This is a genomic window from Hymenobacter sp. M1-2 (assembly GCF_057808495.1).
In genome coordinates, this window is the sequence record NZ_JBTYZO010000028.1 from 1 (window position 1) to 56,687 (window position 56,687).

The 56,687-nt window shown below is 56.0% G+C and carries 56 protein-coding genes and 2 pseudogenes (1 of these 58 running past the window's edge); 32 read left to right on the top strand and 26 right to left on the bottom strand.

What is annotated here, in order from left to right; genetic code table 11:
* The first annotated feature begins 248 nt into the window (after positions 1-248).
* The 4 genes from ACYSMN_RS21790 (at position 249) to ACYSMN_RS21805 (ending at position 5,733) form a co-directional block, all read left to right on the top strand.
* Positions 249-3,545 (top strand): DUF6531 domain-containing protein, encoded by a 3,297-nt coding sequence (locus tag ACYSMN_RS21790; RefSeq protein ID WP_488926036.1) that lies wholly within the window; start codon positions 249-251, stop codon positions 3,543-3,545.
* Positions 3,440-4,462: an RHS repeat-associated core domain-containing protein gene (locus ACYSMN_RS21795; RefSeq protein WP_488926037.1), complete on the top strand. Its 1,023-nt coding sequence runs from the start codon at positions 3,440-3,442 to the stop codon at positions 4,460-4,462. Before ACYSMN_RS21790 ends, ACYSMN_RS21795 begins: the two co-directional genes overlap by 106 nt.
* 12 nt (positions 4,463-4,474) lie before the next feature.
* Positions 4,475-5,062 carry an SMI1/KNR4 family protein gene (locus tag ACYSMN_RS21800; protein ID WP_488926038.1) on the top strand — a complete coding sequence of 196 codons (588 nt, stop codon included), beginning with the start codon at positions 4,475-4,477 and terminating at the stop codon, positions 5,060-5,062.
* A gap of 62 nt (positions 5,063-5,124) precedes the next feature.
* On the top strand, positions 5,125-5,733 hold the full coding sequence (locus ACYSMN_RS21805) for a hypothetical protein (RefSeq protein WP_488926039.1): 609 nt from the start codon (positions 5,125-5,127) through the stop codon (positions 5,731-5,733).
* Between the two features lie 404 nt (positions 5,734-6,137).
* Here ACYSMN_RS21805 and ACYSMN_RS21810 read toward each other — a convergent pair whose 3' ends face one another.
* The 5 genes from ACYSMN_RS21810 to ACYSMN_RS21830 form a co-directional block, all read right to left on the bottom strand.
* Positions 6,138-6,548, bottom strand: a complete 411-nt coding sequence (locus ACYSMN_RS21810) for a hypothetical protein (protein WP_488926040.1) — start codon at positions 6,546-6,548, stop codon at positions 6,138-6,140.
* Between the two features lie 184 nt (positions 6,549-6,732).
* Positions 6,733-7,368 (bottom strand): DUF6266 family protein, encoded by a 636-nt coding sequence (locus tag ACYSMN_RS21815; protein ID WP_488926041.1) that lies wholly within the window; start codon positions 7,366-7,368, stop codon positions 6,733-6,735.
* Positions 7,369-7,423: 55 nt separating this feature from the next.
* Positions 7,424-8,020, bottom strand: coding sequence for a thermonuclease family protein (locus ACYSMN_RS21820; RefSeq protein WP_488926042.1), 597 nt, complete (start codon positions 8,018-8,020; stop codon positions 7,424-7,426).
* Positions 8,021-8,356: 336 nt separating this feature from the next.
* Positions 8,357-9,721, bottom strand: a complete 1,365-nt coding sequence (locus tag ACYSMN_RS21825) for a site-specific integrase (protein ID WP_488926043.1) — start codon at positions 9,719-9,721, stop codon at positions 8,357-8,359.
* A gap of 296 nt (positions 9,722-10,017) precedes the next feature.
* Positions 10,018-10,914, bottom strand: a complete 897-nt coding sequence (locus ACYSMN_RS21830; protein ID WP_488926044.1) for a S24 family peptidase — start codon at positions 10,912-10,914, stop codon at positions 10,018-10,020.
* Between the two features lie 98 nt (positions 10,915-11,012).
* Between ACYSMN_RS21830 and ACYSMN_RS21835 the strand changes: the two genes are divergently transcribed.
* From ACYSMN_RS21835 to dnaB (ACYSMN_RS21855), 5 genes are all read left to right on the top strand, one after another.
* On the top strand, positions 11,013-11,285 hold the full coding sequence (locus tag ACYSMN_RS21835) for a hypothetical protein (protein WP_488926045.1): 273 nt from the start codon (positions 11,013-11,015) through the stop codon (positions 11,283-11,285).
* Between the two features lie 2 nt (positions 11,286-11,287).
* Positions 11,288-11,602: a helix-turn-helix domain-containing protein gene (locus tag ACYSMN_RS21840; RefSeq protein WP_488926046.1), complete on the top strand. Its 315-nt coding sequence runs from the start codon at positions 11,288-11,290 to the stop codon at positions 11,600-11,602.
* Positions 11,603-11,617: 15 nt separating this feature from the next.
* Positions 11,618-12,187, top strand: a complete 570-nt coding sequence (locus ACYSMN_RS21845; RefSeq protein ID WP_488926047.1) for a hypothetical protein — start codon at positions 11,618-11,620, stop codon at positions 12,185-12,187.
* Between the two features lies 1 nt (position 12,188).
* Complete coding sequence (locus ACYSMN_RS21850; protein ID WP_488926048.1) at positions 12,189-13,052, top strand: DUF1376 domain-containing protein; 864 nt, start codon at positions 12,189-12,191, stop codon at positions 13,050-13,052.
* 91 nt (positions 13,053-13,143) lie between these two features.
* Positions 13,144-14,490 carry a replicative DNA helicase gene (dnaB, locus tag ACYSMN_RS21855; RefSeq protein ID WP_488926049.1) on the top strand — a complete coding sequence of 449 codons (1,347 nt, stop codon included), beginning with the start codon at positions 13,144-13,146 and terminating at the stop codon, positions 14,488-14,490.
* Positions 14,491-14,531: 41 nt separating this feature from the next.
* On the opposite strand, the gene ACYSMN_RS21860 is transcribed toward dnaB (ACYSMN_RS21855), so the two are convergent.
* The 5 genes and pseudogenes from ACYSMN_RS21860 to ACYSMN_RS21880 all read right to left on the bottom strand — a co-directional run.
* A complete protein-coding gene (locus ACYSMN_RS21860; protein ID WP_488926050.1) occupies positions 14,532-16,490 on the bottom strand; it encodes a hypothetical protein in 1,959 nt (652 codons plus the stop codon).
* Between the two features lie 100 nt (positions 16,491-16,590).
* On the bottom strand, positions 16,591-18,249 hold the full coding sequence (locus ACYSMN_RS21865; protein ID WP_488926051.1) for a UvrD-helicase domain-containing protein: 1,659 nt from the start codon (positions 18,247-18,249) through the stop codon (positions 16,591-16,593).
* 72 nt (positions 18,250-18,321) lie between these two features.
* Complete coding sequence (locus ACYSMN_RS21870; RefSeq protein WP_488926052.1) at positions 18,322-19,683, bottom strand: McrC family protein; 1,362 nt, start codon at positions 19,681-19,683, stop codon at positions 18,322-18,324.
* A complete protein-coding gene (locus ACYSMN_RS21875; RefSeq protein ID WP_488926102.1) occupies positions 19,680-21,017 on the bottom strand; it encodes an McrB family protein in 1,338 nt (445 codons plus the stop codon). The genes ACYSMN_RS21870 and ACYSMN_RS21875 overlap by 4 nt, the downstream gene beginning before the upstream one ends.
* Positions 21,018-21,113: 96 nt before the next feature.
* Positions 21,114-21,731, bottom strand: a pseudogene (locus ACYSMN_RS21880) (hypothetical protein); the annotation flags it as partial.
* A 213-nt stretch (positions 21,732-21,944) separates the two neighbouring features.
* On the opposite strand from ACYSMN_RS21880, the gene ACYSMN_RS21885 reads away from it, so the two are divergent.
* The 8 genes and pseudogenes from ACYSMN_RS21885 to ACYSMN_RS21920 all read left to right on the top strand — a co-directional run bounded on the left by ACYSMN_RS21885 (position 21,945) and on the right by ACYSMN_RS21920 (position 32,472).
* On the top strand, positions 21,945-24,080 hold the full coding sequence (locus ACYSMN_RS21885; protein ID WP_488926053.1) for a type I restriction-modification system subunit M: 2,136 nt from the start codon (positions 21,945-21,947) through the stop codon (positions 24,078-24,080).
* On the top strand, positions 24,077-25,357 hold the full coding sequence (locus tag ACYSMN_RS21890) for a restriction endonuclease subunit S (protein ID WP_488926054.1): 1,281 nt from the start codon (positions 24,077-24,079) through the stop codon (positions 25,355-25,357). Before ACYSMN_RS21885 ends, ACYSMN_RS21890 begins: the two co-directional genes overlap by 4 nt.
* Positions 25,344-26,714 (top strand): AAA family ATPase, encoded by a 1,371-nt coding sequence (locus ACYSMN_RS21895; RefSeq protein WP_488926055.1) that lies wholly within the window; start codon positions 25,344-25,346, stop codon positions 26,712-26,714. The genes ACYSMN_RS21890 and ACYSMN_RS21895 overlap by 14 nt, the downstream gene beginning before the upstream one ends.
* Positions 26,692-27,363, top strand: a complete 672-nt coding sequence (locus ACYSMN_RS21900; protein WP_488926056.1) for a retron system putative HNH endonuclease — start codon at positions 26,692-26,694, stop codon at positions 27,361-27,363. Before ACYSMN_RS21895 ends, ACYSMN_RS21900 begins: the two co-directional genes overlap by 23 nt.
* Before the next feature lie 206 nt (positions 27,364-27,569).
* Positions 27,570-28,997 (top strand): annotated as a pseudogene (locus ACYSMN_RS21905) (type I restriction endonuclease); the annotation flags it as partial.
* 369 nt (positions 28,998-29,366) lie between these two features.
* Positions 29,367-30,503: a type I restriction enzyme subunit R domain-containing protein gene (locus ACYSMN_RS21910; RefSeq protein ID WP_488926103.1), complete on the top strand. Its 1,137-nt coding sequence runs from the start codon at positions 29,367-29,369 to the stop codon at positions 30,501-30,503.
* A gap of 63 nt (positions 30,504-30,566) precedes the next feature.
* Positions 30,567-31,601: a type IV toxin-antitoxin system AbiEi family antitoxin gene (locus ACYSMN_RS21915; protein WP_488926057.1), complete on the top strand. Its 1,035-nt coding sequence runs from the start codon at positions 30,567-30,569 to the stop codon at positions 31,599-31,601.
* Positions 31,573-32,472 (top strand): nucleotidyl transferase AbiEii/AbiGii toxin family protein, encoded by a 900-nt coding sequence (locus ACYSMN_RS21920; protein ID WP_488926058.1) that lies wholly within the window; start codon positions 31,573-31,575, stop codon positions 32,470-32,472. Before ACYSMN_RS21915 ends, ACYSMN_RS21920 begins: the two co-directional genes overlap by 29 nt.
* A gap of 513 nt (positions 32,473-32,985) precedes the next feature.
* On the opposite strand, the gene ACYSMN_RS21925 is transcribed toward ACYSMN_RS21920, so the two are convergent.
* The 5 genes from ACYSMN_RS21925 to ACYSMN_RS21945 form a co-directional block, all read right to left on the bottom strand.
* On the bottom strand, positions 32,986-33,315 hold the full coding sequence (locus tag ACYSMN_RS21925; RefSeq protein WP_488926059.1) for a hypothetical protein: 330 nt from the start codon (positions 33,313-33,315) through the stop codon (positions 32,986-32,988).
* Positions 33,316-33,370: 55 nt separating this feature from the next.
* Entirely contained in the window at positions 33,371-33,670 is a 300-nt protein-coding gene (locus ACYSMN_RS21930) for a hypothetical protein (protein WP_488926060.1), read from the bottom strand.
* A 192-nt stretch (positions 33,671-33,862) separates the two neighbouring features.
* Positions 33,863-34,183: a M15 family metallopeptidase gene (locus ACYSMN_RS21935; RefSeq protein ID WP_488926061.1), complete on the bottom strand. Its 321-nt coding sequence runs from the start codon at positions 34,181-34,183 to the stop codon at positions 33,863-33,865.
* Positions 34,184-34,268: 85 nt separating this feature from the next.
* Complete coding sequence (locus ACYSMN_RS21940) at positions 34,269-34,520, bottom strand: hypothetical protein (RefSeq protein ID WP_488926062.1); 252 nt, start codon at positions 34,518-34,520, stop codon at positions 34,269-34,271.
* Between the two features lie 871 nt (positions 34,521-35,391).
* Positions 35,392-35,751 (bottom strand): SLOG family protein, encoded by a 360-nt coding sequence (locus tag ACYSMN_RS21945; protein WP_488926063.1) that lies wholly within the window; start codon positions 35,749-35,751, stop codon positions 35,392-35,394.
* Between the two features lie 166 nt (positions 35,752-35,917).
* Between ACYSMN_RS21945 and ACYSMN_RS21950 the strand changes: the two genes are divergently transcribed.
* The 9 genes from ACYSMN_RS21950 (at position 35,918) to ACYSMN_RS21990 (ending at position 39,562) form a co-directional block, all read left to right on the top strand.
* Positions 35,918-36,292, top strand: a complete 375-nt coding sequence (locus ACYSMN_RS21950) for a hypothetical protein (RefSeq protein ID WP_488926064.1) — start codon at positions 35,918-35,920, stop codon at positions 36,290-36,292.
* Positions 36,285-36,584 carry a hypothetical protein gene (locus tag ACYSMN_RS21955; RefSeq protein WP_488926065.1) on the top strand — a complete coding sequence of 100 codons (300 nt, stop codon included), beginning with the start codon at positions 36,285-36,287 and terminating at the stop codon, positions 36,582-36,584. Before ACYSMN_RS21950 ends, ACYSMN_RS21955 begins: the two co-directional genes overlap by 8 nt.
* Complete coding sequence (locus ACYSMN_RS21960; RefSeq protein ID WP_488926066.1) at positions 36,571-36,864, top strand: hypothetical protein; 294 nt, start codon at positions 36,571-36,573, stop codon at positions 36,862-36,864. Before ACYSMN_RS21955 ends, ACYSMN_RS21960 begins: the two co-directional genes overlap by 14 nt.
* Before the next feature lie 52 nt (positions 36,865-36,916).
* Positions 36,917-37,099, top strand: a complete 183-nt coding sequence (locus ACYSMN_RS21965) for a SymE family type I addiction module toxin (protein WP_488926067.1) — start codon at positions 36,917-36,919, stop codon at positions 37,097-37,099.
* 53 nt (positions 37,100-37,152) lie between these two features.
* Positions 37,153-37,464, top strand: coding sequence for a DUF3846 domain-containing protein (locus tag ACYSMN_RS21970; protein WP_488926068.1), 312 nt, complete (start codon positions 37,153-37,155; stop codon positions 37,462-37,464).
* 3 nt (positions 37,465-37,467) lie between these two features.
* On the top strand, positions 37,468-37,683 hold the full coding sequence (locus ACYSMN_RS21975) for a hypothetical protein (RefSeq protein WP_488926069.1): 216 nt from the start codon (positions 37,468-37,470) through the stop codon (positions 37,681-37,683).
* 89 nt (positions 37,684-37,772) lie between these two features.
* Complete coding sequence (locus ACYSMN_RS21980) at positions 37,773-38,468, top strand: hypothetical protein (protein ID WP_488926070.1); 696 nt, start codon at positions 37,773-37,775, stop codon at positions 38,466-38,468.
* A 59-nt stretch (positions 38,469-38,527) separates the two neighbouring features.
* Entirely contained in the window at positions 38,528-39,205 is a 678-nt protein-coding gene (locus ACYSMN_RS21985; RefSeq protein ID WP_488926071.1) for a PD-(D/E)XK nuclease-like domain-containing protein, read from the top strand.
* A gap of 36 nt (positions 39,206-39,241) precedes the next feature.
* Positions 39,242-39,562 (top strand): YegP family protein, encoded by a 321-nt coding sequence (locus ACYSMN_RS21990; protein WP_488926072.1) that lies wholly within the window; start codon positions 39,242-39,244, stop codon positions 39,560-39,562.
* Positions 39,563-39,727: 165 nt separating this feature from the next.
* Here ACYSMN_RS21990 and ACYSMN_RS21995 read toward each other — a convergent pair whose 3' ends face one another.
* From ACYSMN_RS21995 to ACYSMN_RS22020, 6 genes are all read right to left on the bottom strand, one after another.
* A complete protein-coding gene (locus ACYSMN_RS21995; RefSeq protein WP_488926073.1) occupies positions 39,728-40,195 on the bottom strand; it encodes an ankyrin repeat domain-containing protein in 468 nt (155 codons plus the stop codon).
* A gap of 84 nt (positions 40,196-40,279) precedes the next feature.
* Positions 40,280-40,663, bottom strand: coding sequence for a toxin-antitoxin system YwqK family antitoxin (locus ACYSMN_RS22000; RefSeq protein ID WP_488926074.1), 384 nt, complete (start codon positions 40,661-40,663; stop codon positions 40,280-40,282).
* Positions 40,664-40,695: 32 nt separating this feature from the next.
* A complete protein-coding gene (locus ACYSMN_RS22005) occupies positions 40,696-41,274 on the bottom strand; it encodes a pentapeptide repeat-containing protein (protein WP_488926075.1) in 579 nt (192 codons plus the stop codon).
* A gap of 4 nt (positions 41,275-41,278) precedes the next feature.
* Positions 41,279-42,544, bottom strand: coding sequence for a DUF4280 domain-containing protein (locus ACYSMN_RS22010; RefSeq protein ID WP_488926076.1), 1,266 nt, complete (start codon positions 42,542-42,544; stop codon positions 41,279-41,281).
* A complete protein-coding gene (locus ACYSMN_RS22015) occupies positions 42,544-43,449 on the bottom strand; it encodes a hypothetical protein (RefSeq protein WP_488926077.1) in 906 nt (301 codons plus the stop codon). Before ACYSMN_RS22015 ends, ACYSMN_RS22010 begins: the two co-directional genes overlap by 1 nt.
* 3 nt (positions 43,450-43,452) lie before the next feature.
* Positions 43,453-45,300: a type VI secretion system Vgr family protein gene (locus ACYSMN_RS22020; protein ID WP_488926078.1), complete on the bottom strand. Its 1,848-nt coding sequence runs from the start codon at positions 45,298-45,300 to the stop codon at positions 43,453-43,455.
* Between the two features lie 216 nt (positions 45,301-45,516).
* Between ACYSMN_RS22020 and ACYSMN_RS22025 the strand changes: the two genes are divergently transcribed.
* On the top strand, positions 45,517-46,347 hold the full coding sequence (locus tag ACYSMN_RS22025; RefSeq protein ID WP_488926079.1) for a hypothetical protein: 831 nt from the start codon (positions 45,517-45,519) through the stop codon (positions 46,345-46,347).
* 678 nt (positions 46,348-47,025) lie between these two features.
* On the opposite strand, the gene ACYSMN_RS22030 is transcribed toward ACYSMN_RS22025, so the two are convergent.
* Positions 47,026-47,460 (bottom strand): hypothetical protein, encoded by a 435-nt coding sequence (locus tag ACYSMN_RS22030; RefSeq protein ID WP_488926080.1) that lies wholly within the window; start codon positions 47,458-47,460, stop codon positions 47,026-47,028.
* A 94-nt stretch (positions 47,461-47,554) separates the two neighbouring features.
* Complete coding sequence (locus ACYSMN_RS22035; RefSeq protein WP_488926081.1) at positions 47,555-48,301, bottom strand: hypothetical protein; 747 nt, start codon at positions 48,299-48,301, stop codon at positions 47,555-47,557.
* Between the two features lie 175 nt (positions 48,302-48,476).
* Here ACYSMN_RS22035 and ACYSMN_RS22040 point away from each other — a divergent pair, with 175 nt between their 5' ends.
* Complete coding sequence (locus tag ACYSMN_RS22040) at positions 48,477-48,677, top strand: hypothetical protein (RefSeq protein WP_488926082.1); 201 nt, start codon at positions 48,477-48,479, stop codon at positions 48,675-48,677.
* A 95-nt stretch (positions 48,678-48,772) separates the two neighbouring features.
* Here the strand turns inward: ACYSMN_RS22040 and ACYSMN_RS22045 are convergent, their stop codons facing one another.
* The 3 genes from ACYSMN_RS22045 to ACYSMN_RS22055 form a co-directional block, all read right to left on the bottom strand.
* A complete protein-coding gene (locus ACYSMN_RS22045; protein WP_488926083.1) occupies positions 48,773-51,757 on the bottom strand; it encodes a DUF6493 family protein in 2,985 nt (994 codons plus the stop codon).
* Between the two features lie 520 nt (positions 51,758-52,277).
* A complete protein-coding gene (locus tag ACYSMN_RS22050; RefSeq protein WP_488926084.1) occupies positions 52,278-53,597 on the bottom strand; it encodes a site-specific integrase in 1,320 nt (439 codons plus the stop codon).
* A gap of 263 nt (positions 53,598-53,860) precedes the next feature.
* On the bottom strand, positions 53,861-54,721 hold the full coding sequence (locus ACYSMN_RS22055; RefSeq protein ID WP_488926085.1) for a S24 family peptidase: 861 nt from the start codon (positions 54,719-54,721) through the stop codon (positions 53,861-53,863).
* Positions 54,722-54,869: 148 nt separating this feature from the next.
* On the opposite strand from ACYSMN_RS22055, the gene ACYSMN_RS22060 reads away from it, so the two are divergent.
* The 4 genes from ACYSMN_RS22060 to dnaB (ACYSMN_RS22075) form a co-directional block, all read left to right on the top strand.
* Positions 54,870-55,124, top strand: coding sequence for a hypothetical protein (locus ACYSMN_RS22060; RefSeq protein WP_488926086.1), 255 nt, complete (start codon positions 54,870-54,872; stop codon positions 55,122-55,124).
* Between the two features lie 4 nt (positions 55,125-55,128).
* Entirely contained in the window at positions 55,129-55,410 is a 282-nt protein-coding gene (locus ACYSMN_RS22065; RefSeq protein WP_488926087.1) for a DNA-binding protein, read from the top strand.
* 127 nt (positions 55,411-55,537) lie between these two features.
* Positions 55,538-56,434, top strand: a complete 897-nt coding sequence (locus ACYSMN_RS22070; RefSeq protein ID WP_488926088.1) for a DUF1376 domain-containing protein — start codon at positions 55,538-55,540, stop codon at positions 56,432-56,434.
* A 6-nt stretch (positions 56,435-56,440) separates the two neighbouring features.
* Positions 56,441-56,687, top strand: the 5' end (the start) of a protein-coding gene (gene dnaB, locus ACYSMN_RS22075; protein ID WP_488926089.1) for a replicative DNA helicase. Its footprint extends 1,163 nt past the window's final position; only the first 247 of its 1,410 coding nucleotides appear in the window; the start codon lies at positions 56,441-56,443; its stop codon lies beyond the right edge, outside the window.

The window sequence follows — 56,687 nt, forward strand, 5'->3', positions numbered from 1 at the left end:
TTTCCGGGCTGTGTTGGATAGCGCGCCGTACTGCCGCCGCTCAAGCGGGCGCTGCTGTGGAGTACTTGGCCCATAACTGAGTGCGAAAGTCCGGCCCGGAAAATACACCATCTCTCCTTGGGACTATACACCTAGTAGGTAGTTGGCCACTCCTCCTAAGTCGCCTGTCTGAACGACCTAGGAGGAGTGGCCGCTTTTTAGTTTCTTGCAGAGCTTTCCTTTCTATTCTTATTCTTCAAGGCATTACGATGGCGACGGGTGATAAATACATCATGAGCGGCGTGTGGCTCACGTGCGATAAAGGCATGATGCCGACCATGTTTACCGTACTGCCCAAGCCGGCGCAGCTCTACGAAGAGCCCTACGCCACCGAGTTCGACAAGGTCCCGCTCGTCAACATCAAGCCCTTTGGCGTGTGCCAGGTCACGCGCACCCCCTGCGTGCCAGCGCCTATTGAGTGGACTCGGGTCATGGACTCGGGCCTGACCGTACTCGGTGGCCGGCCCCTGCTGCACACGAGCAAGTGCCAGTGTGGGGCGGGCGGGCAGATCTCCATCAACTTCACCCGCGCCGATGCCGATGCCGCCGTGGCCCTCGATCAGAAGCTCGACCAGGTGGACGAAGCCGCTGACATGGCGAACGAAGCCTCTACCTGGGCGTTTTATGGCGCTATTGCATTGGGTATTGGCGGGGCCATCCTCTGCGCTACCGGCGTGGGCGCGCCGCTAGGAGCCGCCATGATGACGGGCGCGGGCTACCTCATGACCACCAGCACGGTGCTGGCTACCAGCGCGGCCGTGGTCAAGGGCGTTACGCGCGTCGCCCGCGACCCGAGCCTGCAAACCGGCCTCTCCATTGCCGGGGAGGTGCTGCTCGAAGCGGCCGAAGAGTACATCATGAAGAAGCTCGGCGGCAAAATAATCAAGAAGCTCGGCCAGGCCGCCCAGCGGGCCATGAACAAGCTCAACCTCTCGGAGCGAGCGAAAGCCCTGGCCAACAAGCGGCTGTGCTCGTTCACGGGGCACCCCGTCGATGTCATCAGCGGCTACCTCTACACCGAAACCGTCGATTTCGAACTGCCCGGGCCCATTCCGCTCCGGTGGGAGCGGCTCTGGAACTCTACTTCTATTCACCAGGGCCCGCTCGGCCACGGCTGGCACCACGCTTACGACATGGCTTTGTGCGTGGATGCCGAACAGGGCGCGGTGGCCTTCCGCACCGCCGATGGCCGGGGCGTGGCCTTCGAGTGGGTGCCACTCGGCCAGCGCACCTACGACCGGCTCGAAAAGCTCACGCTACTGCACGACTCGCGCGGCTACGCCGTGCTCGACCACGGCGCCGACCTCACCTACCGCTTCGGCGTGAACCGCGGCGATGGCGTCTCGCCCCTCAGTGCCGTGGAGAACGCCAACGGCTTTGCCCTCACCTTCCACTACAACGAGCAGGGGTACCTGAACGGCATCACTGACAGCGCCCGGCGTTCGCTGCAGGTCAGCTACGACGAGCAGGGACGGGTACGCGCCATCACGGCCCCACACCCCACTGAGCCCAAGCAAACCGTAGTACTGGTAGCCTACGCCTACGACCGGCAAGGCCAGCTTGTGCGGTGCCAGGATGCGCTAGGCCAGGCCGCCACCTATCAGTACGCACAAGGGCTGCTGGTGCAGGAGACATTTAAGAATGGTCTCAACTTCTACTTCGAGTACGAGGGCACCGGCCCCGAGGCGCGCTGCGTCCACACCTGGGGCGACGAGGGCATCTACGACCACAGGCTGGTGTATGATGTGGCGGTCAAGCGCACAGTCGTCACCAACTCGCTGGGCCACGCTACCACCTACCAAGGCAACGAAAACGGGCTGGTCGTGGAAACCATTGACGCCCGTGGCGGTGTCACACTCACCGACTACAACGAATACAACGAGCGCCTAAGCGAAACCGACCCGCTCGGCCACGAAACCCGCTACAGCTACGACGAGCGCGGCAACCGCATCCTCACGGAACTGCCCGATGGCGCTACGCTAGCATTTGTGTACGACGAGCACGACCGTTGCATGCAGGCCACCGACGCCGTGGGCGGGCAGTGGCAGTGGGCCTACAACGAGGCAGGCAACCTGGTGGCCCGTACCAACCCACTCGGCAACACAGATACCTATGTGTATGCCAACGGCCTACTCCAGCGCCTGACCGATGCGGCCCATCGCAGTACCGAACTTGTCTACGACGACGCCTACAACCTGCGCGAGCTGCGCCTGCCCGCCGGCACGAGCAGTCGCTGGCTGCCTGACGGCTGGGGCCGTCCCCGCAAGCTCACCGATGAGCGGGGCAACGTGCAGTGGCGCGAGTACGACTTGCTTGGCCGCGTGACGACGGTGCACGAGCCCGATGGCAACGTGCGCCGCTTCACCTATGATGCCTTCGATAACATCGTACGCGCCCAGGACCGCCACCACGACGTGCAGTACGCCTACCGAGGCATGGGCCAATTAATACGCCGCGTAGAAGCAGGCACGACGGTAGAGTTTCTGCACGACACGGAAGAACAGCTGCGGGCCATCGTTAATGAACATGGCCTAGCTTACCGTTTTGAGCTTGATGGGGTAGGCAACGTGATTACGGAAGTGGGTTTCGACGGACTCACGCGCCGCTATGGGCGCAACATCGGCGGGCAGGTGCAGGAACTGACGCTGCCCACCGGCCAGCGCACGCGCTATGGCTACGATAGCCGGGGCCGCGTGGCGGAAGTCTTGTATCATGACGGAGCGACGGAAACGTACCGCTACCGTGCAGATGGGGCGCTGCTCGAAGCAACCAACGACACGAGCACCGTGGCGTTCAAGCGCAACGTGCTAAGCCAGGTGGAGCAGGAAACGCAGAGCACCCACACCATCACGAGTGAATATGACCCGTTGGGCTACCGACTAGGCATGACCTCCTCACTAGGCGCTGCGGTTCACTATAAGCGCGACGCAGCCGGGCGAGTGGAACAGATCAAAGCCGGGCAGTGGCAGGCGCTCTTCACTCGTGACGCGCAGGGCCTGGAAATTCAGCGCACATACAGCGGCGGGGCACAGATGCGTTGGAAGCGTGACACCCTGGGCCGGGCCACGGAGCAGCGCGTTCGCACCCGCAATACCCGCGTGGCCGAGCGGGTGCGCACCTACGGGTGGCAGGAAAACGACCGGCTCAGTTCTATTCACGACAGCCAGCACGGGCTCACCCGTTTTGAGCACGACGCCGTGGGCAACCTGGCTGCTGTGACCTACCCTGACGGCACCCGCGAGTTGCGCCAGCCCGATGCGGTGGGTAACCTGTTCCGTGCACCAGACCGCACCGACCGCCGTTATGGCCCGGCTGGGCAATTGCTGGAGGCCCATGGTACGCGCTACGACTATGATACGGCGGGCAATCTATGTAAGAAGACGTTACGCACGGGCGAAGAGTGGCACTATGCCTGGAACAGCGCGGGCTACTTACAAGAGGTAGTACGGCCCGATGGGGGCGTGGTACGGTTCGGTTCACGTATGATGCGTTGGGACGCCGAGTGAGCAAGGCCTACAAAGGCCGAGTGACGCGCTGGGTGTGGGACGGCGATAAGCCCTTGCACGAGTGGACAGAACTGACGGTTAGGGCGGGCGCGGCTGCCATTGAAGACTTAGTAACGTGGTTGTTTGAGCCCAATATGTTCGCCCCCGTGGCAAAACTGCAAGGGCAGGAGCGACACAGCATTTTGACCGACCACTTGGGTACGCCCGTGCAGATGCATGACGGGCAGGGACAGCAGGTGTGGGCCGCCGAGTTAAACAGCTACGGCAAGGTGCGGTGGCAAGAAGGGGAAGCGGTAGCCTGCCCGTTTCGCTATCAAGGCCAGTATGAAGACACAGAAACGGGCCTCTATTACAACCGTTTCCGGTATTATGACCCTGAAGCCGGGCAGTATGTGAGTCAAGACCCTATTGGCGTGTTAGGGGGGCTAAAAGCTTATTCCTACGTTCACGACCCCAATACCTGGGTGGATGTGTTGGGCTTGATGCCTTGGGAGCCAGGAACACCCAAACCCAAAGGATGGAGACTGCCGAAAAATGAGACTTGGAGTGGTGCTCCAGGTCACTCAGATTTTATACCTAATAATCCTGCTGACCTTGGAATTAGCGATGGTTCCAGAATACCTTTTGTGAAAGGTTCCCCAGATTTTTCGGAATTTTCAGTCAAGAATTTAGAAGTGCAAGGCATGACAGGTGTTCATGAAACCGATATGCCACTGATGCACAAAGCCGTTGCAGATGAATATAAGCTTGCAAATAAAACGGCAGGTAGAACATGGCTATCACAAGAAGGATTAACGCCACACCATGCTGGAGGCATTTCGGTTCAACTTGTGCCTACGATACTACATGATGGAGTAAGGCATACTGGAGGAGCAAACGATTTAAGAGTAGCCAACGGGGGCGGTTGTCCAACATAAAAAGCAATTCACATGGCAATTCAAAATGAAATTGAGTGTCTAGGCGGAATTGAGCCGCTAGAAGGCCAATTTAATCCTTTAGATGAAGCCGAGATTGGCAGCATTGAGCAGGAAGTAAACGGGCAGTTGCCTGATGATTACAGATGGCTTCTAACAACATACGGAGCGTTCATCTTCACGAATTCTGTGAAATTTGAACCCATTAAACAAGAACCCGAATATGTTCACGCAGAAGAGCTTGGAATGCCGAGCGGTAATTTTTACGGCTCAGGCGTGGCGACTATGTATGGAAAGGGAGGAAAAAATGCCTCGGCCGACCTGCTGAAAAAAATACGGACGTTTAGGGAAAGAATGCCTGATGCTTTTCTCCCTTTTGCGGATGACGGATTAGGTAATCAGCTATGCTTAGCACTCGATAAGACACATTACCAGAACGTATGTTGGTGGGACCACGAGCTGGAATTTGATGCCGAAGACTATGAAGAAGAAACAGGAGAGGTAATGCCAGAAGCGGCTAAATACCAAAATGTATACCTAGTGGCAAGCAACCTAACCGAGTTTTTTGAAAAACTAAAAGTGGCAGCTTCTGCCAATGATTAACCTGCTATTAGTTTCCACCGCAGTACCGTGGCAACTTGAACGGAAAAGCAAGCAAACCCAGTTTGCTTGCTTTTTTAATGCATTTGAATTTAGAGAACATGATCTCAAAATTTGAGATAATACTTGAAACTGCTGGCATTGTTGTCTTCGATCCATTTGTCTTAGATGACTTTGTGCACGCAAAACAAATTCAAGAAGGAGATTTATTTGACTTCTTTCTGAAAAATCCTCAAATAGGTGATGAAGCTATTCAGCAAGGGATTGTCTTGCCCATTTATTCAATCCCGCCGCTTAATTACCAGATCATCATTAACGATCAATCCGAAAGTGTTTTCAAGGAGGAATGGAAAAAATTGCAGACAAACCCGTTTCCTCTAACCATCAGCTCAGGAAAGATAATTGTGGCAGATATCTACGCCATCATGGATTGGGAGCCAGAGTTTTACAAAGAGCTAGCCATCGGTGAGCAAGGCGGCGCACAAGCTGCTGTTACGGCCGACGCCGGTTTGTATGGAGTTGTAATCAATGGCTTTTGTGAATCAGATTACACAGGTTCTACTCCTGAAAACAAAGGGTATGAGTTGCTTTTAAAAAAGGTTGTGACCTTGCCTAAAATCGACGCAGCCATAGATATCGACGATTTTGACTTTGTGGTTTTCGGTGAAATTTAACCCTTAGAGAAATCGCACTGAGCATAAGTCCGTCAACTTCTTCCTCTTGTCATTCTCCTAGTGGTGAAAACCATTGACGCGCGCGGTGGCGTCACGCTCACTGAATACAACGAGTATAATGAGGTGCTAAGCGAAACCGACCCGCTGAGAAGGGGCTGACCCGCCGGTCAGCCCTTTTTGTAAGCTGTCAGTAGCTCGTGGCCGATGACGGCTCGCCCGGCTGGCAACCTCTCTGGCTCGGCCATCACACCTTGCGTCTGCTCGTGGAAGGTGCGCAGCTGGTCATTTACCTATGTGGCGAATAACACGATAATGAAAGAGCGCCAGCCTACCGGCCGGCGCTCTTTCATTGTTTTAAGTAAGGACAAGCCACTCTGGCCGGGGTTCTTTCGGAGTGAAGTTGGCTACCTGTCCATCATCTGTAACGTCCTAGGAGGCACAACCTTAATCGGCGGCGTTTCGGCTATCTCACCGAACACGGCTTCCAATGCTAGTATAGCCCCGCCGTTACCATCCGGTGTGGGGTTGAACAGCTGCACCTCCTCGCCGGGGGAGCTTTCCCCCAGCAGCGTGGCTAATTGCTCTGTCAGTTCGCTTGTCCGCACGCTGTGTGCCAACAGCGTTTCCGTGCTGATGTCCACGCCGTACAGTTGGTTGATTCTATTCACGCGGTTACGGGCATCCCGTGCCCCGGCCGCTGCGATTATCAGCTGTTGCGCCGCCTTGCGGATGCGCCCGTCAAACTGGGCCCGCAGCCGCAGCGCATCTTTTGTGCGCTTGTCGGCTTGTTTCTGATACTCCGTCTTCTTAGACATGTGTCAAAAGGTTGTCGTTGAAAAATTCAATTCAATTGAGCCGAAAAGCGGGCAAGGGCTTCTCCCAACTTCCTCCCAGCTTCCTCCTGAGATTCTCCCAGCAGCACCGGTGCTCCATCATCCTGCCCAAATACAAAAAAGCCGCCCCAGCCTCAGCGGGCCGGGGCAACTTTTTACGCCCGTACTAGGCTACCTGAGCAGCCGAGGTTGACGAGGCGTCGGAGCCGTCAGCGCGGTAGGCGAAAGCCAGCGTCATCAGGTCGGCGGCCTGCACGCCCGTCAGCGCGTCGTCGTCTAGCTCCAGCGCGCCATCAGCGCGAGTCACACCCTCGTCTGACTGCGACACCACTCGGCCCGTCTGCTTGTTCACCACTAAAGCCTTCACCCGGTCAGTTCCCAGGGCCGTATTGTTGTTCGTGTTGTCGGCGAAGCTCACCGTCACCTTGCCACTCACAGCGTCCAGGGCCACCGATACGCTCGCCAACGGCTCTACTGAGCCGCCAGACAGCACCAGCTTCGAGTAGTTTATGATGGCCACGTTCTGCGCGTCGGCCGAGGTGTTGATGAAGTTCTGCGCCACGAAGCGGTTGTAGGATGACTGGCCGTTCTGCCGCTTTAGGCCCGTTTGTGCCGCCCCCGCGAATTTCTTGAATAGGTCGGCCAGCAGCTTGAAGCGCGAGCGGGTGTTCTGCTGGGCGGGCGTGTTGCTGGCGTTGCTGGCAATTTTAGTGCGCAGCTGATTATTGCCCGCCCCACCCGAGAAGGTAAGGTTGCCAATGCTGCCTTTGATGTTGCCCAATGGGCTGTAAATCCGTGCCATGTTGAAAAAGAGATTAAGTGAGAGAAAGATGTTGCTGCCTGCTTGCGCGCCCGGCCTACCAGGAGCAGCTACCCCAATAGGTCAGTTTTTCTTGTCTGTTGAAGCTCCGCCACACTCCCGGCCGAACCGGCGCGGTACTGCCGCATTTCCACAGCCCCCGGTGCCGGGCCTGGGCCAGCTGCTGAAGCAGCGCCCAGCGTGGCGTTGCTCGGCTCGGCTCAACCGCCCAGGCCCAACCTCGCACTACCAGCAGCGAGTCCACCCGCAGCCAGCGTCGGCCTGTTCCGACTACCAATCCCACCCGCAGCCCCGCCAGGGTACGCCCGTACAGGTCAGGCGTACTCCGGTCCACTTCCAGCAGCCGACCCCGCAGCAGCCGCGCCACCGAGTCCGCCACCTGCCGCCCGAAGGGCTGGCTCAGCTCTGGCGCGTCTACCCCACGCAGCCGCACCAGCCCGGCCGGAAGCAGTACCTCGTAGGTATCGCCGTCTAGCACCCGCCGTACCGAACCATATTCCGGCCCCACACCGCGCCGTGCCGCCGCTACCGGCTTTGGTGCAGACAGTAGCTTCGGCAGTGCCGAGGCTCGCACCTGACTATGCGCCAAATGCGTTGTGAATATCAGTAGCACAAATAGAGTAGGCTTCTTCATGCTCATAAATATGTACGTTTTTTACAGATAAATATATATTATTACAGTTAAATGTATGATATGCTTCGGCAGCTTGACCGTCGTATCTTGCTTAAAATGCTTCGCTGTCTGCTTCCATTACTTCTGGTCCTCTGCTCGACGGCACCACCAACCCCAGCGATAACAGCCGTTGAGGCCACCAAACGATCCGGTCAGTACGTCCATGTTCGCGCCGTAGTAGCCCGTGTATTCACCACCAAGGCTGGCTACACTTTTCTGAACCTCGATCACCCTTGGCCTTACTGCTCACTGGATGTAGTCATTCGCTCCGACTTGTTGCCCATCCTCATCCGCCACCTACAAAAACGGCCCGCCAAACTGGCGAGCCGCGTAATAGAGGTCGAAGGATATGCTCACTGCCGAAGGCTCCACGGCGCAAATCTGGCTATCTAGAGCCTCCGCGCTGACTGAATTGACTCCCTGACCACCTTCCCAGATGCGCTGCATGGTGTGATGCTGGAAATCCTCCACGACTTTGGCGTAGATGAGCGTGGTTTTGATGTTAGCGTGGCCCAGCACCTTTTGCAGCACTTCCACCGGCATTCCGCGCATCAGGCTTTGGGTGGCGAAGGTGTGCCGTGCCGTATGCATCGTCACTAGCTCGTAGGCCGGTACAGCCTGTTTCACTACTTGTCCGCGCACCATTTCCACGGTCTCCACCGGTGTATTAAGGCCCGCCAACTGCCCGAGGCGCTTCAGGCCCCGGTTCATTACCTGATTTGCGTAAACCGGCAGCAGCCGCAGACGCTCTCCATCGGCGTATTTATCGAGGATAGCCTCCGCCGCGGTAGTAAGGTAGATGCTTACGGGGCGCCGGGTCTTGGTTTGCACCAGCTTTAGCACCCGGTGCCCATTCCAGCCATACAGGTTGGCGCCTTGCAACTGCTGCACGTCAGAGTAGCGGAGGCCAGTATAGCAGCAGAATAAAAACACATCTCGCACGGGCACCAGGGTAGAAGGCAGGGGAGTGGTGGCCAATGCCGTCAGGTCGGCGGCCGAGAGGAAATGTTTCGGAGCTTCTGTCCAGCGCACCTGCATACGGCTTAGGTCTAGCGCCAGCTCCATGCCACGTTCCTGCTGCAGGTGCCGCAGAAACTTCTTCACGTCTTTGAGGATAGAGAAGATACCGTTGGGGCCAAGGCCGTGCGTGAGGCGGAGAAAGTGAATGAAGGCATCGTGCTGAGCCAGCGTATAGTCGGCTACATGAAAGGACTTCTTGCCGCGCTGAGCCTCAAATTTCTGAAGCCAGTTGCGCGCCGTGGTGTAGTGGCGCAGGGTATTGTAAGCAAAGCCCCGGCCGCGCAGCACCTCCCGAAACTCGTCCATCAACTCAAGTAGAGTAGGTTCAGCGGGTGCGGCTACTTCCACCACCGGATGTACAGCTTCCTTCATCAAGGCTACGGTAGGGGCCGTGCCCGCGCTACGTAGTTCGCGGTAGCGGCTATGAAGCCGTAGCGTCAGGTTTTCCAAGTAGTCGTTGGCATCCTGATAGCCGGGAAAAGAGCGGCGGAATTGCTGCTTGTCCTTGTTCCAATCGGTGGGCCGGCATTTTTCTTTGGTGGTGGTTTGCAGGCGCAGCCCGTCAAAGCTAGCGTACACGAAGACGGGAGCCAAGCCAGCGCGGTCCGTTTTGTCCTCGCGAAGGGTGAAAGTGACCTTCATTTTTGGTAGTGGTATTGGTAGCGCAAATCCGGCCGCATATAGGAATTAATCCTGAAAGGACTAGAATGCAAAAAGCCTGAAAAACCGCTTCTGTTACCAGATTTGCAGCTTTTCAGGCTTCTTGGAATTGTATTCTAGTACCCAGAGCCGGGGTAGCATCTAGCCTCAAACATGAGACGCTAACCGGTTGATTATCTATGGGTACTATTCAATTAAATTTGATGTGTTGTCAAACAGGTGGCGTAGCAGGGCGCGTAGGGTCTCAACATGCCTTTGCGTTGCCAAAGAGGGGGCATTTACATCAGTCGCAACTGCTCTCCTGAGCGGCTGCTGATGCGTTCCATCATTTCGGTCAGCCGGCCGCGCACGTCCGACGAATCGCGGGCCATAACTTCCAGCAGACCCGCCACTCGCTCAAAAGCTTCCTCCCGGTTGGCGGGTACCCGCGTTGTCAGGATACCCCGCACTTCCCAGATTTCCCAGATGGTTTCCCGGGGGATAGCGTGCGGCGTGAAGTATGAATTGTCCGACAGCAACTCCACCTCCTGGTCCTCGTCTCGGATAGGGCGGGGGATGCGCTTCACCATGAGGGAATCCTCGGTTACCACTACGTACACATGGCGGGGCTTCACCATACGCCAGTCATCCACGCATCGGGCAATAACAATGTCACTAGTCCACAAGGTCGGTTCCATACTGGAGCCCTCTACCTCAAATGCCCGGTGCGACTTGCCTGAGAACTGCGGCAGCGCTAGCAACTCCAGATCCATCTCTTTCAGCACAGCAGGCTTATCCCGGGAAAGCTGATAACCCGCTTGCGCCGGCGTGGGCACCAGCATAATTCCCTCTTCCCCAGCCAAGTCCAGGGTCACAACTGCTGGCGCATGCAAGGAACGCTTACGGGCACTTGCTGTCGGCTCTGCCGCCTGTTTCGTGGTCGTCTGGGCCGGCTCCGGCTGCGGTGCCTTCAACATTTCTCCCTCGCCGAGTAGCAGCCAGCCTGGATTAATCTCTGGATAAGTCTGCATTACCTCGATCAAGGTATCAAAGCCAGGCTTAAACTTATGTCCAATAAAGTTGTATAGCTTCGTTGGTCGGTCATGTCCAAGTTTCTTTGCAGCACCATAAATGGAGTCCCCATAATGCTCAATAATGGCCGATAGACGGTCACCAATTTGCTTTTGTTCTTCCATTTTGCTTCAGGTAACTGTTAAAACTTATTTGGTAGATCAAACTTGTTGTGGTAAACTTGTTTGTCTAATGAACCAAAGTTAATTAAACGGCAAACAAAATGGAACATGTAGCAAAGAAAATTTCAGAACAGCGCCACCTTTTTGGTAAGCGCAGTAACTACACTGCCCGCATCACGGCCAATTTAGAGGCTAAGGGCAAGGCCTTTACGCGGCAGCAGGTGTACAACGTCGTGTCTGGCCGCTACTTCAATATGGATGTGGCCGAAGCCTTCTTCGAGGAATTGGAAGCCGAATTGAAGCGCCGCGCCGACCTCGAAGCCCGGGCCAACCGCCAGTCAAGCCTACCTGCTAACGCTCAAAATCCTGCCTAGCCATGCAAGTAGCCCTGCTAGTCCCCGAACAGGAGTGGCGGCAGCTGCTCTCCGATGTGCAGCGTCTCAAAGAGACCGAAGCAGCCGCTCCAAAAGTGGCACCGGCTCCGCCACCCGTGCCCGACCGCATCCTAACTGTGCGCGAAGCCGCTCACTACATGCGCCTCAAGCCCGAAGGTGTCCGCAACGCTCGTCGGGCGGGGCGCCTGACGGGCCTGCGTCTCAATGAAAAGGAGTGGGGCTTCCGCCTGTCGGAGCTCGACCGCTACCTGTCCCGCTACAACCGCCGGCCGCTCGACGTGCTGCCGGCCCGTTAATCTCATCCCTTCACTATGTCTCAGTTACTTCCCATCGTCGGGCCCGACGCCCCGGCAACGCATTCTATCATCCGCGTCCAGAAGGCCAAGGTCAAGAATCAGCAGCTAACCTGTGAGTTCACGGAGCAGCGCACCGACGACGCGCCTCCACGCGCCTTTATGCTCACTTGCCAGGAGTTGGTACACCCTGATCTGCTGCACCGACTGGCCCAGCTCGTGCCTCACCTCTGTCTACTCACTGAGCAACTCACGGAAACTTCCGACTACTGGCCTGAGGACGTAGCCGAACTGCTTCCTCTGCACTTCGAGCCCTTCACGGTCACGGGCTTCAGCGTTGGCAACGGTGGGGGTGGCGTTACGCTCATCGGTCAGCGCGGCCTAATCGGCGGTAAGGTGCTCAACCTCACCAGCCCCTATGTAGCCTTTAACGACGAGCAGCCACCCTATGCCTACGCCGGCCTATTGGAAAGTGCCCTGGAAGAAGCATTAGTGGAAGTAGAAGCCGCGCTGCGCGGCAAATGCACCGAGTACCGTCAGCTCGATCTATTTGAGCAGCCTGCCACTCAACTTCCTTCCGCGCAGTAGCATGAAGGCCCCCGCGTTTCTCTTCTACACGGGCGACTTTCTCAGTTCTCCCGATGTGCAGCTCATGGAGGCCCATGAGGTGGGGGCCTATTGTCTGCTGCTGTTCAATTCCTGGCAGTCCGACCGCCCCGGCTACCTGCCCAACGATGAGAACCGCCTCCGCCGCATTGCCCGCCTCACCACCGCCCAGTGGGCTGATAGCCGCGAGCTGCTGCTCAGCAAGTTTCCCCTCTCTTCCACTGACAATTCCTTGCGCTACAACCCGCGCTTGGTGCAGGAGGCCATCAAGCAAAGCCTTAAGCGCGAGCGGCTGGCTGCCAACGGCCGCAAGGGTGGCCGGCCCGCCAACCAATTGCTTGCTGCGCAAAACCAATTGGTTTCCGAAAACCAGCCAGCCGCTCCATTCCCGCCACCCACTAACCAGTTGCTTTCTACCAGCAAGCAAAAGCTTTCCACCAAAAAGCAAATGCCCCCTCCAGAGCAAGCAATTGAAAAGGCTTTCAATTTCAGTTTCACTACTTCTACCGAAGTAGAGAGGGGGGCTACCACCTCCCCGCCCGCGCCCCGGTCAGCTAAGTCTGTGAAAAAGGTACTTCCTAAACCGGCCCTGCCCGAAGTACAGGCCTACGCCGCCGAGCTACACGCCGGCAGCGCCGAGGCCCAGGCAGAGGCCAGTGCCTTCTTCGACCACTTCGAGAGCAATGGCTGGCGCGTCGGCGGCAAAACCCCAATGGCTGACTGGCGCGCCGCCTTTCGCAATTGGATGCGGCGCCCACAATTTCCGGCTACTACTACGGTCCCGGGAACTACCCCCACCCGGGCCCGCACCGCACCCAAACCCACCGACCCCAGCCGCTGGAGCTGACGGGCAATGAACAATTATCAATGAAGAATGAACAATCACTCAACCCGCTGACCCTAAACATCATTGCTCATTACTAATTACTAATTATCCATTGAAAAATCTTCCTCCGCAGGCGCTCGATCTGGAAGCGGCCGTGCTCGGTGCGGCTCTGCTCGAAGCCGATGCGCAGCGTAATTTGCTGGCCACGTTGCCCGACGAGCAAGTCTTCTACTTGCCGGCCCATCAGCAAGTGTACCTGGCCATCCGCGACCTGGTGCAAGCCGGTATGCACGCCGACTTGCTCACCGTCGTAGCCCAGCTGCGCCATCGCGGCACCCTGCAGCGCGTCGGTGGCCCTAGTTTCGTAGCCGGACTAACCGCTAAAATCAACTCCACCGCCCATCTCGAAACTCATTGCCGCTTTCTGCAGGAGCAACACGTTCGCCGCGTTGTCATCCGCGCCGGCACGGAGATGGCTGCCTACGGCTACGACGATACCCGTGACCCACTGCAACTACTGGCCGACACCCAACAGCACCTCACCAGCCTACACCGCACCCTCGAAACCCGCCTGGGTCAGACTGCCGCTGCAGCCTTTGCCGTCACCTTCGACCGCCTGGCGCAGGCCGTGCAGCAGCACGGCCTCACCGGTATTCCCACCGGCCTCAGCCAACTCGATGGCCTGACCGGCGGCTGGCAACCCGGCGACTTGGTCATTCTAGCTGCTCGGCCCGCTATGGGCAAAACCGCTGCCTTGCTCCACTTCGCCCGCACCGCCGCCCTCGACCACGGCCAGCACACGGCCATCTTCAGCCTCGAAATGCCTACGCTACAGCTCATGCAGCGGCTGGTAGCTAGTGAAGTATCCGGCTACTCCAACTCCGACCTGCGCCGTGGCAACCTGCCCGGTGGCCTCGACCAAGTGCAGCACATCCGCCAACAAGCCCAGCGCCTGCATACCCACGGCCACCTACTGCACCTCGACGACACGCCCGGCCTGAGCATCCAGCAGCTGCGCGCTAAGTGTGCCCGCCTCCATAGCCAGCACCCGCTAAGCCTGGTGCTGGTCGATTACATCCAACTCATGCGCGGCGACCAGAAAGGCAACCGAGAGCAGGAAGTCGGCAGCATCAGCCGCGGCCTAAAGGAACTGGCTAAGGAACTCAACGCCCCTGTCATTGCGCTGTCTCAATTAAGCCGTGACGTGGAGAAAAGGGGAGGGGATAAGCGCCCAATGCTCTCCGACCTACGCGAGTCCGGCAGTATAGAGCAAGATGCCGACTGCATCGTCTTTCTCTGGCGCGGCGAGTACTACAACATCGCAGAGTACGACGACGGCACGCCTACTGCGGATACGGTGCTATTCGACGTGGCAAAGCACCGCAATGGCGCAACGGATGAGGTAATCGTCAGATGCTCACTGCGCCGAGGCGTATTCAACGACCTTGAGACGCGTTAGCTATTTGATCACTACATATTAGCTTTATTTTATTAACATTGTTATTGATACTTAAATTGCTCAAATATTAAATCAGGTTTTACCCAGACCTCTTCCCAAATGAATCTTTTTTTGAGAGATTCAACTGGTAAAGGGTTGGTCAAATGTTCAAGAAGATTCTCGCAAAACTCCCTCTCATTTGAGTAGAACTTAGTGCGCATTGTATTAACGGCGCCTTGTGCGCCATTAGTGGTTGGTTGAGTAGCACTTTGATCAAGCTCGCCATATTTTATATAATGATGTATGTGGGCTATATCAGTTAATGGCACTCCGCTAATTGACGAACCCGATACTAAGGGGTAGTTCGTTATTACTGCCTTGATGATGGGTTTTGTTCTTAAGCCAGAAAGCACACCAATAAATTTATGCCTATTTTCTTCAATATACTTAGTGGTTTCATTTACTTGTTCCACACCTTTGTATAAAGGTTTGTAAAAGTTAAATACATCCCGCGACTCAAGTGGATAGTTAATGCATTTAACCTCGCAAACTAGAATATATTCACTTAGCTCAAAAATAAAATCCGCGTTCTTTCTTTTATTTATACTTGTTGCATCAGGCGCTATGGATTCATAGCTATGAGTTTCACAAAAATAACCTTTGTCCTTGATTGATTCTCTTATGATATTTCTGACATTATTTTGAAATATTGTGCCTCTATCTGTGAGCGGATATTCTCCAAATTTCAACCACTCATCTATCAAATACAGAAAATGTGAATTACAGATAGTCCACATGCAAAACAGCAAGTCGTCACCTTGTTCCAACATCTGTTTGTTCCAAAAGCTTACTCTTTCCGTGTCGTTTGTTATTAATTTAATAAATTCAATGATTTCATTCTCATTATAATATGTTTTGTCTTGTAAAAATTTGATTAATACAAATTTATTAATTCTAAATGGGGCTTGGTATAGGTAATCAGATGATGAACTTACTTGCCAATCTGCTGACAAGTTGAAAGCCATGTATACTAACTCCCAAAGCTCTGCGTAAATAAGTGTGATATCTTTTACTCTGAGAGTTTTGGTTATTGGTAATAACATGTCTTCAGAAAATTGATAATAAGTAGATAGCTGAAAATGTATGCGCAAATCAAAATTTAAATGAATTTCAGAAAAGCCTTTTGCTATATTTGGTATCAGATAACCCCTTTCAGTGGTTACACTGACTATATGCATCTCTTTTCTTTTAAGTCTAAATTTCTTTGCATATTCTGAAACTTCAATAATATTTAAATCTTTGGAGAAATGTCTATCAATAGTTGACTTAATTATTTCTTTGCCTACCTCAATATATTCTATTGGTTCTTTTTCGATGGGGTTTATAGAATAAATACCATTTTTTATTATAACATGTTTGTCTTCCCACACTAACTTGTCATAACACGTTTTCTCTGATGATGTGGATAGCAAAGATTCATATAAGCCTAACAAAGAGTTTAAAACAATTTCCTTTTTAAAAGAAGTTTTATTTACAGTATTACTCCTGCTTAAAAATCTATAATGTGAAATTATCATACCAATAGCATCAACAGAGTTATCTATTGTATCCACTGCATAGAAATCCCCTCTTGGTAAACTGCTCTTAAGCTTTGTGTTTCTGTATTCTGTATGAACACCAGAATTATTTTCCACTTTATCTAATTTTTGAGCTTTTCTATCTATTCCTCGTTGGAGAAAAAAAGCGTGGTTATTGCATTGAGATACAAAGAAACATTCAAGCTCATCATTTGATAAGTTATACGTATCTGCTACTTCTTTAGCATCTGCATAAAACTTAAAGAATATTTTGTTGAAACGAGGGATTATAATGGTAACGCTTATATCCTTCTCGCTAGTACCATTCAAGCGAGCCTGGTGTATCTCGGCTTCCAGGAATTTGAGGTCAAATGCACGATTAGTCGCAGTAAGGCGCTTATCGTTCCTGAGTTTTTTGCGCAAGTCATACTTTTTGTGGGACATTGGTTAAGAATTATTATGTGGATGAAAGCAACACGCTGCTTGAGTTTTCAGATGTAGAACAGTAAGTCGCAGAGTGGCACAGTGTGTATCGCGGCTGTACCTATTTACCGCTGGCATCTAGCCGTTTTTGCAGCGACAACAACGATGGGGGAGCCTGATGTGGGTTCCCCCATTCGTCTATAGTCGGTGTTTGCAGATGATCGAGTAGCACTGTGCCACTGTTGCCGTATATCACCTGCACATCTGCATGGGGCTGAAAGCCCGTTGGCATACTGTCAGCTGGTACGTACACCCGCTTGCGCGCCCGCGTTAGCGCCACGTACAGTAGATTAATTTCCTCCAACACTTTGCCACGAAAGCCAGTCTCCGGTGCTTCCGTCCGGAACTCCTCTGCCAGCTTATCAATGGTCATCTGCGTGATAAAGTCTGGCGCAAGTTGCACCTCATCATACTCCAAGCCTTTACAACGGTGCACCGTCGAAAAGTACAGCTGAGCTTGGTCGCGAGCACCATCTGCCACGTGTAGCCGCTTCAGCTCCTTAATCAGGTCAACTACCTCATTGCCGTAGTCTTCGACAATCTGAATGAGCATTTGCAGCTGCCTGTCTTCTGTCTGTTCCGCATACTCGGCTAGCTCCTCGATGTTGGACATCTTGCGAATCAGCGGGTCTTTGATGGTTGCGCTTCGCCCATTGTACAACGCCAGCACGTCGTACAGGCTAGCTCCCTCATCGGCGTAAGTGTACGACTGAATGTGTCCCTCAAAATACACGCGCTTCAATTGCTGTCGATGCTGACGCACGTATTCAATGGCCTTCAGCAGTAGCTGCAAATTGGTGCGCCCAATCACCGCCCGCGTCGTATTGCCACCCGTCACCTTGCCAGCTCCCGTAACGGTCAGCTGTGGCCCTTCGCCTAGCTTCGTCTTCCAAGCCAACACTTGAGTGGCCAGCTGCGCAATCGGGGCTTGAAACCGAAAGCTGGTACTGAGCTGCCGCTCCTGAAAGTTGGTTTTCTCCAGTGAATTGACCGCGTGCCGCCAGCCATAAATCTGTTGGTGCGTATCGCCTACAATCACCTTCGTAGCCGCTTGCTTGAAAAAAATATCCAACATCACTTCCGACGCATCCTGGCCTTCGTCAAACAAGATGATGTCGGTCGCTAGCTTGGGCTGGCTGAGCTGAAACAGCTTCAGGTAGAATTCGTGCGAAATAGGCACCTCTGCCCGCTTCATACGGGCCAGCAGCTCCCGGCAGTTACGCTCAATCAGCGCGTAATGCTTCGTGACAAACTCTCGGGCTTTCGCATCCGACACCGTAGCCAGGTAATCAAGCTCCTGTACCTTGCTTTCCGCTTTGTTGCAGAAGTAGGTGATGAACTTCAGAATGTGATTCGCCAGCACGTACTCTTGGTGGCGGTTTTCCTTGTTGCCACGTGGTAGCTTCAGCAGCTCCACCAGCTCGTGCGCTTTGTAGTTGTGCTTGGGGTGCAGCTCATAGCGGCTGCCACGCACCACATGCCGATACGCCAGGGAGTGTGCCGTTTCCACTTGCACGTTCGAAAGGCCTGCTACTTCAAACTTGCGCACGGCCTCTTGCTTTACCGTTTTGTTGAAAGCCAGATAAAGTATACGGGTGCTGGTCGGCTGGGCTTTAGCGTATTCGATTAAGGTAGTTGTCTTACCGCTCCCGGCTACAGCATTTATTTTTAAGTCACCTGTAGCGGTCAGAATTGCTTGTTGTTCGGCTGTAAGCTGCATTGGAATAAATTGCTCGTTTCACGTGAGCCAAAGCGTATAGTCGTTGTAAGATGGTTGGCTTCAGCTGCCTGCTCAGCCACTCAGTACCTCCGTTAGCAAGTTCCGCAAAAACTCTTGTAGCTCCGCTATCAAGGTTGCTTCAGCATCTATCTCACCCGACACCGGCATACTAGCAGCCCACAATTTGATGTTGTTTCCGGGCATAAGCTTCGAGCTAACGGTAAACTGCTTCCGCTCCGGCAATGCTTTTCCATCGGCTCCCGGATACAACAGTATGCCCCGGGGGCACGCCCGCCGCAGCGCGTAGCTAACCAACTGATACAAGTCGGCTTGGCCTATGCCCGCCTTCCGTTCCTGTTCTTGCCCGTAACGCTTCTTGTATTTGGCATCTATCAATACCTGCTTGCCCGATAACCGGTGCGTCAGCACCAAATCAGGCTTGAGCTGAAACACCCCTTCATCCGTCAGCCAGCCCGTCGACTGATAGGCCACCTCATAATCCGTCCCCAGATGCGTTTCTAGAAAGCCACGTAGAAAATCCTCGAACACATACTCCATGGGCACTAGCAAACAACAGGCGGTTTGCCCATCCCAGGTATCCAGGTCCAGGTAGCTATGCGCTAAGAAGAACCGGCACATAGCTACGCACTGCGCGTAGTCCCCAAAGTGCGACGTCAGGTGTAGAGCGTCGCAATCAGCCACGGTGGCCACTTGGTCGCTTACCTCATCAAGTACAAACAACACCTGTTGCAGCAGTTCCGCCGTTTCTGCAAATCGGCACTGACTGTGTAGTTGCCGGGCTACGTGGCGAATTAGCCGGTTTAGCCGGTTGTCATGCACAAACGGCTCATGCACGTACACCATCCGATGGAAGTGCCCATGCCGCAGACTCTCGCGTATGGTAGCCGCTACCTGCAAGCGGCCCCTTGGGTAAGCCAAGGCCTCTTCCACCTGCTGATACTGCGAGGAGGGCTGCGTCGTCACCAGTTGATACGCCAGCCGGGCAAACTGGGCAATCAACGCTTCTGGAAACTCCGTCACTGCCTCAAGCTCCGTGACCACACCCGTAAACGGAAACCGCAGCCGCCTGCAGTAGCTCAGCCACCACAGCACGTGCCGGAACCAACGCCCGCTACTCAGCGCCTCATCCCCAAACAGCTTCGGGTACACTTCAATGCGCACCGTTCCCCATTGCACCACGCCCACGTAGTTACGGGCTTTTACCCGCCCATCGGGCAGCAACTGCAGCAACGGCTTGCCGCCATTCGACGATGCTGCCATATCACCCAAAGCATCTTCCTCAGCCAACAACCGTCGGCTTTGCCACACCGCTTCCAGGTAGGCAAGCAACCCCGCCCGGTCAAAGTCCTCGGGCAGGGATGCTTCCGATGTGCCGTGCTCCGGCACCCGAATCAGCAATATGTCGCCGCTCATCCGGCTTGGCTGATTACCCGTAGCTGATAGCTTTTCTCTACCACCGTCAGGGTAGTACCCACGAAGGCGGTAGTCAGGGCTTTCTTCACATAGTCGGTGCGCCCGCCGAAGTACTCCAGCAGCAACGGCACTACCTGCCTATTCAGCATCTGCGGCAGATCTTTGTCATCTTTCAGGAACATTGCATGTCCCACCAAGAAGTCAGCCGACTTCTTCACGGCCAGCAGCTGTTTGTTTAGCTCCTTTAGAATTGTGCGCGCTAGCGGCGTAAGCTCCGCCAACTCTTCATTCGGGTATAGCCCCACAAACTCAAACCGCCGCCGCAGCGCTACATCCAGCAGCGCAATCGACTTATCGGCCGTGTTCATCGTGCCCAGCACAAACAGATTCGGCGGCACCGCCAGGGTTTCCAGGGCACCAATGTTCGTCGGTGCGGCCATGGGCAGCGTCACCGTCAGCTCGTTCAGGCCGCCCAGCCGCTTATCTTCTTCCAGCAACGTAATCAGCTCCCCCAGCACCCGCGACATGTTGGCCCGGTTTATCTCGTCTATCACCAGCACATAATTCCGCAGTGGCTCCGTAGGGTGGTCATAGTTGGCGCGGGCCCGTTGGCAGATGCGGTAAAATACGCCCTCATGCCGCTCAAACCCTAAGCCGCCGCCCTGCAGGCTCGGCTTGATGCCCACCACGAAGTCCTCATAGGTGTAGTTCTGGTGGAAGGTCACAAACTCTACTTGCAACCCGCGCAGCCGGTCAAACGTGCTCTTAGCCGTTTGGTGGTCCGTCGCCTCGACCCCAGTAACAATGTGCGCCGCTATTTCAATCGTGCGGTAGGTCTTACCCGTGCCGGGTGGGCCGTACAGAATGGTATTAAGTTCATATGGCACATTCTCCGGAAGCTCGCGCTCCACGGGCTCTACTACCACTAGCTTATCTGGCCGCAGGGGGGGAGAAGTAACCGGCAGCCCAAACATGGCGGCAATATGCTCTGGGCGCCACAGTTCATGAATCGTCAGTCGGTAGCTGCCCTTGTTGATCAGTTCAAACGGCGTAAAGTCCAGTTCCCAGTCCACCTCCAGTAGCTTGCCATTACGCGGGTTGGTTGTTACCCGGCCCCGCGCCTTGATGTTCATGGCCGAAACGTATTTCCCCTGCTGCTTGCGTACGTAGGCCGACTTGATGACGATAGCCGCCCCTACGGGTACTTCGTTCACGCGGTCCACGAATCTGTCATCATATCCGTTCTCCCAGATTCCTTCCTTCACAAATCGCTCCGTCTGGTCGTCGCCTTCCCAGTAAGCACCTACGCAGTAGTAAGTCGGCGCATCGCTCATCGGGAGCAGCTCGTCTTCTTCGCCCTCGCCATTATCCTTCACGGGCACCGCGTCGCCCTCCTTCGTAGCTTCTTGGTTGGCTAAATACGCTTTGTGCGACACTTCAAACAACGGCTGGCCCAACGTGTCTCTAATCGTCTGCTGGTACTCCGCATACTCCGAAAACGACCCAAACGAGTAATTCAGTCTATGCGCCGCCAAGTAGGGACGGGTCTGCTTGTTCAGCGGCAGATAGGCCGCTGGCTGTAGCGCGCAGAGGCCCTGTGTCAGCTTCGGCCAAGCTACCCCGTGCAGACCCAGCACCTGGCTAAAAGTTTCCTCACTCACCTGCCCGGCCTACACCTGGTGGTACAGCAGCCACAGCAGCGGCACGTCACCGGGCTGGCGGTCCTTGGCATACCGAAATAGCCAAGCTTGCTGCGCTGGAGCGTTGGGCACACCGTCCGTGTCATTAGGAGCAGGATTACTCAACCCCATTAGCTCCCGCAGCGCCGCCAGTATCTGCAGCTGCTTGGTCTTGCCATACTTGGTGCACAGAGCCAAAAAAGTGAACGGGTCCATCTCCTGCAGCGACGCCGTGCTGCCGTCGGAATATTGATCGTCACCAGGCTTAACGCCAGCTTGTTGCAGCAGTGCCACTAGCTGCGGCTGATTGGTTTCGTAGTCGGCTAGCTTCTGGCCTAGCTCTTGGAAGAATGGAACCCAGATATACATGCTGCCAATATTGAGCGAAAACCAGGAGCTAGCAAGCACGAAACAGAGCTGATTTTAGCTGCTTGGAAGGAGGAAGCTTCGAAGCAGCTGCTAATCAGGGACGTACCCTGCCGATGATTGCTCCGGGTTGTTTCGGCGAAATAATAACCACCATAAGGCCGCTACCCAGTTATTACCTTTAACTTTTGATTTGCTTTACCGCAGCTACTGCTTATGCCCTCACATCAGGAAATCAGCAACTTCATCTGGAGCATCGCCGACTTGCTGCGCGGCCCCTACCGCCCGCCGCAGTACGAGCGGGTGATGCTTCCGCTCACCGTGCTGCGCCGCTTCGATTGTGTACTGGAAAAAAACAAAGACCGGGTTGTAGCCGAGTACAATCGCCTGGAGGCTGCCGGCAAGCCCATTCCCGACGGCCTTCTTAACTCCTTGGCTGGGCAACGCTTCCACAACCATTCTCCACTCAGCTTTGAGACGCTAAGGAACGACTCCGATAACATCCAGATTCACCTAAACCAGTACATCCGCGGATTCTCGCAGAATGTGCAGGACATCTTCGAGAAGTTCGAGTTCGACAAGGAAATCCAGAAGATGTACGAAGCCAACATTCTTTACCTTATCGTAAAGGAGTTTGCTAGGCTTGACTTGCACCCCGACCGGGTAGACAACATCCAGATGGGCTTGCTCTTCGAAGACCTTATCCGGCGCTTCAACGAACAAGCCAACGAAACTGCTGGCGACTACTTCACGCCCCGCGACGTAGTGCATCTACTCGTGGATATCCTGTTGACCCCCGACGATGCCGTGCTGCAGCGCCCCGGTACCGTCATCAAAGTATTGGACCCGACCTGTGGCACGGGTGGTATGTTGGCCGAGGTGCAGCGCCACGTGGCCGCCTACAACAGCGACGCGCACGTATACGTGTACGGCCAGGAGTTCAACCCGCGGGCTTACGCCATAGCCGCTTCCGACCAGCTCATCAAAGCCGACCCTATTGGGAGTGGAAAAGAAGCCAAGCTCAACCGGAAGCACAGTCAGGAAAGCACCATCGAATACGCCGACACCCTCACGCATGACAAGTTTGAGGGCCAGAAATTCGACTATTTTCTAGCCAACCCGCCCTACGGAGTTGACTGGAAGCGCCAGCAGCAGTTTGTCAAGCACGAGCACGAGAAAGATGGGTACAGAGGGCGCTTTGGCGCAGGTATGCCCCGTGTAAGCGACGGTTCTTTCCTTTTCTTACAGCACATGCTGCACAAGATGCAGCCCTACAACCCGGAGGAACCCGTAGGCAAGCAGGGTGGTTCGCGCCTAGCGGTGGTATTCAGCGGTTCGCCGCTGTTTTCAGGTGGAGCCGGCTCGGGTGAAAGCGACATTCGTCGGTGGATAATCGAAGAAAATGACTGGCTGGAAGCCATCATTGCGTTGCCCGATCAGCTTTTTTACAACACTTCAATTGCCACCTACGTGTGGGTGCTCAGCAACCGTAAGTCCGACGACCGGAAAGGCAAGATTCAGCTGCTCGATGCCCGCGAGCTGGCGTTACCCTTACGCCGTTCGCTGGGCAGCAAACGGCGCAAAATAGGAGAAGGCAAAATAGAAGGTGAACCTGATCAGGTAGCGCAGATTGTGAAGCTATACGCCGACTTCACCGAGAACACATATTCGCATATCTTTCCCCGCGAAGCATTCGGCTACCGACGCCTTACGGTGGAGCGGCCCTTGCGCCTGCGCTTTCAGCTCACGTTTGAGCGCAAAGCTAGCTTCCTGGAAGCGTGCCCCTATTTGCTCGACGACGTGCAGGCCCTCGACCAAGCCCTCGGCCGCGGGCCTTCTCTCAACTGGAATACGGTGTGGAACACGGTTCAAACTGTGCTGCAGCAGCGGGGGAGTAAGTGGCGCGGTCCCGAAGTAAAGCTATTCCGAACTGTGTGCACCGAGCGCGACCCAGCAGCCGTACCCGTGTTGACAGGCCCCGCCAAGCCCTTGCGCGACGAACTGAGCACCACTGACCGCCACGCGGGCTGGTTTGCCGGCAACGACCTAGCCGCAACGGGGCTGTTTGCAAGTTCTGCCAAAGTGAAAGTGCGCTACGAACCCGATGCCGATCTGCGAGATTATGAAAATATCGCCCTTGATGAAGAGGTAGATGCCTATTTCGCCCGCGAAGTACTGCCGCACGTGCCCGATGCCTGGCTCGACCGGGAAAAGGATAAGGTCGGCTATGAAATAAATTTCAATCGGTATTTCTACGAGTTCAAAAACGCTAGATCATTAACGGAGATTAATAAAGAATTGACGGCGGTAGAAAAGGAAATTCTGGCATTGATGACGGAGGCAGCTGGATGAAAAATGCATTCCCGAGACGACGGTTGAAATACGCAGCCACTATCAACGACGAAGCTCTGCCCGAAACAACGCCACAGGACTACGAGCTGCAATACCTAGATATTGGTAACGTGACATCCACCGGAGACATTCTGGAGGTAACCCCCTACACATTTGATAAAGCTCCCAGCCGTGCTCGTCGCCAAGTACGGCACGGTGACGTAATTATTTCCACGGTCCGAACCTACTTGCTGGCCATTGCCGCCATTGAGCATCCAGCTGAGAATTTGATTGTCTCCACCGGGTTTGCTGTTATCAGGCCGCGCCCAGAGGTATTATTGCCGCGCTTCTGCAAATACGTATTGCGGGAAGTCTCATTTATTGCTGAAGTGCAAGTACGCTCCGTTGGAGTGAGCTATCCTGCTATTAATGCTTCTGACCTAGGTGAAATTCCTGTACCAGTCCCCACATTGGTCCAGCAAGAAGCCATTGCCGATTTCCTTGACTACGAATTACAGCGCCTCGACCAATTAACCGCTGCCCGCCGAAGGCAGCTTGAACTCTTGGAGGAAAAGCGCCGCGCTGTTATTGCTCGCGCCGTTATGCAGGGCCTCGATGCTCAGGTGTCGCGACGCGACTCTGACGTCTCTTGGTTCAGTAGTATCCCGGCGCATTGGCAGGTTGTGCGGTTAAAGTTCTTAGCTGTGGAACGATTGGATTATGGTGCAAATGAGGCTGCAGATGAAGAAAATCCCGATCATCCTCGTTTTGTTCGTATTACCGATATTGACGAAAATGGTAATCTGAAGGAAGATACTTTTAGGTCATTGTCACCTGATATAGCAGCTCCTTACATATTAAAAGAAGGGGATATACTGTTCGCAAGGAGCGGTGCAACAGTAGGTAAAACATTTATCTATAGAAAAAGCTGGGGTACAGCTTGTTTTGCAGGGTATCTCATCCGAATGAGAAGCAATTTGAAGAAGGTGCTTCCTGATTTCATATATTACTTTGCTCAGTCGCCAGCTTATTGGATGCAAGTTCAGGAAGGAATTATTCAAGCAACAATTCCAAACTTTAGTGCTGAAAAATACGCTGATATTCTTGTTCCACTGCCTGAATTGGAAGAGCAAAAGTCCATTGTTCGTTATTTGAAAGTTGTTCTTAGTGAGATAAACAATCTAAAAAAAGAGATTGAGTCTAGCCTCACCTTGCTTCAGCAAAAACGGTCTTCCCTTATTTCGGCTGCTGTGACTGGCCAACTCACTTTATCTACTACCGCTGATGTATCTGCATAAGCTAGAACTCTCAAACATGCGGGCGTTTCGCACGGCCCAGTTTGATTTCCTCGGCCAACCGGGCGTGCATTTGCTGGTAGGCGTGAACGGCGTAGGTAAATCAACTGCTTTGGATGCGCTACGCGTGTTACTCTCGCAGTTGCTGCCGCAATTCGTATCCACTGGGGTGCGCGGCCATGCGTTCAGCAAGGACGATATTACGCAGGGCGAAGCCTCCTTGGTGGTGCAGCTTACCGGGCAGGTAGTACAGTTCCCTTTCCGGTACGCCATCGACCGCAAAGCAGAAGCATACGTGCCCGAGTCCGGCCCCGTGCGCGGCGACCGGGCCAAGGTTATCGAAACACCCGACGTGGCTAACCTGTACCTGGCAGCTCCCAACACGCCGCCCTCTGTTCCGCTGGTGATGCCCCCGACCAAGTCGCCGCTCAATGAGCAGGACGACCGGCTAAGAACAGTGCGGCAATGTCTGCGAGAGGGGCGGCCTATGCCACTGGCTGTGTACTATTCTCCTCACCGCTCCCTCACTAACAACGAAACCGCCAAAGTTGGGCGCACCCAACAGCCGGCTTACGTCGAAGCGCTGGACAATGAGCGGGCATTCAGCATCAAAGCCTTTGCCGACTGGTGGCGCCTCCGTCAGGTGCTAGCTACCGAGCGTGCCGATGCTGCCACGGTAGATGAATTGGCCAGCGTATTTAATCAAGTGGTGGCTACCTTCTTAACCAACTGCCAGGATTTACAGCTAGCCCCACCCGACGATGACCGGCAATTGCTCATCACCAAAAATAGCCACCAACTCAGCATAAAACAGCTCTCCGACGGAGAACGTAGCATTCTTGCCTTGGTCTTGGACTTGGCCCGCCGGCTCTATCTCGCCAATCCCCATTTGCAAGACCCCATCCGCGAAGGCCAAGCCGTTGTGCTGATTGATGAGTTGGATTTGCATCTTCACCCCGGCTGGCAGCGCGACGTGGTGCAGCGACTGGAAGCCACGTTCCCACAGTGCCAGTTTATTGCATCCACGCACTCGGCTCAGACACTCGGAGAGGTAGAGCCTAATCGCGTAACCTTGCTGACGCTCGATAGCCAGACTCAAGAAATCAACCAAGCCTATGGACTTGATGCCAATTCTGTCCTAGAATACATCATGGGCGTTCCATCTCGCTCTGCCGAAAGCCAAGATCTGATTGATGTTATTGATATAGCCATCGGCAAGGGGCACTTACGCAAAGCGGGCTCTTTATTAAAGAAGTTGAAAACGATGCTGCACGGCCTTGATAGCGAAGGTGTGCGCTTGGAAGCTAGCCTCAATTCTTACCGTGCCCTTATTGAGCATGAGAAAAATCACAAAAAATAAGCAGCCTGCAGTACTAGCAGCATGGAGGAAGAAGGTAGCAGGGACAGAATGGTTTAACTACGACAGCATGAAGCAAGCGCCAGGCCTCCGAGAGGCTGTGGTCAAGTCTCTACTAAAGGAACAAGGAGGTTTATGCGCGTACACAGGCGTAAAAATTGATGCTGCTAGTTGCCACATTGAGCACGTAAAAGCACAGACTCATTGCGAACTAGGCAGCGGAGAAGATGTTGATTACAACAACTTGGTAGCCTGCTATCCAAAACCTGGTACTAGTTGTCTTTTCGGGGCAGTGCGCAAAGGCAGTTGGCCCGACCCGGCAGAAGTTGGGAGCTTCATTTCTCCACTGCAAGCGGGTTGTGAGCAAAAATTTTACTTCACTTACGATGGTACTGTCAAGCCACGAAGCAGTGAAGCTGCTCAACAAACCATTGAGCACTTGGGGTTGAATGAAAAACAGTTGAAGCAGTATCGCCGTCAGGCTATTCATGGTACTTTACAGAAAAAGAATGGCAAGCTGCTCGACTTAGCCGATGCAAGGGCTGTTCTAGCTACGTTAGAAAAGCAGACAGGACAATTAGACCCATTTCTATTCGTCGTGGTAGACGCCTTGAAAAACCACATCAAGTCCATTAGTCAACAAACCCGGTAATTGATCTGCGTATGCTACACCGTATTACTTCCGAAGCCGCCTTCGAAACTGAGCTAGAAGCTCACCTGCTAGCGCACGGCTACACGTCGTTGCCAGCGGCCGGCTATGACGCGGTACGGGCATTCTTCCCGCAGGAAGTGCTAGGCTTTATTCAGCAAACCCAGTCGCAAGAGTGGGAAAAGCTAAGCAAGCTGCTGGGGCCGCGCATGGAAATTCAGATCCTGGACGACCTCACCCGCTGGCTCGACCAACATGGTTGCCTCGCTACGCTACGCCACGGCTTCAAATGCTACGGTCGCACTCTTCGTGTAGCATGGTTTCGGGCTGCCCACGAGCTAAACCCCGATCTTTCCCGCAACTACGCCGCCAACCGCCTGGGCCTCACCCATCAACTCCACTATAGCGTCCGCGACCGCGCCAAAAGCCTTGATGTGGTGCTGTCGCTCAACGGCTTGCCCGTAGCTACGCTGGAGCTGAAGAACCCTTTCACCGGCCAAACCGCCGAAGACGCCCTCCGTCAGTACCGCCGCGACCGGGACCCCCGCGAACTGCTATTCGAGTTTAAGCGGCGCACCCTCGTTCACTTCGCCGTCGATACCGAAGTGGTTTGGCTCGCCACGCGGCTGGCCGGCGAAGCCACCCACTTCCTGCCTTTCAACCAAGGGCACGAGGGCGGCGCCGGCAACCCGCCCAACTCCACCGGCCGCGCCCTCCGCACGGCTTACCTATGGGAAGACGTGCTGGAGCGCCACTCCTTGCTTGAACTGCTGGCCCGCTTCCTCCACCTTCAAATTGAAGAAAAGCGCGGCAAAGACGGCCGCCGGGCCAAACGAGAAATCCTGGTGTTCCCGCGTTACCACCAGCGCCGCGCGGTGCTCAACCTGCTCGCCGCGGCCCAGTTGGAAGGTCTTGGCCACAACTACCTCATCGAGCATTCCGCCGGCTCGGGCAAGAGTAATACCATTGCCTGGCTAGCCCATCGGCTGGCCTCCCTGCACGATGCCGCCGGCGCACAGCCCATCTTCGATGGCGTAGTCGTAGTAACCGATCGTACCGTGCTCGACCGGCAGCTTCAGGATACCATCTACCAGTTTGAGCACCGGCAGGGAGTGGTGCAGAAGATAGATGACGACTCGGCCCAGCTAACGGCTGCCCTCCAAAGCGGTGTGCCCGTCATCATCACTACGCTTCAGAAGTTCCCGTTCGTAACCCGCCACTTGATTCGGGCCAACGAGGAAGCAGCCGCTCCTCAGCCAAAATCCGGAACGCGTACCCGTAAGAAAGAGCAACGTTACCATATTGCTCCCACCGCCACCGGTGCTTTGCCTACTAAGCGCTACGCCGTTATCGTTGATGAAGCCCACTCCTCGCAAAGCGGCGACGCCGCCACTGAGTTGAGGGGGGTATTAGCTGGTACCGCAATGCAGGCCGAAGCGCAGCGCCTTGCCGCCGAAGACCGGGCAGAAGATGTATTAGCCATTTACGAGCAGATGGCCCGTCGCGGCCGGCAGCCCAATCTAAGCTTCTTCGCCTTCACCGCTACTCCTAAGCACCGCACCTTAGCCGTATTTGGGCGCGACAAGCTGCCGTTTGACCGCTACTCCATGCGCCAAGCCATCGAAGAAGGATTTATTCTCGATGTGCTGAAGTCGTATACCACTTACGCTACCTACTTCAAACTGCTCAAGGCTTCCGAGGAAGACCCCAGCCTCGACCGCCGCCGCGCTGCTCGTGCCCTCACCCGGCACATGCGCCTGCATCCGCACAACATCGCGCAAAAAACGGCCATCATGGTAGAGCACTTTCATGCTACCACTCGCCACCGCATCGGGGGCCAGGCCAAGGCCATGGTGGTTACTGATTCGCGCCTTGCCGCCGTGCGCTACAAGCAGCATTTCGATGTTTATATCCGGGAACATGGCTACGCCATCAAGTCTCTGGTGGCCTTTTCCGGTTCTGTCGCCGACGACAAGCTTCCCGACGTGAGCTACACCGAAGTAGCCATGAACGGCGGCTTGCCCGAAAAGGAGCTGCCGGAGGCTTTCGACTCATCAGAATACCAGGTATTGCTGGTGGCTGAGAAATACCAAACGGGTTTCGATCAGCCGCTGCTCCATACCATGTTCGTCGACCGGCGCCTCTCCGGCATCCAGGCCGTTCAAACGATAAGCCGCCTCAACCGCACCCACCCGCTCAAAGAAGACACCTTTGTACTTGACTTTGTTAACGACCGGGAGGAAATCCGCAATGCGTTTGCCGATTACTACGAAGGCGCCACGATGGGCGAAGAAGCCGATGCCAGCCGCTTGTATGCGCTGAAAGCCTTTGCCGATGAGTCCAGTGTTTATCACGCTGAAGAGTTATCCGAGTTCATCCGTGTCTTCTGCAAGGGTGTAAGCCGACTACATCCGTCTGCACACCGCACACTGAATGCCCTGCTTGACCCAGCTGTTGACCGCTTCCGTGTTCTGCTCAAAGCACATCAGGAAGAAGCCGAGTTGTGGCGTAAAAACGTGCAGGCGTATCTAAATCTGTATACCTTTCTCAGCCAGGTTATTCCTTTTCAGGATTCCGACTTGGAGCGGTTGTACACCTTCTTGCGTTACCTGGTGCTCAAGCTGCCAAAGCGCCCATCTGAGCCACTGTACTCCTTTGATGAAGAAGTGCGCCTGCAGTATTACCGCCTGCAGAAGATAAGTGAGGGCGCTATTGTGCTCAAGGACTACCGCGGCCAAGCACTCGACGGGCCTACCGAAACTGGGACCCGTTCCATAATTGAGGAGCCAATGGCCTTGTCTCGACTCATCGACCTAATGAATGAGCGGTTTGGAACCGAATTCACCGATGCCGATCAGCTTTTTTTCGATCAGATTGTAGAGGTAGCTCTCACACACGAAGGACTCATTCAAGCTGCGCAAGCCAACCCACAAGAAAAATTTGCTTTAGTATTCTCCTCTCTGCTCGAGACACTGTTCATCGAGCGCATGGACCAGAATGTTGACATCTTCTCACGGTTTGTAGCAGACGATAAGTTTCGCAAAGCTGTATCAGCTTGGATGTCTGGTGAAGTTTACGATAAGCTACAAACTCGTTTCACTGCACCACCTGTAGAGTTACCCTCAATATCTTATACTGATTAAATATTAGAGTAAACGTTCAGAGCTTTGTCTACTTTTACTAACTTGTCTACACAAAATAGACAAGTGAAAAAAGATAGACAAACAGCGTTGGCGCCGCTCTTAATTGGCCAGGTCAAAGCAGTACTGAAAGATCTGCTAAGCAAGAAACTGCCAATCCGAGCAGCCACGGACGGGCCGCACCAGCACACGCTGACCATCGGCAAGCAGGCCATCTTCACCGTTGAAGCCAAAGACGTGTACCTGCCGAAGTTCACCCCGCTGCTCGCTCTAACGCCGCATCTGCCTGGCCGCCCCTGGCTGCTGCTGCTGCCCTACGTAACCGAAGAAGCTGGGCGGGAAATGCGCCGCCAAGGTCTCTGTTACGCCGACGCCGCTGGCAACGCATGGCTCCATCACCCCGACGCCGAACTGTTCGTGCTGGTACAAGGCCAACCCAAGCCTCGCAAAGCCAAGCCCGAAGCCGATCCAGCCTCCGGCCGCGCCTTCCGTAGAAGCGGCCTACGCGTGCTTTTCCACCTGCTCACTGAACGCGACCTAGTCCGGCAGCCCTACCGTGCCATTGCTCTGCGCACCGAAACGCCAGTGGCCACGGTGGGTCTCATCATGCGCGACCTCATTCAGCAGGGTTACTTGCTCGACGAGGAGCCGCGGCAGCTGCTGCGTCTGGATGACTTGGTCCGGCGCTGGGTGGAAGGCTACGGCGATACCTTGCGACCCCGCCTGCCGGCCCAGCGCTACCGCTGGGCTGCCGAGCAGGCCGCTGGCGGCTGGCAAAACGTACCCCTGGGTGCCGATACCCATTGGGGCGGGGAGCCAGCGGCAGCCCTGTTGCTCGATGGCTACCTGCTGCCTGAGTTCTTCACCCTCTACAGCACCGCCACCCGCCCCGCGCTCATGCGCCAGTTGCGTCTCATTCCCGACCCCACCGGCAACGTGGAAGTACTGCCGCCCTTCGACAACCGACTGAACTTCACTCAGCCTACCAGCGCCTACGTTCCCCCTCTGCTGGTGTATGCCGACCTACTACTAAGCGGCGACGCCCGCAACCGCGAGGTAGCGCAGAAACTCTATGCTCGATATATCCAACATTCTGCCTGAAAGGCGCTTTGCTACGGGTCTCGACCGCGTGCTGCCCGCCCTCACGCGCGGCCTACAGCAACTGGGCCTGGAGTTCTTTCTGGTTGGCGCCGTGGCCCGCGACCTGTGGCTGGATGCGACGCTGGAAGCTGGCTCCCGGCGTCGCACCAAGGATATTGATCTGGCCGTGCTCATTGCGCACCAGGCCGAGTACGAGGAGCTGCGTGACTGGCTGATCACGCATGAGCAATTTCACGCCCCAGCCAGCAGCGCCTTTTGCCTTATCCACCAGCCTACTGGTGTAGAAGTCGACCTGATGCCTTTCGGCGGCATTGCCGATGCCGAGGGCCGGGTACGGGTAGTCGGGAAAGGCCTGACCCAGATTTCCGTGGTAGGGCTGGCCGAAGTGCTGGCCCAGGCCGAACCCGTCAAAATCACTGAGGATATCACTTGGCAGGCCGTCACCCTGCCCGGCTTGGTCGGGCTCAAAATGTTGGCTTGGGACGACCGGCCCGAACAGCGCGGCAAAGACGGCACCGACCTGCGCCTAATTCTGGAGCACTTCCACGAGCTTATCACCGACGACATTCTCACTCACCACTATGAGCTGCTGGAGGCCATGGACACCACCGCCGACGCCGACCTGATGCGCTTAGTAGGCATCCACGTCCTTGGTCAGGAGCTAAGGGCGCTGGTGGCCTCGTCCGCTCCGCTGCACCAACGGTTGCAAGCCATCCTCCGTACCGAAATGCAGCAGCATACGGCCAGCCGGCTGGCACTGGCCATGGCCCAGCCCCTAAGCGCCGCCGACCGCATAGCCCCCTCCGTTACCCAAAGCCTCAGCTGGCTACAAGCCCTGCTGCAAGGACTTCAAAATGAAGCCACGAAGTGAGCCAAAACTCTCGACAAAGCACGTCATGCTTCATCTGACGTCCGCCCTGCCGAACCAAAGGAAGGCAGTAGCCAACTGTAGGTCTACGAAATCAAGCATCCCTACCGCTTCGCCTGGCTCCCCCTCTCTTCGGGAGAGGGGGCCGGGGGTGAGGACCCAACAGAAACCGAAACTCGCTCAACTGTTCATCCCGCAGGCGTTCCATCCAGCGCTGAGCATCCTCCGGAGTCTGCATCTCAACAGCTGGCAGCGGAAACATCGGCACGACCTCGCTATCTGGCCCCAGCGGCATCCGCAGAGCGTAGCCGCCTAACTGCGGCGTTTCTACCAACTCAACCCGGTAGCCCCGCGCCTCAAACTCGCCAAAAAACTCGGTGATGGATTCCGCATCCGGTACAAACTGGCGCATAGTAGTAGAAAGTAAAAAGTGAAAGATTAAATGGCAGAGTCCCTGCAGCAGCGAACCACCTGGGTGACTCTAGGCAACTGCTCCACCACGCTTGCCGGCAAAAACTATCGCTTGCGCTGCTGCCGGGCCTGCAGTTCTTGCCAGCACCACACCACCGCCTCAAAGGCTTCCGGCGTGAGCTGAATAACAGAGTACCGTACCCGGTCCCGCACCACGTAATCATCGATAGTATCCCGATGCCCTAAGCGGCGCATTTCGGCAGCCTCGCCCGGTGCTAGTACTTTAGCTATCTGCAGCTGGTAATGCCCTTCCGGCGTAACCACCATACATATCCGCCGATTATGCAGGCGTCGCACCACGCCGCGGCGAGTCTCATAGCGTTCTGGGCTACCCGGCAAATGAGCCGGCGGGGTAGGGTGAACAGTGTAAGCCATTGAGGAAAAAAGCAGTAATAGGGTAGGGGCTTAAATGAAGGATCAAGCCGTAAAGTCAATTGACTCGGGGCAGATAGGAAGACTGATCTTCGTCCTGGCTCAGCGCTTCCATCAGCGCCGATTGTGCCAGGGCATAAATAGTTTCCCAGCCGAGCCGCACACTCTCAGCTGGGAATTCTAGTAGGTATTGTGCCGTCACGTAATCCACCAGCGCTGACGTGGTTTTCCGTTGATCCAGCTCCCGGGGCAAAGCCAGACGCCACGGCGGCTTACCCGGCCGCAGCAACTCTACGGTCCGGCCGTTGGCTGCCGTGTCTACTATCCTAGCTTCCATCAATAAGCGTGCATTTGCCATAACCATCTACTCTCGGTACCATCCCCCGATTCTCCATTGCTGGGGCAAGTATACACTATTACTAACAAAATTAGTTTTATGCATGTTAAAAATATTAGTAATCACTGTTGCTGGCTCGTAATAAGCAGTGATTTTAGCGTCATAGTTCTCTGAGCAACTACTACTTCGCGTCGCCAAAAGAACAAGACCGGCTCACACCTCGAAGTGTGGCCGGTCTTTAAATGTCTTCCAGTCGCCTCCCCAACGCACCACCGGACTAGCCGCTTTCATCAGTTTGGCGAAGCGGGCCAGTAGCTCTGCCGACCAACTCACCTGCCCGCTCTCCAACAGAAAAGCTACGTCCAGGGCCCGGGCCGGCACCGAGTTGTGCTTCGATCCGCCCCCACGCACGTATGTCACAATACTGCCGGGCTGAGAGCGCCCCTGCGCATACAGCCTATCCTGCTCGGCGGCACTCCGGTAGCCCCGCGTCACGATAGGCCGGCCCAAACGGGCCAACGTGGGCGTATTCATCCAGGCTACCAGAGCTTTGCCATAAGCTAGCCGTAAGCTCGAATGGGCCCCTGCCAGCCTGGTGTTTTGCCTGGCCGCCTGGGCACTAGTGAGCCGAACCATCTTTGTCCGTCCTCTTCAGGGTACCAACTTGGCCTAGGGGCAACACGTCCGCTGGCACCTTCACCACCGTTTCCGGCCGCTGAAGGGCTTTGCGGATCGTAGCCCAGATAGTGACTACTGCTACCAGGGCTTGAATAATCAGGTACCCATAATTTTCAATGGTAGTAGGGTGCGGCGGAGTAAGCCCACTGCCCACCATTTGCCCCACCAACGCAGTGGTAATAATGTGAGTCAAGTGCCCTGCTTTCGTGCTGCTAAACATAGTCGCATGGTTTGTGATAATGTGTTTGACAAACATAAAAGTATAAAACTAATTTGATATATCAAGGTCTTGGGTTGAAGTCGGAATTTGTATTATAATAATTTGAGTACTTGGATGGAGCTGCCCCCTATCCTCCGCTCTGCTGCGGGCCGGGGTCGGGCTGTCCAGGGGTCCGCTTCGCTCCCGTGCTGCGCACCGCTTCCGTTGGTCGCGCCCTTATCATCCCTCAGCCACTCCTACCGATTCAGTTGCTTCTGTTGCTGTCATCGTTCCACGCCACCACGCCGCGCTGGGCCAGAAATGGGCCCCACGCCGCCTGTCGGCTACCATAGCCCCCGCTAGGCCCGGCCCTTCCGTTTCGCCCACCCAAGCCAGCCCACTGCTCCACTACAGGCCCCGGCCTCTACCCACCGCCCCGTTACATCTGTTTCTCTTGCCTCCAGTGCTTCAACTCTAACGCGCCCCACCGCTCCGCTCCCAGGCCACCTGGGGCCAGAAAAAGACCCCAGGCCACCCGTCCGCTCCTCCCAAACCCCGCCCCGGCGCCAGCGGCTGCCAATCCTCACTACGCCCTCGCTGCCCAGCCGCCCGCGCCTCTCCCCACCGTACGATTAGGCCCGCTTCGCGGAAAGTCCATTGGGGAGGCCCCCAACCCCCCGTATTATGCTCCGCGCTGCTCTGCATGGCCTCGGGTTCCGCGGCCCCAAAAAGGCCGCTACACCCTCATAAGGTGCCCTGCGGGCCGGCTATCATAGGGGCACTCAGGCCGTCCCCCAACCCCCGGCCAAGGCTTTCAAGGTGCTTCGCTGGTTATCTGTCCTAGTCTAGGCCTGCTGGTGTAGCGCTAGTCCAAGGCAAGCAGTTCCACCGGCCGGCCCAGGCGGCGGGCTGCGCGTAGGGTGCTCAGGGTGCCTTTGCTACGGCCGTCCCACACCACCAGCACCAGGTCGGCCCGGCGTACTATTTCCGCGTTGCGCACGTGGGGCGCTGCTGTAGGGCCGTGAGTGGCATAGTCGGGGCGCAGCTCCAGCAGTGGCACTTGGTGAGCACGGGCCCAGCTGGCGGCTAGGGCGTCCACCCCAGCAGCTCCGCCGCTCACCACCAATTCCGGTGCTAGTTTAGCCAGTCGCTGCCATAAGGCGGTGCAGTTAGTTATGCTCCGGCTTCCAACCACCGCTATTACCTTGTTTTTGTGCTTTTCCATGTATATAAGTTATGTAAAATTTAGTTGATAAACAAGTAAATTTGTTTGTCAAACTTGTTGTTATAGTGAAAATATGTTTGTACTTTAGTTGTGTAGTCGGGAAGGCCCTGGCTACCGCTCCACCGGAGGCCTACGGCGCGGGCACCCACGGCTAACCTCTACAGCCATGCTTCATCACTTCCAGTTTGCCCAGCTCGCTACGGCCGCCTGGGCTGGCCCTGCCCTCAGTTCCGTGCACGTGGCCATCAGCGGCCCGGCGGGTGCCCCTCACTACCAGGTCTGCTATTTTGTCGCCAGTAGCCTATCCCCGCAAGGCTGGGTGCTGTACCAGGCTGGTGGCTTGTCTTGCCCGTTCACGGCCGTTGCTGCCGCAGTAGCCGCCTGGGCTGCCACTGCCCCCAGCGGGGCCATGCAGGAGCGCCGCCACGCGCAACGCGTCATTACGGCTGCAGCTGGCCAGTTGGCCAGTGTCCTGGCTATCCGCCCCGGTTTTGCCTGCCGCGCCCGTCGTCACCGTTGCGCCCGTCTGGTTCATGGTTAAGGTTCTACTATCCGCGCCGCCCGCTCCCCTGGTGGGAGCGGCTCCGGCCCTGGTACTTTCCGTGCGCCAGCAGTTGGCCCGCACGCAAGCAGCCTTATTCGATGCTCGGGAGGCCTTGTATGCGCTACGCGATGAGTACCCCCATCAGCCGGCCCGCTTCGCCCGCATCCGCGCCGCTATTGGGCGCCACCAGCAAGCCCGCGCCACTTACAAGGCTGCCGCTGAGGCCTTCCACGCCAGCCCCGCTGGGGAACAGTTGCAACGCTTGCGCCAGCACTATGGCCGCTGGTAGTACTCTGCAGGCCGGCCGCTGGTACGTGGCCTGCTTGTATGCCGGCTTTAAGGGTTGGGCCGTGGTGCGCGATGTAGCATTGCCCGGCACCACTCCCGGTGGCCCTGGCCATTATCAACAAGAGGCCGCTCCTGGCGCCTACGCCACCTACGAGCTAGCGCGGGCCGCGGCCGACCAACTCAATGAGCCCAATACGCTGCGTCTGCGCCCGGCTGATCAATATGGCATGCTGCCTTTGTCAGCCGACGATTACCACCCGCATCCGTGGGCGCTAAAATAACTCTGTCACCGGCTCGCGTCATCTAGGCGTGGGCCATTACAGCCAATCAACCGTGGCCAACACCTTATCCCGCCGCTTGAAGGTGGCCAAATATTACCGCCGTCTGCACCCCACTCTTTCTACCACGTCGCTGCTCGTGCTGCGCGGCAATTGGCTGGCCGAAGCCGGTTTCGTGCCCGGTACTACGGCCTTGGTAAAGGTCGAAATCGGCCGACTCATCATCACCGCCAACTAACTCAAGTAACTGGCCCGCGCCTTGTTCGGTGCAGGTCTCTGCTGCCACTCATCATGCCCCAAACTACTACTTACCAACCCCAACTACTCGACCCACACAGCGTCGAGCCGCAGCCGGTCAGCCCCCGCAACGGCCGCAGTTTTAAGCTAGCAGAACTCTACGAATTGCTCGACTGCCGGACGGTGGACGTGGTACGCCTCTCGGATGAGTTGATTCTACTCATCGATGATGAGGGCAAGTTTCGCAACCCGTGCTACCTCAATCTGCTGGCTACCTACCTCTGGTACCAGTACCTGCCCGCTGCCCGTGGCGTCGATTCCATTGTCGGCCGTGCCATGCTCTGCCACGACAAGCAGTTCCGCTAAACCGTGCATACCCAATCTGCCCCCGTCTGTCGCATCATGCAGCGCCCCGTACCGGGCAGCCCTCTGGGCTCCGGCACCTACCTCACCTTGATGAAGTGCCCAGGCACGTCCTGGGCCGTGCTGCTGCTCGGCGACCGGGCCGCTGGTCTTCGCGCTGCCTTGCACGCCGCCTGCCGCGCTCAGTGTGGCGTCAGCTGCCGGCGCTGCCAGCCGCCCTAGGGTGCCTGCCTCCGCAACCCTTCTCATGGCGAAAGGGCCGTAAATGGGCCCCAATATTTTCTCACTTCTTCCCTCTAACCTCTTCCAGTATGGCAACTGCCACTAAAGCTCTTAAAACGCAAGCTGCGCACACCACCGCTGCCTCCGCTACCGAAACCACGCTGGTTCTGGCCCAACCCGATCCTGCTTATCTCATCGACAAGGTAGACGAGGCCACCGGCGAGCTGCAGCAGGTGCCCCGCTTCAAGTACCTACCTGGCCACCCGCGTCAGATCCGCTTCGATGCCAAGGCCGGCCAGTTCAACATCGGCGGTACTGTGCCGTTGGGGCCGTCGCTGAGCTTTATTCCCCTGGCCTGGCGCATCTTCTCCGACGACATTCTCAACATGGGCCGCAAGCTCTGGGCCGAACTGTTCTACGCCGATGACAAAGGCGCCATCTGCGCCGTGCTGTTCCACGGCTACAGCGTCGAAAACTTGTACCGCCTCATTGAGCCACTGTTCTACGACGACCTGACTCTGGCCGACGTGGTAATGAAAGTGCAGGCCGAGAAGAAGGAAACGACCAAAGACGGCAAGAAGGCCACCTACTACATAGCCCAGTTCAGCTATGAGCCCGCCGATGCGCAAGAAGTAGCCGCCCGCCGCGACTTCGCCCGCGATTTTCCCATCTGGCGCCAGGAAACCTACACGGGCGCGGCCGACATGCGCATCCAGCACGGCTACACCATTCCTGAGTCCGAAGCCGCCAGTACGGAAGAAGTCGAAACCCAACAGGCGGCCTAGATCCATTAGCCCTACTTCGTCCAAAGTAGGGACTCCTGTCTCCTAACCCCTTAATAACTATGTTCCACGACCTCACACATCATCCCGGCCTGACCCAAGCCCATCACCGGGCCTTGCCGGGCCTCAGTAATACCGACCTAACCCAATTGAAAAACCAGACGCTGGGGCTGCTGCGCCAGCCCAACCCCGTAGCGTTGGCTTTCGGCAGCCACTTCCACGCCGCTGTGTTGGAGCCTTCGCACTACGCCCGCACCCAGGAGCGTGGCATCCGCTGGACCGACCTTGAAGCCCTGGCCCGTCAAGTGCGCCGCCAGCGCTACTGCCGCGACCTGCTCTACCGGGGCCAACCCGAGCAATCTTACACGGCCACGCACACGGCCACTGGGGTAGGAGTGAAGCTCCGTCCCGACCTACTCGTGCACAGCCGCGCTGGCCGCTGCCTAACGCTCATCGACTTTAAAACGACCAGCTCCCCGGACTTGCCTCACTTTGTGGCTACCATCCAGCAGTACGACTACGACCGTCAGGCGGCCTTGTACTTAGATGTGCTGGGCGCCACCCGCTTCCTAATCATTGGTGTGCAGAAACGCGCCCCGCATCACGTCTGGCGCGTGGAGCTAACCGCTATGCCTGTCCTCCTTGAGCAGGGACGCAAGAAATACGCTGCCCTGCTGCGCCACCATGCCCGGCAGGCTCATGGCCTGGTGCAAGCTGCTCCGTTACTCTTAGCCGCGTAACTTGATTGAATTCTTTCACTTCTTAACGTATCTCCCATGGCTACTTTTCAGATTTTCCACAGCAGCGGCCAATACTGGTACCGCCTTCGCGCCGACAACGGTGAAATCGTCCAGTCCGGCGAAGGCTACACCTCCAAGGCCAGCTGCCAGAACGGCATCCAGTCCGTACAGGCCAACTGCCAGCCCCCGCGCTTTGAGTCCTTTTTTGCCAATGGCCAATACGGCTTCAACCACGTAGCCACCAACGGCGAAATCATCGGCCGCAGCGAGAAGTACACCACCGCCCAGTCCCGCGACCATGGCATCCAGGTTGTGCTAGAGGAGGCGCCCAAAGCCCAGGTCCAGGACCTAATGTAGTAAAGGCTTGTTAACAGAGATGAAAAGACCCGTCGGCGAGTTGCCGACGGGTCTTTTCATCTCTGGATGCTGTGTGGCGGCTGCCCGGTTCAAAAACAGCTAGGACTAAATTGTGGTGGTGATGCCAGCCGCAGCGTACGCTAACCAGGAAGCCACTTTGCTATCTTACGATTGCCGACCAGAATCAGGAGTCGGCATTAGACTTTCGAACAAACGCCGGGAAGGATGGCGCACTTTACTGGCAAATTCATAAGCCGACTCACCGGTTGGATCTTTCTTATTAAAGTCAGCCCCATAGCGTAGCAGCAATTCAACTATGGCTATTGGGTCTTCCAGGTCCTCACCTTCTTCTATGTTTTTGTCTGCCTCCACCGACCGTTCTATAGCTGCGATAAGCGGAAGAGTTTGGTTGTCCGCAAAATTGGGGTCGGCACCTCTTAGTAACAAGTATTCTATAACCTCTTCTTCCGCCGTGCCAACAGCCAGCGTTAGCGGCGTGCCCTCATGAGCTGTTATGAAGTTCAATGTGGGCAGAGTGGGTACTAGCTGCATCATTTCCCGTAACCTATTATCAAAAATGAGGTCCATTAGAGTTTGATGCTGCTGGTTGGAGTCGGAGAAGGGAGAAGCCATATTCAAGAAATTAGCCCACGAAGGTGAAGTAAGTACCACTGATATGGATTTTTGAGCAAAGTCCTTCGCTTTAGCTGCAGTCTTCTACTTCCATTGATGCTTCTCCCGCATTCTCTCTAACCATGCATACTGGGGATCGGTACTGTCAAGTGTGCTATAGTGAAGCAGTTTTCCTGCTTCATCCCAAACAAATTCCTCCCGACAAACCCCGTACTCAAATACTGACTTCTCTCTCATACTACCACCTGCGTGGTAGTAGATGACATCTCCATGCAAATAGCCTTGTCGGTAATGAAAGATATGCTCAATAGAGCCGTCCGAATAAAATTCCTTTTCTGCACCATCCTTATAGCCGTTTTTTACTTCATACTCCAGTGTGACGTGACCGTTTGGTGAAGATTCATAAACTATACCTGTGTATAAAGAGCCATCATTATTGCAAATGATATCATTGCCATTCTCATTCATACTACATCTAATATGGTCTATGAGTAAATGATTTATATTATTCTTCCTGATAAAATCGTTTCAATGTTAACTGGATCACTTATTATTTTGTCGCCTTTCTTTATAGAGGTTTCTAGTAATTTTATTTTTAGAGCATCATTTCTTTCAAATTGAACATCTAGAAAAGAGCACTGTGAAAATATAGTGTGTTGAAAAAAAGAATTGCATAGTCTGCTTCTAATAAATTGGGACGAGGCATGGTAAGACCAATTCATATTACTGCTGAGAAATGAGCATGATTGGAATAGGCAGTTATAGAACTCGCATTTTTCAAAGACGCATTCTATGAATGTGCAATCGGAAAATAATACGTCAGATAAATCGCAGCCAGTAAAATCACATTTACTGAACGTGGTTTCTCTAACTTGACATGAGTAGAACTGGTCACCACCAAAGTCAGTGTTCATGAATGAACACTTTATAAGTGCGGCCTCATTGAAAATAATTCCTGTTAAATTCAGCTCTTTAAAGGTTTCACCAGATATTTCTTGATGTTCTATAGAGAACTCATCGGCAAGCACGTCTTGTGGGGTTAGGCCAGCACGTGAACCAAGCGTTTTAGAAGTAGACATGAATTTAATCGTTTATGAATTCGACCCCTTCGCTCGAAGCAAGTTTGTCGAGGACTAGTGTCTTGAAATCTGCTTTACCTTCTACAGGTACGTTCTTCAAGTCAATTATGTGCAGCACGTTACTAGAACCAGCTTTTTGAGCTTTTATGTTCTCCGCAATCCGCTCTGCCTGAGTTTCTGCTGAAGTATTCCGAAATCTACCTGGTTCGACTGGCGTTTTCACATCACAGTACTTATAAGGAGCTGGCCCGTCTATCTTGAAGTCCAAATTCGGTTCTCCTTTAGATGTATCTGGCCGACTTGGATTCTGTACCATACCAGCTTCCTCAGCCTGTGTAATGGTAGCTGCTTCGCTAACCGATTTAGGATTGACTTTAGTACTTTGTGGGTCGTGTGATAATGCCTCCTGTTTAGCCTGCCGAGCTCTAAGTGCAGCTTCGGCTATAGCTTCCTCTTCAGCCTTGGCGGCTTTAGCCGCAGCAGCTTCTTGGGCTTCCCGAATAGCCGTCTTAGCAGCCTGAGTCGTCTTGGGCAACACCGTCGCTATTTCAGTAGTTGCCTCCCGCTGCATGCCTTTGGCTAGCGCATTTATAGCCGGCCCGACAATGACCTTGCCCACGGCGTAGCCTACGCCTAGGGCCAGCGCGTCGCCGCCCACTACCAGCCAGTTGTCCACTGACGGATGTATCACCGCTACAGTCAAGTCGATGGCAATGGCCGCGCCGAGCATGATTTCCGAAACACCTAGAAACACGGCCGCTGCAATCTCAGCCGGCGGGAACACCAGCCCCCCAATAGCGCAGCCTAATCCCATCAGCGCCAAGCCGCCAGAAATTCGCTTCAATTCCCCCGACACATGGTGCAATGAGTCATCTTGCTGGTCAGGCGTCTGCTGGTCGAAAGGAATTGGTGCGGGCGGAGCCATCGCGCCCGGCGGTGGGGGCATGGTAATGCTGATGCGCCCACCTAACCCGCACTGGCACACGCTGCTTTCTAGCAAGGGTGGAAAGCCACCTACCTTTTTAGCGCCCATATGCTCACCGGTCCACATCAGCATGGGCGGCAGGCAAGGTGTACGCGTGACAGCGCACACCCCGAAGGGCGGAATATTGACCAGCGGCAGGCAGTCGGCGGTAGTGGCTTGAAATTGGCCGTTGACGTGTGAAGACCGCGGCAGCACCGTGAGCAGGCCTGGCACTACTCCCTTATCGCAGCGCAGCATTACCCCGTTGTGGGCGTACCGCTCGCCTTGGTTGAAGTTGGGTCCCATCAGGCCTCTTCAGTTAAGGTAGTGGCCCGGCGCAACGTATGGTGCACCTCATGATGGTACAGACCCTGCACCGCCACCCGCAGCCCTTGGCGGCCAGAAATTAGGCCCTGCCCCGTACGGCTCACCGTGTATTGCTCCCGCCAGTTAACCTGCAGGGGGGGAGGAGGTCCCGTCCAGGGACCGCCGCGGAGTTGGCCCATCAGGTGCTGCCAGGCTACGTGATCGAACTGTGCCTGATCTAACTCCCCAATGCCGTCTACCTCCGCCGTTGGGGACAGATCTTCTACGATGGTGGCCGCCCAGTTCACGCGCAACGGCAAGCTATGACCCTGAAAGAACTGGTGAATGATTTTCGTATCCGTGCGAGCACTGGGGGCTTCCTCATCGGTTGGCAGTCGTACTGGCAACTCATAGCAGCCGGGCAGCAGCATGGCGCAGATGCCTTTGTTGGCCAGCGCTTGTTCCAGATCGTTGGTCTGCTCGGCGTATTGGCCTATTACCTGCTTCAGCAGCGTATCGGCGCCTGGCATCTCGTGATATTTTCGCTCCAGCCAGAGCTGGGACTGTTCCCACTGCGCGGCCAGGGCCGCTTTGTTCATGACTTGCTGCAAAGCCCCCGTGCCGTCGGTACGCAGGTGCAGGGGGCTGTTGTTACGGGCTATGTCGGCTAGTAGGGCTGCTGGCGGGGTGGGGTTGTCGGCGCGCTGTTCTAGCGTCGCCAGTTCTACTAGAGCGCCTCCTTCAGGAAACCACTCCAGTACCGTGTGGCGTACCAAAGCTGCGCTGGTGTGCTGCAGTTGCATGCCGCCCGGCAGTCGAATGTCGACGCGGGTTTCTACGGCATACATTGTTGGACTCCCCGGCGCAGGCAGCGGCAGCCGGGGGCTGAGTTCATGCGTGCTCATGGCCTAGCTCTGGTTGATGACCGAGGCCGAGATGTTGACGGTAGAGCCAGTGCCCACGTCCACGGTGCTCTTGGATAACAGCTGGGCGCTGGAACTACCCGTGACAGTGGCAGTTTTCGCGTCCAGAGTAATTTTTTCCTTGGCCTTGAGCGCTACGCTCTTCTTTTTCGAGGTCACCTGAATTTCCTCCTCGGCCTGCATAGCAATGGTCTTGGCGCGCATCCGGATTTCTCCTTTCTCACCGGCATCAAGCGTGATAACACTGCCGTTGACAGTGACCGGACCTTTACTCTTGATATGAATGCTGCCGTCGTCCTTGAAGCCAATTTCCACGGCCGTTTCCTTCTTGTTGCCGTTGCTAATGAGTATCTTCTCCCCGCCCTTCTTGTCGTGGAAGCTGATTTTGTTGCCGCCGCGGGTCTGAATACCCTTCATTTCGCCGCCGTTGTGCGTGTACGAGGCCTGCGCCTTGTTGCTGGCGTGGTACATGTTGCCCAGGATAATGGGCTGCTCAGCTAAGTTTTGGTAATAGCCAATGAGTACCTGCGAACCAACTTCGGGCTTAAACAACTGCCCCTTACCATCGCCGCTATAGGGCGTGAGCACACGTAGCCAATCGGTTTCGGCTGCCTTTTTGTTTTGTACAGGCCAGTGGTAGCGCACCTTCAGGCGCCCTAGCTTCTTCGGGTCTTTGTCATCGATAACCTCCGCCAGTTCCGGCGTGCCGTGCGGGGCCAGATAGTGGGGGTTAACGGGTGGTATGTCCACCACGTGCGGAATAGCGGTAAACGAATTGCGGTAGTTGCCCAACGCGTCTATCTGGTGTACAATGTCGATGATGCGGTAGGTACCGAAACTCTCCTCCGCCTGCTGGCGGGTGCCGAAGCCTTGGCCATGAATAGCTAGTAAGCCGCCCAGCTGCAGGGCAGGCTGATCGCTGTGGCCCTGTACCCGTACCAGATCGGCAGCGCGGTTGGCCTTAAATATTTTGGCTTCATCGACTAAGGTAGCGGGGGTAGCGCCGGGTACCTCGGCCGGGGTGTGCATAGGCTGTTTAAACAACTGCTCGGCCTTAGCCAGCACTACTTTACCGTAGCGGTGTTGCTGCAAGCCAGGCACCTGTTGGCCCGCGGTGTCACCCGTGTGGTGCTGATGCTTCTGGTAGTCGTAGTCGTAGAGTAGGGCCCGGGTAGGACGTAAGGCTAAGCCAAAGTTGAATCCGTTCCACTCGCCGTCGGCCTCAAAATTGTGGGCTTTGCTGTTGGCGGGTGCGCCCAGGCGCAGGGTGGTGCCGTCGTAGTAGAACCACTCGCCATACTCAGCGGCCAGGCGGCTGAGAAAGGCATAGTTGGTTTCTTCGTACTGCGCCACGTAAGGCAGTGGCGCCTGGTGCGTGGGCTTTACAGTGCGGGCCAATAGATTGGCCGGGTAGGGTTGCAGCACTGCGTTGAAAATGGCCGTAAGCGTCTGGTTGACGAAGGTGCGCTTTTGTAATCCATCACTAAGCAGGAAGCAGGGGCTATAAGCCTGCACCCGCACGCTACTGCTGTAATCAGAATCCTGGCCCGTACTCAACTCTGCCACCACACCTTTGAAACGCAACTTTTGGCCGTCGTTGAAGTGGAAAGCAGCGTCGGCCTCAATGACTACCTCAACGTTCTGGCCTAGCAGCTGTTCGGGTGCCTTTGTCAGGAAGCCAGTTAGGGGGCCCTCTACTTGATCGAAGGGAACGTGCAGCGTCAGCGCGTGCGGGGCGAACAGACTTTGCGAGAGGGTAAGGGCGTGAAAGTCGATGCCAGGGGCCAGTAATTGGCCAGCGCACCGCACGTCAAGAGTAACTTGGCGAGCCATAGTGAACCAGAAAGTATTAAACAGGATGTAGTAAAACAGAACACACCGTAGGCGGAAGGCAATAGAAATAAGTCGCCGTATACGGTCCAGGTACTAATTCAAAGGTAGAGATATTGTAAAGGATTTGCTATACTTAAGTACTCATTGCTTCAGCAAATCGCTCGGTAACTACTGGCTTTTCGCTAGGTTTGCCACAGTTAAATTACTTGTATACCTATGTCTTCGCACGATTCACCAGCTGGTAATCCTACAGGGAGGGCTGCCGCTTCGCACCAAGGTCATTCCCAGCAACCCACCCGCAAACCTACCGGTCGGGCCGCGGCGCTGCACCAAGGTAGGCCGACACCGTCACCAGCACCTACCGGACGAGCTGCTGCGCTACATAACGCTCCGAGTCAGGTGCGCGAAACATCAGTTGACGCAGGATTTGATTGGAGCCGGCTAACGAGCATTCAACGCACCAGCTTGCAGCAAGTATTGTTAAAAATTCGAAAGACAGACCCTTATTTTGATCTGGTTTACAAGACATTGTCTAGTGCAAAGGGAGCTTACGGCTTCGCGCTGGACCCAAGAATAAAGGCGTACGGTCAGTTTGTGCCTAACGGTCGTGAGAGAGGAGGCATTATCACGTTCCCCAACATCCAAGGCGCTCTTAACTTAGAAACGACGAATGAGGAGTTCTTCCATGCTTACCAAAACTACCTTTATGGGCGGACCAAAATGAACAAGATTGGGGGTTCCAATATTGAACTAGAGCCGAAATTCTTCGACGCGTACAAGAAAATAAATTCTGGACAGGCTTTTGCAACAATGCCCGGCCAGGCGAAGATGTTCAACTTACTTTTCAGCATCGACGCGAAAGCAACCAAACTTACTCCTGCTCAGCATAAAGAGTATCTAAATTCTGTTGAAGAATTCAGGCAGGCTTGGTATAAGGCGAACCAACGCGACCACACCAACAATCAATACGATGACCCTAAAACTGGAGACGGTCCAGTTGCAGCGTTTGACCTAATTAATAAAATGCGTCGTGCTGCAAAGAAATAACATTCTTACAAAGGGTATAGCGCTGTATGCGGGGCTGCAACTTAGCCTTTCACTCTTAGTACAAGGACAGTCTATTCCAGGCTCTCAGCCAGTTGAGCCAGATCAGCCAGTGGTGCGGTGCACGGAGCAAGTAGTGCCGGCAATACGCCGAAGTTTTACGAATACAGAGCTTGCTTACTTGCGTAAAGCAGTCTTGTTGGAGTACTCCTTTTCTTATGACACGGCTGGCCGCATTCAAACGTTAACGTTAACTAAAGTGCATGGCACCCGCCCGCCCGCATCAGTAGACCAGCATGTGCAGGCAGTTGTCAGGCAGCAGGTACGGGTGTATGTGCCGCAGCACTACAAACGCCCTGGAAACGAAGATCGGCGGAAGGCAGGGCTAGGAATTCCTTGCAAAAACTTAGCTGCCAAATAAGGCAATAGCCCTAGTAATTAGCCACCAGCATTCTGTTGAGCATCTTAATCAAGCACTTTAACGGATGGAGATATGGAGGCAGTAGATAGCAGCGGCTTGTCCTTACTTGTTAGTTTACAGCGCAGCTAGTAAAGTAGCTTGACCAATTAAAAAGGCCAGCTCACACAAGTATGAGGCTGGCCTTTTGTAGTTATCTGAATCAGGCGTTACTAGATCGTCTACGATTCGTCTAAAGTTGCGTCGCGGCGGGAGTTGGAAGTCTACTCTCTAACCTGAGGTGCAGAATCTATAGATTTAGTTTTTACGGGAGGTTGCACCACCGGAGGACCAGTTATGGCTTCTCCGAACAGCGGATTATTAGGTAGCGGCTGCCCATTATTCCCATCAGGAATCTGATTGAACAACACCTGCTCTTCGCCCGGGGTGCTCTGCGCTAGGTGATCGAGCAACACTTCTTGCCCGCTATTGGCGTGTAGCGCTTGTGTCAGCAATGTGTAGGTGCTTACGTCCACGTTGTAAAGCTGATTCAGCGCGTTCATCTGCATAGCCGCGTCCTCAGCCGCCCCGATAGCGTTGGCCAACAATTGCGTGTAGCGCCGAGCCATTTGGTCTGCTTTAGCCCGCAGGCGGATAGCGCGCTTCATGCGCCGCTTAAATTGAGTTTGATAGGGCGTGAGGGGCATGATATTTTGCATGAAGAATGAGAGATGAGGAAGTAGCAATGAGGGCCTTGAATACTTTCGCAGCAATTCTTTACTCCTAATTCCTCCTTCTTAATTGACGACAAGCTTAGGCCACGTACTCAATGGCCAGCGGGTTAGTGCTGTTGTTGTTGAGGGCGTAGAACTTACCGCTCACTTGCTGGTAGAAATTGATGCCTACCACGCCCACCACCAGTTCTGCAGCTGTCGGCGCGCTAGAAAAAGTAACTACCATCGCTTGGTTCGCCAGTGCAGCACTATTGAGCGGCAGAATGCCAAGGGGAGCTGCGACAGTAGCGTTGGCAAAAGTCAACGTCTCCATGTTCAAGGCCGAGGCGGCAAACACTACTTCAAAGTGAGTGGCCCCTTGAGGAGCGGCAATGTCATTCACCGGGTTCAAATTCGGTACACTCATCGTCACGTTGGCGCCCTCCCCCGTCACTTCGAAGGGGAAGTACATGGTCTGAGCAATGCCTGCCGCGGCGTTGAAGTTGAAGCCGAGTAGCGGGGCCGAGTTACCCGAGTCGAACACGCGCTGGCCTCGCTCGTTCGTTTCGTCCAGACCAATGACTTCGCGCATCACCTTCGTCAGGCGGCCTGTCACCCGGCTGTCGCTGGCCGAGGCAATCGCCACCCGCAGCGAATCGCGCAGCAGCTTGCCGTAGCTGGCCGCCTGACCAAACTCTGCCGCGTTTTCACGGGTACGCGCTCGGCTAGGGGCATTGGCGAAAGCCGCCTTGTTGCTCGCTGGCTTCTGCGAAACGGAGCCGTCCTTTCGAAAGACTAATCCGCCTACCGTACCCTGCAAGCCCAAAATTCCTGTTTGTTGTGCCATTGTGAAAAGTAAATTGTTGAAATTCGCCCCTGTGCCAAAATTGGCTAACAAAACAGCCCAAAATGTGCGCTGTGCCGTTATTGTAAGGGTGAAATACTTCAACTAAATTTGACAATCATAGCATGGTGCCCCAAATAGCCCGAACTAACCCCATCTACTCTTTCTGATCTTTTTCATGCTGCGCATTTGCCTCTACCCGAAGGACGTAGCTACCCTCACCGGCCGCAGCTACGATGCCGCCAAGCGGCTCGTGCGCCGCATCCGGCTGGCCGAAGGAAAGCCCGCTGGCGCGCTCATCACCATTCAGGACTTCTGCCGTTTCACCGGCCTCGATGCCATCGAAGTTTCTGATGCCTTGAACCGTAAGGCCGCCTAGTGTTACCCAACTCCGACCATACTTCAAGGCACCTTAGAGTATATCACTGGCGGCTGACTAACTGTCTGCTAACCAACAGCGCCAGGGCGCGCAGCCTATACTAGTTCGCCAACAGCCTTTTTGAGAGCGGCTGTGGCTTTCCAAGTGCGGAGGTTGTTCGCCGCCAGCTCCGCCGGTACCCGCTTAGTTCGGCCGGCCAGGTCAGCGTACAATTCCACTATTTTCTTGGTGTTGCGCAGCGGGGCAGCAGGTAGTTCAGGGAGTAGAGCGTCCAAAATCTGCTGCAGCGCATCGTCGGTTACACTATCGATGGCGCGGGCTTGCTGCAGAGTATCGACTAGGCGCTGCACGGGTACAAACTCGGTAGCCAGAAACCGGCCGAGGAGGTTGCCCAACGTAGCAGGTACGAGCCGACTCGTCGCGCAAGTTGAGAGCATCACTTCCAGCGCCAGCGCCCGGCAAGCTGGAACGTGGTGCGTCAGCCCCGTCGCCAATAGTAAGGAGGTTGATTCTGTAAAAACGGGACCAAGAACTAGTAACTCTTGCAAGGCTGCCTGCATGACGTCCCGCTCCCTAGATTCTAGCCCATCGGCCCAGGCAGCGGTGCGCACCACGTGCCAATGCAGTGGAGCTGGGTTGTGTGGCACTAGGCTGGCCACGAAGCGGTAGTCGTGGGGCAGCAGCCAACTCGCGTGAGCCATGGCGCGAAAACGTGCGTGCTGGGAGTAGAGCAGCGGCGTGGGCGGCACCTGACTGGTGTACTTGCTCGGAAACTGCAAAACGGTGTGGCGGTATGTGGCGGTAGGCTTGCCTGGCTTCCACTGCTCTACCTGCGTAGTGACCTTGACTTCCAAGTACCACTCCGGTAACCAAGGGCGAACAACGCCAATATAGTCAGTGGGCACCAGCGCCTGCAGCTCTTCGAACACGCCTTCGGGCTGGCGGGTACGGGCGGCTATGGCCCATAGCCACGGCCAGGATTCAGCAAGTGAGGTGGTGGCGGGGGCGGGGGTGTTACTCGGTAGCAGCTTGCTCAAGCGAGCAGTCAGGTGCTTCAGCATCGAAGGCTTGCCGGGTGGTTTGATCGGCAGCGGGTCAAGAGTTGGCGCTAAAAACCACTGCAGTAGTTCGCGCAACTCCGGCCGTTGCAGCTGGGGCAGCCGGGCCCGCGCTGCCTGGGCTTCGGCTGCGTCGGCGTACGCCGTGCGGGCCAGCGCCACGACCAGGTCGGCCGGTTCCGGCTCGGTCTGCGCGGCCTCGTAGGCCAGTAGTCTATCCACCAGCGCGGTAGGCGCTACCCAATGTGGGGCGTGCGACGGCGTGCTAAGCAAGGGCAGGCCGGAGCGGGTGCGCAGGTGGTGTTCGGCGGCCACGAAGCGGCGTTGCTGAGCCAGCACCAGTGGGTCGGAGGTGTCGTGGTCGTGGCGCACGTTCACCTTAACGACAAACTCGGTAACAAAGCCTTGAGACCAGCCGAGTAGCAGGGCTTCGATCAGGCCGCGGTGCCCGGTCAGGCCGTTGCTGGCGATGATGGCGCGGGCCTGTTCGCCGTCTTTCCCTTTCAATGCGGGGTACACTTGCACCAGGTAAGGCAGCAACTGCTGCGCGTAATCAGCCGGGTACTGTGGTTGCAGCCGCCGCAGGCCGTCGAGCCAACGCTCCAGTGCCAACACGCTCTCGTGCCGCAGCACCTGGCCGGTCAGAAACAGTAGCTCGTGCCAATCGGCGACGGGCACCACCGCGTTGGCCGCCGACAAGTCGGGCACAAACCCGGCGTGCGGAGCATAGGTGGCGGCCTCCGTGGGCAAGGATGCAGTAGCCGGACTTAGCCACGGCGCCAATATCTGGCGGGCCTCGGACATGAGCAGGTCGGCGTACAGCGCCAGCGAGTCCGCCAGTTCAGCCGTTTGGTCGCTGGCGAGCAGCGGTTGCTTGGCTTGCAACAAAGCACTAAGCAGCTTGGCGGCTTTGGTCTGCACCGCGGCATCGGGACTGGCTAGGGCAGAAACGGACAGCCGGCCTAGGTCCGGCGCCAAGGCCGGGGTACGCTTGAGCAGCTTCTCAAAGCCAGCCAGCAGCGTGCGCTGCGCCGTTTTGAGGTCTTGCCGCATCATAATGACCTCCGCGTACACCAGCAACGGAGCCAGCTCAAACTCGGGACGCAGCCAGAAGGCTTTCAGCTGATCCAGCGCGAAGTTGACCACCTGCGGCTGCGCGTGAGCCAGCAGCTCGACCAACTCTTGCTGCCGCCCCAGGCATTCTTCAAGTGTTGGCTGCAGAGCCAGAAACAAGTTCTTGAACCAGGTCAGCAACGGCCGGCGGAAATCGCGCCGCAGGGCTACGAGACTGCGCGTGAGCAGGTCGGCCCGGTCCAGTTGACCCACAGCCGTCAAGTGCAGCAGCACGTCGAGCCAGCGTATATACTGCTGGTCCACACCCGTGTAAGCCGCCGCTCCATCCACGGAAGTGTCGAAATCAAAAAAAGCCAGCACATCCCGGCGCATAATGCCGGCGGTTTGCTCGAACTCCCGCAGCAATTTTCCACCGTAGTTCAGTACTGGTTGCTTTTCCCGGCGGTGGTAGTTCTGCTGGGTAAGCGACTCTGCCAAGGCCCGGGCAAACAAGCTCGGCTCGTAGTCGATGAGCTGCCGCCCTTCCATTTCGCGCAGCAACTGGTAGTCAGGCATGGTCCACGAACCAGGGCGGCCCAGGCGTTGCAGCCATTCGCCCAGCCAGCTCGGGCGGGCGTGCTCGACCACGGCGAAGAAGTGGGCTTCGTTAGGCGCCCGAATGTATCCTTCGCCCCAGTGCCTGTCTAAAGGGTCGGTCAATCCTGCGGCTTCTTTGCGGGTATACGTCGCGACGCTCGCCAGCAGGAGCATGAATAGCTGCGCCTCCGTGCCCGTGTGCCCCCAGGTAAAATCCCCCAGCTGCCGAATCTCGGTCAGCTCCCGGCGTAGGGCCTTAGTTTTAGTGCGGACGGCAACAACATCTTTCTTATCGAGGGCCAACAGGAAAGGCACGAGTTGGTAGACGCTCTGGCGGCGGATGATAAGTTCGAACGTATCGACGGCGGACATCGAATAAAGTGTTTGGTGGACGAATGGAAGTAGTGACTAGAGGAATCATGCCTACACAAAACGCATCCGAGCGGCCAAAATGTGCTTGCACGGGCCGCGCTTCAAAGCGCAGCTGCTCGGCCCCGGCCGTCGTTACGATGGGGTCCTGGAGGACAGCGCTCTGCGGCGTAAAGCGCGCGGCCACGACTTTGGCCAAGGTGTTCAGCCCGCAGGCCGTGAGCCAGGAGTTGTGCAGCCGTCGAAAAAGCGGAACGTATCAGTCTGAACTTCCGCAGTGAAAGCAGAGAGCAGGAGGGCGTTGCCGTCTGGATGCTGCTCCAGAGCTGAGCGGCAGGCGTAAGCATAAGCGAAATCAGACATAAATGCAGTAGCGGCCAAATCAGGCTACCAAGCTACCAAATCGCTTCGGCTCCACTGCACACTCGGCGGTAATCTGGTCGTTAGAAGTGATGCCGAAAAGAAGCAGGGTAGTAAGCTTTCATTTACACTTAACTTGGTGCCTTGCCTCGAAACACCTGCATCATGCCGCCATCACATTACATACTGCCGCATCTAAGACAGTGCTGGCTGGTGCAGTAGTTGGCCCATCCCAAGCCGCCCGCATCGCTTGGTGCTGCAGTTCTTCCACCATCTGCGCGTAGCGCATCGTGTTCTGAATCTTGGCGTGTCCCATCACCCGCTGCAGCACCGTCACCGGCATCCCGCGCAGCAGGCTTTGCACAGCGAAAGTGTGGCGGGCGGTGTGCATTGTCACTAGCTCCCAAAGTGGCACCGCTGTTTTTGTCACTTGGCCGCCCACTGTGCTCACTACTTCCACCGAGCGTGTCAGCCCCGCCAGCTGGGCCGCTTTCTTCAAGTAACGGTTCAGCGGTTGGTTGGCCAGCACCGGCAACAGCCGTGCTCCTTCATGCTGCCGTTCGGGCGTGGCGTAGCGGTCCAAGATTTCTGCTGCCAGCTGACTCAGGTAGATGCTCACCGTCGACCGGGTTTTCGTTTGCACCAGCCGCAGCACCCGGTCGCCGTCACCGTTGGCGCCAAGCCCGTGCACATTGCCCGCGTGCAGAGCCGCGACGTCCGAATATCGCAGGCCTGTATAGCAGCAGAAGAGAAACACATCCCGCGCTGGCCCCAGATTCTTCGGCAGCTTGGCCGCCACTAAGGCCGCTAGGTCCGCCCCGGTTAGGTACGTCTTGGCTTGATCGGTATAGCGCACCTCCAACCGCTTCAACTCCAGTCCTAAGGGTAGCTTCCGCTCATCCTGTGCGTGGCGCAAGAAGGTTTTCAAGTCTTTCAGCACAGTGAACACCCCATTAGACGATAAGCCACATGTGGTCCGCAGATAGCTCACAAACTCATCGTGCACGGCCGGAGTATAGCCCGCCAGCAGCAGCCCCTTGCGCCGCGTCTTTTCCAGGAATGTTGCTAAATGGTTGCCCGCCGTTTTGTAGTGGCGTAACGTGTGGAAGGCGTACCCGCGCCCGTGTAGTACTTGTTGAAAGTCAGCGAAGCGCGCCAAAAGCGTCGGCTCTTCTTCGACCGCTGCCGCGGCCGGGTTGATTACTTCTCGCATCAATGCCACGGTAGGAGCAATGTTCGCCGCTCGCAATTCCCGGTATCGGTCCTCTAAACGTCTTACCAAGGCCCGCAGTCCTTCATTGGCTGACTGGAAGCCGGGGAATGAACGTCGGAACTCTTGCTCCTTGTTGTTCCACTGCCGTGGCTCGCAGCGCTCCTTGGTGGAGCAGCGCAGCCGCAGCCCGTCGAAATAGCCCGACACATAGACCGGCACCGTGCCCGCCTTGTCCTGTTTGTCTTGCCGCAACTCAAACACAACTTTCATATCGCTTGAAAAAAGAGGTGGCGTAGGAGGTGGCGTAAAAGCAGCGGTAAGTCGGGGTAAACCCATGAGCAAACCTCGACCGGCCTAAACGCAAAAAAGCCTCAAAAACTGCATCTGTGAACAGATTTACAGCTTTTGAGGCTAATTTTGGAGAGCGCTTTTAACGCCTCTAGGTACCCAGAGCCGGGGTCGAACCGGCCGAATACTTACGTGCTAAACCACTGACCAAGAGCTTCTAACAACAGCGCGGCGCGGGTAAAAAATCAGCTGGGAGCGCTGTTGGGAGCCTGCTCGACCAGATATCGAGCAACCTCATCCGGGTCAAGCCCCAGCGCGTCAATTTGCCGCAGCAGACGTAACTGGGCATCACCCAGGCTGGCCGGCACATTGGTGGAGATGTAGCCCCGTACCTGCCACAGCTGCAGAATGTCTTCGGCTGGCACCTGGGTAGGGCGGTAGGCAGGGTTGTCGGAATAGAGCGTTATCATCTGGCGGCGATGAGTGATGGCCTCATGCAGGCGCTTCACCACCACGTTGCCACTGAGCACCACCACAAAGCAATGCCCTGGCTGCAGCAGATCCAGCCGGTCCACGTACTGGCACACCACCACATCGCGGGTGCGGAAAGTGGGCTCCATGGAATTGCCCTCCACCTCGAAGCTGCGTAGCGTGCCGTTGCTGAAAAAGGGCAGGGTGTAAGGCGTCAGGTCCTGCAAGTAAGCCGGCTCATCGAAGCTGCGGGTATAGCCGGCCTGCACCCGGGCGGGGACATGCACGATATTTTCTTTGCCCATCCGGTCCACCGTAACCGCTAGTATCCGGCCTGTATCCATGCCTCGCGTAGGCATAACTGGCCGGGCAGCCGCTGGTAGACCAGCTATGTCTGAGTCGTTGTAAGGAGCGGGCTTATCGTAGCCCATTACCAGCCAGTCCAAGGACAAATCGGGCCATCGGTTTACCAACTCAATCAGCGTGTCGCAGCCCGGTTTTGCATCATTATTGACAAGCTTGTAAAGCTTGGATGGCTTCTCGTGGCCTAGCATCTGAGATGCTTGCCTGACATTCAGATTTTTACGTTCCAGAAACGATTTGAGCCGTTCGCCTATGTTGTTATCATCTTCCATATTTATGGAATTTCATGCATTATGTTTGCAAAGTATTGTGTACTCTTGTGCACAATATTCCACGTAAGCGGAACAAATGTAACAAATTACAAACAACATGCAAGATAATACCAACAAAATTGAACAACAGGATAACAATGTTGCTTCAATGGCATCCTCTCGTCCTAAGACCTTGCGCGACATCTACGACCTGCTAGGCCCCCGCAACCCCATTGTGAGCCAGGTTATCACTAACCTAGCCGCCCGCGAAGTGCCTGTCACAGTGGCTCGCTCCTCGGTGTACAACGTCATTTATGGCCGTTCGAGCAATGCCGTTATCACCGAAGAGTTTCTGAAGCTAGCCACTGCCGAGCTAAGCCGCCGCGCCGACGTGCAAGCCCGCATTGCCGCCATTACCGCCTAAGATTATGCAGGTCGCACTTCTTGTTCCCCAAACTGAGTGGCAGGCCCTGGTCGATACCGTGCAGCGCCTCGAAGCCGCCCGAGCTACAGCCGCCGCCGAAGCTGCCGAAGACCCTATCCTCAGCGTCCGACAAACTGCCCAGGCGCTGGGCCTCACGGAAGAGGCCGTACGCCGCGCCCGCCGGGCAGGCCGCCTCAAAGGCGTCCGGCGCAACGAGAAGGAGTGGGGGTTCCGCCGCTCCGTCATTGAAGCCTACCCGCGCCGCTACGAGCGGTCCGCCGCCTAAGCCGACTTGCGTTCCGCTTGCTACGTCAAGGGATGTACGGCGGCGCCCAACCGTCCTATACGGCTCAATCAGCTTATCCAGCGGCCGGCCGCCAGGCTCACCTCGTCATTACTCCCCACTCATTCGCGTGAAATCTCCTGCCTTCCTGCTCTACACCGGCGACTTTCTCAGCTCCCCCGACGTGCAGCTCATGGAAGCTCACGAGGTGGGGGCCTACTGCTTGCTGCTGTTCAACTCCTGGCAATCCGACCGCCCCGGCTACCTGCCCGCCGACGAGGGCCGGCTGCGCCGCACGGCCCGCTTATCTGTCCAGCAGTGGGCCGACAGCCGCGACCTGCTGCTGGGCAAGTTCCCCCTTACCGACGACGGCACCGCCCGCTACAACCCGCGCCTGCTCGCGGAAGCCCGCAAGCAAGAGCAGCACCGCGAGCTGAAAGCCAAAGCCGGTCAAGCTTCCGCCGCCAAGCGCGCTGCCCAGGCAACAGGTGTTGCCTTCGCGCCAACACCTGTTGAGCCGCCAGCTGCCGAAAGCGGCGCGCCCAGCCCCGTTTCAACAAATAGTCAACAGGCTGGCAACAGAAATCCAACACGTGTTGATCCGCCAGATAACACGTGTTCCGAACACGGTCAACAAACGGGCAACCTTTCATTGTCTATTTCTATTCCCTCTTCACTACGTTCAGAGGGAGAGGTGGCCGCAGCCACCTCCGCGCCCACGCCTCGATCAGAAAAAAAGAAAGCTGCCCCACCTACGCTGGCTGAGGTGCAAGCTTACGCCACTGCGCAGCATCCCAACAGCCCGGCGGCGGGGGAGGAAGCCGTGGCGTTTTTCGACCACTTCGAGAGCAACGGCTGGCGGGTAGCCGGCAAAACGCCCATGGTTGACTGGCGCGCCGCTTTTCGCGGCTGGATGCGCCGCCGCCCACAATTTCCGGCCGCGCCCGGCCATACTTCGCTCAGCAAGACCTCCCCAACCCGCGCCACCACCGCCCCGCGCGCCGCCAACCCCAACCGCTGGAGCTAACTCACTATGAAGCCCACCGCCCCCAGCCACCTGCCACCCCAGGCGCCCGCCCTCGAAGCGGCCGTGCTCGGCGTGGCCCTGCTTGAAGCCGGCGCCCAGCGCACCTTGCTCACCCTGCTGTCCAGCGAGGAGGTGTTCTACTTGCCTGCCCACCAGCAGGTGTACCTGGCCATCCGAGACCTGGTGGCGCAGGGCCAACCCGCCGACCTGCTTACCGTGGTGCAGCAGCTGCGCGCCCGCGGCACGCTGCAGC

Coding starts and splice junctions, on each gene's coding strand:
- ACYSMN_RS21790 (WP_488926036.1), top strand. CDS start 249: ATGGCGACGGGTGATAAATACATCATGAGCGGCGTGTGGCTCACGTGC.
- ACYSMN_RS21800 (WP_488926038.1), top strand. CDS start 4,475: ATGGCAATTCAAAATGAAATTGAGTGTCTAGGCGGAATTGAGCCGCTA.
- ACYSMN_RS21810 (WP_488926040.1), bottom strand. CDS start 6,548: ATGTCTAAGAAGACGGAGTATCAGAAACAAGCCGACAAGCGCACAAAA.
- ACYSMN_RS21815 (WP_488926041.1), bottom strand. CDS start 7,368: ATGGCACGGATTTACAGCCCATTGGGCAACATCAAAGGCAGCATTGGC.
- ACYSMN_RS21820 (WP_488926042.1), bottom strand. CDS start 8,020: ATGAAGAAGCCTACTCTATTTGTGCTACTGATATTCACAACGCATTTG.
- ACYSMN_RS21825 (WP_488926043.1), bottom strand. CDS start 9,721: ATGAAGGTCACTTTCACCCTTCGCGAGGACAAAACGGACCGCGCTGGC.
- ACYSMN_RS21830 (WP_488926044.1), bottom strand. CDS start 10,914: ATGGAAGAACAAAAGCAAATTGGTGACCGTCTATCGGCCATTATTGAG.
- ACYSMN_RS21835 (WP_488926045.1), top strand. CDS start 11,013: ATGGAACATGTAGCAAAGAAAATTTCAGAACAGCGCCACCTTTTTGGT.
- ACYSMN_RS21840 (WP_488926046.1), top strand. CDS start 11,288: ATGCAAGTAGCCCTGCTAGTCCCCGAACAGGAGTGGCGGCAGCTGCTC.
- ACYSMN_RS21845 (WP_488926047.1), top strand. CDS start 11,618: ATGTCTCAGTTACTTCCCATCGTCGGGCCCGACGCCCCGGCAACGCAT.
- ACYSMN_RS21850 (WP_488926048.1), top strand. CDS start 12,189: ATGAAGGCCCCCGCGTTTCTCTTCTACACGGGCGACTTTCTCAGTTCT.
- ACYSMN_RS21860 (WP_488926050.1), bottom strand. CDS start 16,490: ATGTCCCACAAAAAGTATGACTTGCGCAAAAAACTCAGGAACGATAAG.
- ACYSMN_RS21865 (WP_488926051.1), bottom strand. CDS start 18,249: ATGCAGCTTACAGCCGAACAACAAGCAATTCTGACCGCTACAGGTGAC.
- ACYSMN_RS21870 (WP_488926052.1), bottom strand. CDS start 19,683: ATGAGCGGCGACATATTGCTGATTCGGGTGCCGGAGCACGGCACATCG.
- ACYSMN_RS21875 (WP_488926102.1), bottom strand. CDS start 21,017: ATGAGCGATGCGCCGACTTACTACTGCGTAGGTGCTTACTGGGAAGGC.
- ACYSMN_RS21885 (WP_488926053.1), top strand. CDS start 21,945: ATGCCCTCACATCAGGAAATCAGCAACTTCATCTGGAGCATCGCCGAC.
- ACYSMN_RS21890 (WP_488926054.1), top strand. CDS start 24,077: ATGAAAAATGCATTCCCGAGACGACGGTTGAAATACGCAGCCACTATC.
- ACYSMN_RS21895 (WP_488926055.1), top strand. CDS start 25,344: ATGTATCTGCATAAGCTAGAACTCTCAAACATGCGGGCGTTTCGCACG.
- ACYSMN_RS21900 (WP_488926056.1), top strand. CDS start 26,692: ATGAGAAAAATCACAAAAAATAAGCAGCCTGCAGTACTAGCAGCATGG.
- ACYSMN_RS21910 (WP_488926103.1), top strand. CDS start 29,367: ATGAACGGCGGCTTGCCCGAAAAGGAGCTGCCGGAGGCTTTCGACTCA.
- ACYSMN_RS21920 (WP_488926058.1), top strand. CDS start 31,573: ATGCTCGATATATCCAACATTCTGCCTGAAAGGCGCTTTGCTACGGGT.
- ACYSMN_RS21925 (WP_488926059.1), bottom strand. CDS start 33,315: ATGGCTTACACTGTTCACCCTACCCCGCCGGCTCATTTGCCGGGTAGC.
- ACYSMN_RS21930 (WP_488926060.1), bottom strand. CDS start 33,670: ATGGCAAATGCACGCTTATTGATGGAAGCTAGGATAGTAGACACGGCA.
- ACYSMN_RS21935 (WP_488926061.1), bottom strand. CDS start 34,183: ATGAATACGCCCACGTTGGCCCGTTTGGGCCGGCCTATCGTGACGCGG.
- ACYSMN_RS21945 (WP_488926063.1), bottom strand. CDS start 35,751: ATGGAAAAGCACAAAAACAAGGTAATAGCGGTGGTTGGAAGCCGGAGC.
- ACYSMN_RS21950 (WP_488926064.1), top strand. CDS start 35,918: ATGCTTCATCACTTCCAGTTTGCCCAGCTCGCTACGGCCGCCTGGGCT.
- ACYSMN_RS21955 (WP_488926065.1), top strand. CDS start 36,285: ATGGTTAAGGTTCTACTATCCGCGCCGCCCGCTCCCCTGGTGGGAGCG.
- ACYSMN_RS21960 (WP_488926066.1), top strand. CDS start 36,571: ATGGCCGCTGGTAGTACTCTGCAGGCCGGCCGCTGGTACGTGGCCTGC.
- ACYSMN_RS21970 (WP_488926068.1), top strand. CDS start 37,153: ATGCCCCAAACTACTACTTACCAACCCCAACTACTCGACCCACACAGC.
- ACYSMN_RS21980 (WP_488926070.1), top strand. CDS start 37,773: ATGGCAACTGCCACTAAAGCTCTTAAAACGCAAGCTGCGCACACCACC.
- ACYSMN_RS21985 (WP_488926071.1), top strand. CDS start 38,528: ATGTTCCACGACCTCACACATCATCCCGGCCTGACCCAAGCCCATCAC.
- ACYSMN_RS21990 (WP_488926072.1), top strand. CDS start 39,242: ATGGCTACTTTTCAGATTTTCCACAGCAGCGGCCAATACTGGTACCGC.
- ACYSMN_RS21995 (WP_488926073.1), bottom strand. CDS start 40,195: ATGGCTTCTCCCTTCTCCGACTCCAACCAGCAGCATCAAACTCTAATG.
- ACYSMN_RS22000 (WP_488926074.1), bottom strand. CDS start 40,663: ATGAATGAGAATGGCAATGATATCATTTGCAATAATGATGGCTCTTTA.
- ACYSMN_RS22005 (WP_488926075.1), bottom strand. CDS start 41,274: ATGTCTACTTCTAAAACGCTTGGTTCACGTGCTGGCCTAACCCCACAA.
- ACYSMN_RS22010 (WP_488926076.1), bottom strand. CDS start 42,544: ATGGGACCCAACTTCAACCAAGGCGAGCGGTACGCCCACAACGGGGTA.
- ACYSMN_RS22015 (WP_488926077.1), bottom strand. CDS start 43,449: ATGAGCACGCATGAACTCAGCCCCCGGCTGCCGCTGCCTGCGCCGGGG.
- ACYSMN_RS22020 (WP_488926078.1), bottom strand. CDS start 45,300: ATGGCTCGCCAAGTTACTCTTGACGTGCGGTGCGCTGGCCAATTACTG.
- ACYSMN_RS22025 (WP_488926079.1), top strand. CDS start 45,517: ATGTCTTCGCACGATTCACCAGCTGGTAATCCTACAGGGAGGGCTGCC.
- ACYSMN_RS22030 (WP_488926080.1), bottom strand. CDS start 47,460: ATGCAAAATATCATGCCCCTCACGCCCTATCAAACTCAATTTAAGCGG.
- ACYSMN_RS22035 (WP_488926081.1), bottom strand. CDS start 48,301: ATGGCACAACAAACAGGAATTTTGGGCTTGCAGGGTACGGTAGGCGGA.
- ACYSMN_RS22040 (WP_488926082.1), top strand. CDS start 48,477: ATGCTGCGCATTTGCCTCTACCCGAAGGACGTAGCTACCCTCACCGGC.
- ACYSMN_RS22045 (WP_488926083.1), bottom strand. CDS start 51,757: ATGTCCGCCGTCGATACGTTCGAACTTATCATCCGCCGCCAGAGCGTC.
- ACYSMN_RS22050 (WP_488926084.1), bottom strand. CDS start 53,597: ATGAAAGTTGTGTTTGAGTTGCGGCAAGACAAACAGGACAAGGCGGGC.
- ACYSMN_RS22055 (WP_488926085.1), bottom strand. CDS start 54,721: ATGGAAGATGATAACAACATAGGCGAACGGCTCAAATCGTTTCTGGAA.
- ACYSMN_RS22060 (WP_488926086.1), top strand. CDS start 54,870: ATGGCATCCTCTCGTCCTAAGACCTTGCGCGACATCTACGACCTGCTA.
- ACYSMN_RS22065 (WP_488926087.1), top strand. CDS start 55,129: ATGCAGGTCGCACTTCTTGTTCCCCAAACTGAGTGGCAGGCCCTGGTC.